Consider the following 55337-nt stretch of genomic DNA (forward strand, 5'->3'; position numbering starts at 1 on the left):
CTGCACTACTACTTCGGGTCGAAGGAGCGCCTGCTCGTCGAGGTCGCCAAGCGCGACTCCGAGGTGCGCTTCGCCGCCATGGCCTCCGCGCTGGAGCACGCGACGTCCGCCGGCCAGCTCGTCGACCAGTGGGTCCGCTCGCTGCAGGCGACCGTCAAGCACGAGCCGGAGTACGTCTCGATGCTGCTCGAGCTCTACACGCTCGCGCAGCGCAACCCCGAGATCGCCGACGAGCTGTCGTCGCTGATGCAGGGCATGTCCGACGCGCTGGCGCAGCGCAGTCGCCGGCTCGAGGCCGACGGGGTGATCCGGCTGGCGGCCAGCCCCGAGGTCGTCGCCGACGTCATGCTCGGCTTCGGCTACGGCATGGCGCTCCGGCTCCTAGCCGAGCCCGGCCGGGACATGGACGAGGCGATCGAGATCGCCGCGACCGCGGCGCGCGGGCTCTACCAGGACCTCTGAGCCGCTCGCCGCCCGGGCGGCGGGCTTAGTCGGGGCGCCTGGCGATCCCGAGCGCCATCGGCGAGATCGGCACCGGTGCCCACGAGGGGGCGGCCCGGACATCGCGGTGCTCGACGCGCTCGAACCCGGCCGCGTCGATCGCCGCCACCGTGTCGCGGTGGGTGTGGCAGCCGCCGAACGCGCGGGGCCAGAAGGTCGCGTCGACGGCCCGCTGCACGCCGCCGAGCCAGCCGTCGGTCGCGACGTGCTCGTAGTAGCGCAGCTCACCCCCGGGGCGCAGGGCACGGCGCGCCGCGGCCAGGGAGCCGGGCACGTCGGCGACCGAGCAGAGGACGAGGGCGCAGACGACCGCGTCGAACGGTCCGGCCGCGTCGGCGGGCAGCTCCTCGAACGTGCCGTCGACGACGCGGATGCGGGTGCCCGGGTGGACGGCCTCGTGCGCGGTCGCGGCGCGCTCCGCCTCGTCGCGCAGCGCGCGGTCGGGCTCGACGGCGACGACCTCCTCGACGCTCTCGGGGTAGTGCGCGAAGTTCGAGCCGGTGCCGGCGCCGACCTCGAGCACCCGCCCGTGTAGGCCGGCCAGCAGGTCGCCGCGGGCCCGGACGACCTTGGCGGGCTCGTGGCGCATCGCCCAGGACCAGACGCGCGAGAACACCGGATGATCGACCGTCTGCATGGGGCGCACCGTACCGCGGTGCCGCGGTGCCGGGCCGGCGTCAGTCCTGCGGCTTGGGCGAGACCCAGTCCTGGGCCAGGCGGCCGGCGAACAGCGCGACGAGCTCGTCGATCGGCACGCGCGTCTGCTCGAGCGAGTCGCGGTCGCGGACGGTGACCGTGCGGTCCTCGAGCGTCTGGTGGTCGACCGTGACGCACCACGGCGTGCCGATCTCGTCCTGGCGGCGGTACCGCTTGCCGATGGCCCCGGACTCGTCGTACTCCGTCTGGCCGACGCGGCGCAGGGTGTCGCGGATCTCCTTGGCCAGCTCCGGCTGACCGTCCTTCTTCACCAGCGGGAAGACGGCGACCTTGATAGGCGCCAGCCGCGGGTGCAGGCGCAGGACGGTGCGGACGTCGCCCTCGACCTCCTCCTCGTCGTAGGCGTCGACGAGGAACGCGAGCGTGGCGCGGCCGACGCCGGCGGCCGGCTCGATGACGTGCGGGACGTAGCGCTCCTTCGTGGCCTCGTCGTAGACCTCGATCTTCGTCTTCGCCCCCTTGGAGTGCTGCGTCAGGTCGAAGTCGCCGCGGTCCGCGACGCCCTCGAGCTCGGACCAGCCGATCGGGAAGAGGTACTCCACGTCGGCGGTGCGCGAGCTGTAGTGCGACAGCTCGTCCTCGTCGTGCGGCCGCAGGCGCAGGTGGTCGGCGCGGACGCCGAGCTTCGTGTACCAGTCGAAGCGCTGCTGCTTCCAGTGCTCGTACCACTCGGTCGACTCGCTCGGCGGGACGAAGAACTCCATCTCCATCTGCTCGAACTCGAGCGTGCGGAAGATGAAGTTGCCCGGCGTGATCTCGTTGCGGAACGACTTGCCGATCTGGGCGATGCCGAACGGCGGCTTCTTGCGCGAGATCGCCAGGACCTGCTTGAAGTCGACGAAGATGCCCTGGGCGGTCTCGGGCCGCAGGTAGACCGTCGACGCGGACTCCTCGACCGTGCCGATCTGCGTCTTGAACATCAGGTTGAACTCGCGCGGCTCGGAGAGCTCGCCGCCGCAGTTCGGGCAGACGACCAGGGCCGGGTCCTCGCCGGCCTCGACCGCGGCCTCCTGCAGGTGGTCCAGGCGGAAGCGCTTCTTGCACCTGCCCAGGCACTGGACGAGCGGGTCGGAGAAGCCGTCGAGGTGCCCCGAGCTCTGCCACACCTTCGGGTGCTGGATGATCGCGGAGTCCAGGGCGACGACGTCGTCGCGGTCCTGGAGCATCGCCTTCCACCACTCGGCCTTGACGTTCTGCAGGAGCAGCACGCCGTAGTGGCCGTAGTCGTAGGTGTTCGCGATGCCGCCGTAGATCTCCGAGGCGGGGAAGACGAAGCCGCGCCGCTTGCAGAGGGCGACGATCTTGTCCATGGTGACGACGTCGGAGGCCATGGCGAGAGGGTACGGGCTCGCCCTCCGGGGCCGTGGTCCGGGCTCGGGCCCCGTCGCGGCGGAGCGCCGATGCGGGCGAGGTGGACGAGCGCCGGGCGCGGCCGCCGCTCCTCGTCCGCGGACGGACGTCGCAGCCCCGGTCCCTCCGGTCCGACCGTCGGTAGGATCTCGCCATGCCGCGCCGCCGCTCGACCCAGGCCCCACCCCCGAAGCTCGAGCTGCGGGGCCGGATGGAGCGCCAGTCGCTGCGTCTCCTCGGGGCGACGGGCGGGCCGAACCGGCGGGTGCGGCTGCGACGCCCGATCCGGCGCGACGGGCAGACGCTCGACGCCGCGACCCAGGCGATGCTCGCGCTGCGCGACCGCCTCGGCTACCCGGCGTGGCACGACCAGGCGGTGCCGCAGGCCCGCGCCACCATGCGCCACGAGGCCCTCGTCGCCGCGGGGCGCCCGATCGCCGTCGCGGCGGCCGACGACCTGCAGGTGGACGGGGCGACGGGCCCGCTCCCCGCGCGCCTCTACCGCCCCGGAGGCGCACGCAACCCCGCGCTGACCTGGCAGCCGGCCGCCGACCGCCTGCCGCTCCTCCTCTTCTTCCACGGCGGTGGCTTCGTCCTGGGCGACCGCGACTCCCACGACGCCGTCTGCCGGGTGCTCTGCGCCGCGGCGGGGATCCTCGTCCTGTCGGTGGAGTACCGCCTGGCCCCCGAGCACCCCTGGCCGGCGGCGCCCGACGACGGCCTGGCGGCCTGGTGGTGGACCGTCGACCACGCGGCGGAGCTCGGCGCGGACCCCGAGCGCCTCGCGATCGGCGGCGACAGCGCCGGAGGCAACCTGAGCGCGGTCGTGGCCCAGGAGGCCGTCCGCGGCCGCGGACGCGAGGACGACGTCCCGCCGGCGGCGCAGCTCCTGCTCTACCCCGCCGTCGACTTCACCCGCCGGTACCGCTCCCGCGACCTCTTCTCGCGCGGCTTCTACCTCGAGGACGCCTCGATGGACTGGTGCGAGCACCTGTACCTCGGGGTCGAGGGCGAGCCGGGCGCCGCGGACCGGGAGGACCCGCGGGTCTCGCCGCTGCTCGGCGAGCTCGGGGGCCTGCCGCCCGCGCTGGTGGTGACGGCCGGGTTCGACCCGCTGCGCGACCAGGGCGAGGCGTACGCCGCGGCGCTGGTCGAGGCCGGCACGCCCGCCGTCTGCCGGCGCATGCCGGACCTGATCCACGGGTTCGCCAACACCCCGGGGGTCGGTCGTCGCTCGCGCGAGGCGATGCTCGAGGTCGCCTCGCTCCTGCGCGGCATGCTCGAGATCCAGCCGGCCGTGCACGCCCACGGGGCGACCGCGGGGGCCGCCGCGTCGGCCTCCCCGACGTAGGCGGCCGCGGTCCCGGCCGGCGGCCGGGACCGTGCCGGCCCGGCAGCCGGTCGCGGGCCCTTGGCACTCTCCCCGGATGAGTGCCAAGGAGCGCGAGTCCGGGTGCCGCCCGGCCTATACTCCGAGACCCATGCCCATCTACGAGTACCGCCGCCCCGACGGGACGACCTTCGACGTCCTGCAGAAGTTCTCCGACGACGCCCTCACGCACGACCCCGACACCGGCGTGCCGGTCCAGAAGGTCCTGAGCGCGCCGGCGATCCACTTCAAGGGCGCGGGCTTCCACAACACCGACTACGGCACGAAGAAGCGCCCGGTCGGCGGTGGCGGCGACTCGTCCTCCTCGTCGTCCGGCGAGGGCTCGGGCTCCTCGGACAGCTCGTCCTCGTCCTCGGACTCCGGTTCCTCCTCGTCCGACGCGTCGTCCTCGTCCTCGTCGTCGGACAGCTCGTCGACGTCGTCCTCGTCGTCCTCCTCCTCGTCGACGTCGTCCGGATCGTCGTCCGGCGGCGGCGCCTCGTCGGGGTCGTCGTCCTCGTCCGACTGAGGCCCCGATGCCGACCTACGTGTACCGCCGTCCCGACGGGACCACGTTCGAGACCGTCCAGCGGATCTCGGACGACGCCCTGACGCACGACCCCGACACCGGCGTCCCGGTCCAGCGGGTCCTCTTCGCCCCGGCCGTGCACTACAAGGGCAGCGGCTTCTACGCCAACGACTACGGCACGAGCAAGGGCAACAAGCAGCTCGAGCAGGCCGCCAGCGACGGGGCCGACGCGCACGACGACAAGTTCCGCAAGCAGCGCGCCGAGCGGCAGAAGGCGGAGGCCGCCGAGCCGGCGCCGAAGCCCGCGCCGCCCAAGGCGCCCTGAGGGCCCGGGAGCACCGCGGGCCGCGCGGCCCGGGCCCGCCCGGGGCCTCGGCCGACGCTGCGGCCCGCTCGCTCCCCGGACTCGACTACTTCTCGTAGCGGCGGCGGGCCCGCTCGACGGCCTCGGGCGACACGCTCAGCGCCTGGCCACCACCGGGGATGCTCTCCACGCCCGTCGGCTTGAGGACGTGGCTGCCGCCGCTGCCCGGGAGGAACTGACCGATCGCGACGCCGAGCAGCGTGAAGCCGGACATGTCGGTCTTGACGGCCTGCGGTGCCTTCCACGCGATCAACGGCAGGCGCATGAAGCCCGCGGGGGAGAGGATCCGCCGCTTCATCGCCCCGATGACCTCCTGCTGCCGACCGGCGCGGTCGACGTCGTCCTGGCCGGGGTCGCAGCGGTTCTTGCGGACCCGCGCCAGCGCCAGGGCGGCCGAGCCCCGCAGCTTGTACTTCTCGCCCTTCTTCAGCCGGAACGACGTGCCGCCGAGCTTCTTGTCGTAGCCGATGGTCACGCCAGCACGAGGCCGGTTCGCGCCGCCGCTGACGTCCGCGGTCAGGCACGTCTTCGGCGTGTAGTTGACCCCGCCCATCGCGTCGATCAGCCCCGGGAAGTTCTCGAAGTCGATGGTGGCGACGTGGTTGACGTCGATCCCGGTCAGGTTCTCGACCGACCCGACCGACCCGCGGATCCCGTCGAAGGCGTACGCGGCGTTGATCTTCTGGCGGCCGTGGCCGGGCACGTCGACGGCGGTGTCCCGCGGGATCGACAGCTTCGCGTTCGCGAAGCCGCCGGTCCGCATCAGCAGCATCGTGTCGGTCCGGGCGCTGCCGCCCTCCGAGCCGGGCTCCTTCGATCCGGGCGGCCGGTCGTCGGTGCCGAGGATCAGGACGTTCGTCGGCGTGAACGGGGGCGCACCGCCGCCGAGCAGCGCGCCGACGTTGCCGCCCTGCTGGTGCACCGTCGCCGAGACCACGAACAGCACGATCGACAGGACGACCCAGGCGGCCACGGCGGTCACCGCCCAACGGAGGACCCGTCGCGGCGTGCTGCGACGGACACCGCGCCGGGGGCGGCCGAACCGCCGCCGACGCGGGGCCTGCTGGTCGTCGCCCTCGTCGCGGCCGCGCCTGCGGGCCTCGTAGACCGTGTAGCCGGGCCCGTCGGCGTCGTGCTCGGAGGCACGCGGCCGTGCGGGGGCGTCGTCGGGCTCCCGGCTCTCCGCCGGGCGCGGGGACGGTCGACCGCCCCCGCCCCGCGGGGCCTTGGGCGCGCGTCCGCCACCGCGGCCGCCGTAGACCGTGTACGGCTGGTCGTCCTGCTCCGGGCGACCGCCGCCGGCGTCGTCTTGGGGTCCCTGCATCAGGGGGTATGGTGGCGCGCGTGCCGGGCGACTGCGTCATCGGGGTGGATCTCGGCGGGACGAAGCTGCTCGCCGGCCTGGTCCGGGACGACCTGACGGTGCTCGAGCGGGTCTACCGCCTGGCTCCCCCGTCGGGGGATCCGGAGGACCTGCTGCAGCACGTCGTCGACGAGGTCCGCGAGCTGCTGGGCAGCGGGATCGTCGACCCCGCGCGGGTGCGGGCGGTCGGCGTCGGCATCCCGTCGCTGGTGGACCGGGAGCGCGGGATCGCGGTCTCGACGGTGCACCAGCCGCTCGACGACGTGCCGGTCCGGGACGAGCTGCAGGATCGCCTGCAGCTGCCCGTCGCCCTCGACAACGACGCGAACTGCGCCGCCCTGGCGGAGTGGCGGGCCGGTGCCGCGAAGGGCTGCGACGACGTCGTCCTCCTCACCGTCGGGACCGGGATCGGCAGCGGGGTCGTGGCGGGCGGCCGGCTGTTGCGCGGCTCGACGGGCGCGGCCACCGAGCTCGGGCACATGGTCGTCGACTTCGACGGTCCGCCGTGCCAGGGCGCCTGCCGCAACCAGGGCTGCCTGGAGGCGCTGGCGTCCGGCAGCGCGCTGGGGCGCGAGGGTGCGCGGCTGGCCGGCCAGCGCCCGGGCTCCGAGCTCGCGCGCCTGGCGGCGGAGGGCCACCCCATCACCGGCGTGCACGTCACGGTGGCCGCGCGACGCGGCGACCGGGCGGCCGTCGAGGCGCTCGAGCGGGTCGGGACGCTGCTCGGCGTCGGCATCGCCAACGCCATGAACATCTTCAACCCGGAGCTCGTGCTCGTCGGCGGCGGCGTCTCCGACGCGGGGGAGCTGCTGCTGGCCCCCGCCCGCACCGAGGCCCGCCGTCGCGCACGGCCGCCGTCCAACCGGGCCCGCGTCGAGCGTGCCGCGTTCGGACCCGAGGCCGGCATGGTCGGCGGTGCGGTGCTCGCCCTGGAGGAGGCCCGATGAGCACGCCGGAGACCGCGGGGACGACGGATCGTCCGGACGACCGGGACGACCGGGACGACCGGGCAACGCAGGGCACAGGGGCCACGGAGGACGCCGGGACGTCGGCCGATCACGACGCCGCGCCGGCCGACGGCCGCGTCGGGCGCCTCGTGGTCTGCGCGACCCCGATCGGCAACCTCGAGGACGTCACCGCCCGCGTCCTCCGCACGCTCGCGGAGGCCGCGGTGGTCGCCTGCGAGGACACCCGCCACACCCGGCGCCTGCTCGACCGCCACGGGATCCGGCAGCGGACGGTCAGCCTGCACGAGCACAACGAGGCGGAGCGCTCCGGCGAGCTGCTGGACCGCGTCCGCGCGGGCGAGGTCGTGGCCCTGGTCAGCGACGCCGGGATGCCCGTGGTCAGCGACCCGGGCGGCCGGCTGGTCGCCGCCGCACGCGACGCCGGCCTGCCCGTCGAGGTGCTGCCGGGCGCCAGCGCGCCGGTCACCGCGATCGCGACGGCCGGGATCGTCGCGGACCGCTGGCGCTTCGTCGGGTTCCTGCCGCGGCGCGGCGACGACGTCGTCGCCCTGCTCGCGCACCCCGAGACCTCCGTCGCGTTCGAGTCGCCCAACCGGCTGGTCGCGACGCTCCGCGCGCTGGCGGCGATCGACCCCGACCGGGTCGTCGCCGTCTGCCGCGAGCTGACCAAGCTCCACGAGGAGGTCGTCCGCGGCCCGGTCGCCGAGGTCGCCGCGCGGTTCGGTGAGAGCGGCGTGCGGGGCGAGGTCACCCTGGTGGTCGCGGGCGTCCCCGAGGCCGCGGCCGACGACGCCGACCGGTCCGTCGCGCTGGACGCGGTCGCCGAGCTCGTCGAGGCCGGGGCCCGGGCGAAGTCGGCGGCGCGCGTCGTGGCGGGGCTCACCGGGCAGTCGGCCAACGAGCTCTACCGGGCGCTGCACGAGCGCGACTGACGCCGCCGACGCCGAGGCCCGGTGGGCCGACGTGGCACTCCCCGGGCTCGTGACCCGGGCGGCGCCGCCCGGCGTCACGCTCCTCGCGGCGCTAGCGCTGGGCGGGCTCGAGCCCGAACGCCGCCTCGGCGCGGTCGACGATCTCGCCGGCCAGGGCCAGCGACGCGGTGGCCGCGGGGGAGGGGGCGTTGCGCACGTGCAGCGTGCGGTCGTCGTGGTCGAGCACGAAGTCGTCGACCAGGCCGCCGTCGCGGCGCAGCGCCTGCGCCCGGACGCCGGCGGGGCCGGGCAGCAGGTCGTGGGCGCGCAGCTCGGGGACCATCCGGGCGAGCTCCGCGGCCATCGCCCGGCGGCTGACGGTGCGGTGGATCTCGCCGCCGGCGGTGCGCCACCACGTCCGCGCCATCCGCCAGGTGCCGGGCCAGCGCACGGTCGCGCCGAGGTCGGTCCGGCGCACCCGCGTCAGGCGGTACGCGTCGCGGGCGCCGACCAGCAGCGCGGTCGGGCCGGCGTGGACCTCGCCGTCGACGCCGCGGGTGAGGTGCACGCCCAGGAACGGCAGGTCCGGGTCGGGCACCGGGTAGACCAGGCCGCGGACGAGCGACGCGGCCTCGGGCGACAGCACGCGGTAGCCGCCGCGGAACGGCACGACCCGGACGTCGGCGTCGGCCGGCGCGGCCCCGCGCGGGGCGAGGGCGTCGGCCCAGGCCCCCGCGCAGACGATCGCCCGGCGGGCGTGCGAGACGTCCGAGTCACCCGCCGGACCCCCCGGGCCGGTGCGGGCGCCGCCGGACGCGCCGCGGGGACGGTGCCGCAGCCGCACGCCGTCGTCGGACCGGGCGGCACCGACCACCTCGCGCCCCAGGTGCAGCGTGCCGCCCCGTGCACGGACATCCGCCGCCAGCGCCCGCGTCACCCCGACGAAGTCGACGACCCCGGTGCCGGGCGACCACAGCCCGTCGAGTCCCCGGACGTGGGGCTCGTGGCGCCGGATGCCCGCGGCGTCCAGGCGCCGCAGCCCCGGCACCCCGTTGGCGCGACCGCGGCGCTCGAGCTCGTCGAGCCGCGGCAGCTCCTCGGCGCGCGTGGCGACGACGACCTTGCCGCAGCGCTCGTGCGCGACGCCGTGCTCGGCGCAGAACGCCAGGAGCGCCTCGACGCCCTCGACGGCCAGGCGCGCCTTGAGCGAGCCCGGCCGGTAGTAGAGGCCGGAGTGGGCCACGCCGCTGTTGTGACCGGTCTGGTGGGCGGCCACGGCGTCCTCGCGCTCCAGCACCGCGACCCGCAGCCCCGGGCGCCGGCGCAGCGCCTCCCGGGCGACGGCGAGGCCGACGATCCCCGCGCCGACGACGAGCAGGTCGCAGGCCGCGGGCGGGGCGCCGTCGTCGGAGGCGGCGATCGGGGCCGGAGGCATCGGCTCGGGACCTACAGCGGAGCCTCGAGCTCGCCGAGGCGCTCGGTGAGCTTCAGGTTCTCGCGGTAGTCCACGGGCACCGCGATGACCGTGACGCCGTCGGACTCCAGGCCCGCGCGCAGGGCCGGCAGCAGCTGCGAGGCCTCGGTGATCCGGACGCCCGTGCCCCCGAAGCTCTCGGTGAACGCCACGACGTCGGGGTTGCCGAACTTGACGGACGAGCTCGTGCCGAGCTCCATCTCCATCTTCCACTCGATCAGGCCGTAGCCGTCGTCCTCCCAGACCAGGACGCACAGCGGGATCCCCTCCCGCACCGCGGTCTCGAGCTCCTGGGCGTGCATCAGGAACGCGCCGTCGCCGGTGGCCGCGAGGATCTTCGCGTCCGGCCGGGCGAGCTTCGCCCCGAGGGCGCCGGGAAGGGAGAAGCCCATCGTCGACAGGCCGTTGGAGAGCAGGCAGGTGTTGGGCGCGTAGGTGGGGTAGAGCCGCGCCATCCACATCTTCACCGCGCCGGTGTCGGCCAGGACGATGTCCTCGCGACCGAGCGCCGCGCGCGTGTCGGCGACGATCCGCTGCGGCGAGAGCGGCACCTGCTCGTCGTCGGCGTGCGCGTCGAGCTCGTCGCGGAGCAGGGCCGCGACCCCGGGGGTCTTCCGGGCGCGCCACGGTGCCGGGGAGTCCGCCGCGGCGTCGGCGCGCTCGAAGGCCTCCGTGAACAGCTCCAGCGACCGTCCGATGGATCCGTGCAGGCCGACGTCGACGGGGTAGTGCCGGTCGACCTCGGCCGGGAAGCGATGGACGTGGATGATCGTCGCGTCGCCCTCGGGGTTGACCTTCTTCGGGTCGAACTCCTGCAGCTCGTAGCCGACGGCGACGATCGTGTCGGCCGCGTCGAAGCCGAAGTTCACGTAGTCGTGGCGCATGAAGCCCACGGCGCCGAGCCCCAGCGGGTGGTCGTCGGGGAAGACGCCCTTGGCGTGGAACGTCGCGGCGACGGGGATGCCCGTGGCCTCGGCGAAGCGGACGAGCTGCGCGGCCGCGCCGTCCTCGCGCGCGGCGCCGTGGCCGGCCAGGACGATCGGGCGCTCCGCGGCCAGCAGCAGCTCCACGGCCCGGTCGACCTGCGCGTCGGTCGGCTCGTTCGGCCGGACGCGGTCGATCCGCAGCGGCACGAGGTCGTCGGGGACCTCCGCGCTCTCGATGTCCTCCGGGACCGCCAGGTAGACGGCGCCGGGGCGCTCGGTCTGCGCGGTCTTGAACGCCTTGCGGAGGATCTCGGGGATCGACTCGGGCGTCGGGATCAGGGCCGACCACTTCGTGATCGGGGCGAACATCGGCACGAGGTCGATGCCCTGGTGGGACTCCTTGTAGGAGCGGTCGCGGCCGACCTGGGCGGTCAGCGCGATCAGCGGGGTGGAGTTCGTCTGCGCGTCGGCGACCCCGAGCTGCAGGTTGATCGCGCCCGGGCCGAGCGTCGCCGAGCAGACCGCGGCGCGCTGCGTCAACCGGCCGTACATCTCGGCCATGAACGACGCGGCCTGCTCGTGCCGGACGAGCACGTAGCGGATCTCCGAGTCGTCGAGCGCCTGGACGAAGTGGATGTTCTCCTCGCCGGGGATCCCGAAGACGTACTGGACGCCCTCGGCCTCGAGGCAGCGGACGAGGAGCTGGGCGGCGGTGACGCTCATGCGGTGGTCTCCGGGGTCGGGATGGAGCGAGTCTAGGCGCCGCCGGTCCGGCGGATCCGGTGGCGTCGCGTCGGCGCGGCGCGGGGACGCCTACCCGCGTCCGGGGCCGGGCACGCGCAGGGGTCACGGGACCGTGCCGGGCTGCGCGCGACCCGTGCGCGTCGCGCGCCGGAACGGCGACGACCGGGGTGCGCCGGCGACGGCGGCCTACGGTCGGTGCGTGGTCGATCCGCCGCCGCTCCTCCGCCCCGTCGAGGGCCCGGTGGTCTCCCGGTTCTCGTACGACCGGGCCACGCCGTTCCGCTCCGGACGGCGGCGGATCGTCCGCTTCCGGGTGCCGCCCGGGGCCGTCGTCCGCGCTCCCTGCCGGGGGCGCGTGACCCACGCCGGGCGCGTCCCCGGTGGCGGCGGCGTGACCCTGCGCTGCGGCGGGTGGTCCGTGACGCTGACCGGGGTCGACGCGCAGGCCACCCGGGGGCGACGGGCGGCGAGGGGCACGACGATCGCCCGGGCCGGGGCGTCCCCGGTCGGTCTCGGGCTCCGCCGCACAGCCGACCCCTTCGGCTACGTCGATCCGCTGCCGCTCCTGCGCGCGCCGGAGCCCGCGGAGCCGTTCGTGCCGCTGGGCCCGGCGCCCCGGGTGCGGCCGGTGGCTCCGGTGCCCGCGCCGGCCGCGCGACCGCTGCCGGTGCCCGCGGTCCTGCGGGTGCCGGTGGCCCCGGGGGCGCCCGCCCCGGTGTCGGCCTGGGTGGGCCTGGGCGTGGCGGCGCTCGGCCTCCCCGCCGGAGCGGTCGGGCTCCGCGTGCGCCGCCGGCGGGTCCGTGGCCGCGCGGTCGTCGCGGGTCGCGCCGACGCCTGATGGCCGACGGCCGTCCCGCCCGCCCGCATCCGCATCCCGGCCCGACGGCCGGCCGCTCCGTCGGGCCCCGATGCGCGTCCGGGGCCTCCCCGACGCACGCCGGTACCCTGCCTCCGGCATGGGTTACCTCGTCACCACCCCGATCTTCTACGTCAACGCGGCGCCGCACCTGGGCCACGCGTACTCGACGATCGTGGCCGACGTGCTCGCCCGGCACCACCGCCAGCGCGGCGACGACGTGTTCTTCCTCACCGGCACCGACGAGCACGGCGAGCCCGTCGCCAACGTCGCCGCGGAGCGCGGCATCACCCCGCAGGAGCTCGTCGACGAGAACGCCCCGCGCTTCCAGGCGATGGGCCCGGTGCTCGAGAGCAGCAACGACTTCTTCGTCCGGACGTCCGACCCGCGGCACAAGGCCGTCGTGCAGGAGATCCTCACCGCCGTCAAGGACAACGGCTGGGTCTACGAGGGGCAGTACGAGGGCTGGTACTGCCCGAAGTGCGCCGACTTCAAGACCGAGACCGAGATCGCGGAGGGCAACACCTGCCCGATCCACGGCATCGCCCTCCTGCGGGAGTCCGAGAACAACTGGTTCTTCAAGCTCTCCGCCTTCCAGGAGCAGCTCGAGCAGCTCTACGCGGACCGTCCCGACTGGGTCGTCCCGCAGAGCCGCCGCAACGAGGCGCTCGCGTTCATCAAGGGCGGGCTGCAGGACGTCTCGCTCAGCCGCAACCAGATCACCTGGGGCGTCGAGGTCCCGTGGGACCTCGAGCACGTCTTCTACGTCTGGTGGGACGCGCTCCTCAACTACGTCACCGCCCTGCGCTTCGGCCGCGAGGGCCAGGACCTGACGACGACCCACTGGCCGGCGACGCACGTCATCGGTAAGGACATCCTCAAGTTCCACACCATCTACTGGCCGGCGCTCCTGATGGCCGCCGGCATGGAGGTCCCGACCCGGGTGATGGTCGGCGGCTTCCTGCTCGTCGACGGCGCGAAGATGAGCAAGTCCAAGGGCAACGTGCTGGACCCGTTCGAGGCGATCGAGCAGTACGGCGCCGACGCGGTGCGCTTCTACCTGCTGCGCGAGGTCGCGTTCGGGTCGGACGGCTCCGTCTCGCTCGAGGGGCTGAGGCTCCGCTACGAGTCCGAGCTGGCCAACGACTTCGGCAACCTCGCATCGCGCTCGACCGCGATGGTCCGCCGCTACCGCGACGCCGCGGTGCCCGACGTGGCGGTCGACGCGTCGATCGCCGCCGACTTCGAGGGCCTGCCGGCCACCGTCGCCGGGATGCTCGACGACGGGCAGATCAGCCAGGCCCTCGAGACGATCTGGGAGCGCGTCCGCCGCCTGAACCGCTTCGTCGAGGAGCGGGCGCCCTGGACCCTGGCCAAGGCCGAGAAGGCGACCGAGGAGGACCCCGACGCCGCCGCCCGGGCCACCGCGGACCTCGACCGCGTCCTGCGCACCCTCGTCGAGGGCGTCCGGTCGCTCGCCGTCCTGCTGCACCCCTGGCTGCCGGCCAGCACCGTCGTGCTGCTCGACGCACTGGGCGCCCCGGACCTGTCGTGGACCGGCGCCGAGCTGGGGACCGGGGCCGCGGGCGCGGTCGGCGACCTCGCCCCGCTGTTCCCCAAGGACCGGTCGGCCGCGTGAGCCGCCCCGTCGCCGCCCCCGGAGCCCCTTCGTGATCGACAGCCACACCCACCTCGACTCCTGCGACGAGGGCAACGACGAGCTCGTCGGCAACGCGCGCGCCGCCGGGGTCCGGCGGATCCTGACCGTCGGCATGGACGAGGCCTCCAACCGCACGGCGCTGACCGCGGCGGAGACCTTCGACGAGGTCTGGGCCGCCGTCGGCCGGCACCCGAACGCCGCGACGGGCTACGACGCCGCGGCGGCCGCGGACCTGCGCGAGCTCGCCGCCCACCCGCGCTGCGCCGCGATCGGCGAGACCGGCCTGGACTTCTTCCGCGAGGGCGCGCCCGGAGCGGACCAGCGCGCCGCCTTCCACGACCAGATCGAGATCGCCCGCGAGACCGCCAAGCCGCTCGTCATCCACACCCGCGCCGCCGACGACGAGACGATCTCCACCCTGCGCGAGCGCGCCGGCGGGGTCGTCGTGGTCCTGCACTGCTTCTCCATGCCCGCGCGCCTGCACGAGTGCCTCGAGCAGGGCTGGTACGTCTCGTTCGCGGGCAACGTCACCTACCCGAAGAACGTCGACCTCGCCCTGGCCGCGGCGAGCGTGCCCGACGACCGGGTCCTCGTCGAGACCGACGCGCCGTACCTGACGCCGCAGTCGCGCCGGCGCGAGCGCAACCAGACCGCCAACGTCACCGAGACCGCCCGCTTCGTCGCCGCGCAGCGCGGCCAGTCCTACGAGGACCTCGAGGCCGCCGTGACGGCCAACGCCGCCCGTGTGTTCGGGTGGGACGCGTGAGCGGCACCGACGCCGACGCCCCGCCCGCCGGTCCGGACGAGGACGGGACGCCCGGGAGCGGCACCTCGGCCGACGCCGCCGCGGAACGCGAGGCCCGGGAGGCCGCCGAGCGCGCCGCCGTCGCGGACGTCCTCGCCGGCGGGAGCGGGCAGCCCGCCCAGGCCAGCATCCGGCGGATGGCCGAGCACGGCGTCCGTCCCCGCCACGAGCTCGGCCAGAACTTCCTCGTCGACGACAACATCCTCGGGGTCATCGAGCGGCTCGCCGACCTGCGGGCCGACGACGTCGCGCTCGAGGTCGGCGGGGGCCTCGGCGTCCTCTCCGAGCACCTCGGCGCCCGCGTCGCCGGACTGCACGTCGTCGAGCTCGACCGCGGGCTGGAGGAGCCCCTCCGGGAGGCGCTCGAGCCGTTCCCGGGGGCGCAGCTGCACTTCGGCGACGCGGTCAAGGTCGACTACGCCTCCTACGACCCGCCGCCGACGGTCTGCGTCTCGAACCTCCCCTACAACGTCGCCGCGACCGTCATCCTGAGGACCGTGGCCGAGCTCCCGACGTGCGACCGCTGGGTCGCGATGGTGCAGAAGGAGGTCGGCGAGCGGTTCGCCGCGCCTCCCGGGACGAAGGCCTACGGGGCCCCGTCCGCCCTCGCCCAGCTGTCCTGCGACGTCAAGGTGCTGCGCGCCGTGTCCCGGCGGATCTTCTCGCCGGTGCCCAACGTCGACAGCGTGCTGCTCGGGCTGCGGCGCGTGCGCCCGCCCGCGCCCCGGCCGGTGCGCGACCTGATCAACGCCGCCTTCCTGCACCGCCGCAAGGTGCTCGCCAAGTCCGTGTCGCTCGGGATGCCCCGCGACGCCCAGAACGCCCGGCGCGACGCGATCAAGCTCGCGCTGGAGCAGGTCGGCCTGCCGCTCGACGTCCGGGCCGAGCGCGTCCCGGCCCTCGCCTTCGCCGACCTCACCCGCGCGATCGCGGCCACGGACGGCGACGACGCCACCGTCGCGGCGATCGACACCTGGAGGAGCGCATGACCCGGTCGTCGGCCGGTCGGACCGTCGGCGCCGGTGCGCGGACGGTCGCGCCCGCGAAGCTGAACGCCACCCTGCTCGTCGGCCCGGTCCGGCCCGACGACGGCCGCCACGAGCTGACGTCCGTGATGCAGTCGCTGAGCCTCGCCGACGACGTCGCGCTCGTGCCCGCCCCGGAGGGCGGGACCGACGGCGTGGACTGCCCCGGTGTCACCGGTGACAACCTCGCGCTGGACGCCCTGCGGGCCTTCCGCGAGGCGACGGGCTGGTCGGTCGGCCCGCTCACCGTCCGAATCGTCAAGCGCATCCCGGTCGCCGCGGGGATGGCCGGCGGGTCGACCGACGCCGCCGCCGTCCTGCGACTCGCCGCCCACCTCAGCGGCCACGACGCCCCGGACCTGCTGCAGGAGCTCGCCGCCGGTCTCGGGGCCGACGTGCCGCACGGCCTGCGCCCGGGCCTCGCGCTGGCCGCGGGCGCGGGGGAGCGGCTCGTCCGCTTCGGCGGCGTCCTCCCCGGCGCCGTCGTCGTCGTCCGTGCCGACGTCGGCCTCTCGACCCCGACCGTCTTCCGGCGTGCCGACGAGCTCGCGCCGCCCCGCACCGCCGAGGACCTCGAGGCGTGGCGCCTGCGCGTGGTCGCGGCGCTCGAGGCGGTGGGCGGCGGAGAGCTCGCGCGCTACCCCGACGAGCTGGCCGTCAACGACCTGGGCGCCGCCGCCGTCGATCTGGAGCCCGTGGTGGGCGAGCACCTGGCCGCGCTGGGGGCGGCGGGTGCCGCACCGGCGCTGGTGTGCGGGTCCGGCGCCACGACCGTCGGCTGGTTCGCCGACGAGGCGACCGCCACGGTCGCGGCGCGGCGCCTGCGCTCCGAGGGCCTCGACGCCCTGATCGCGGTCCCCTCGGCCGGCGCACCGATCGTCGAGGTGGAGGCATGAGCGGTCTCGCCCCGGCGATCCCTATCGCCCAGGTGCACCCGCTCTGGCTCTCGCTGGTCGTCCTCGCGCCGGCCGTCGTCTGGTTCTTCCGCCGCCGGGGCACGAAGCCGGGCTGGGCGATCCCGGTGGCGGTCGTCGCCGTCGTGGCCGGCGTCCTCTTCGGTCTCGGACTCGTCGAGATCCCGTCGCTGGAGGACCTGCCGCTGCAGGAGAAGGTCGGCGACGTCGGCGATGCCGTCGGGCACTGGGGCTACCTGATCGTCGGCGTCCTCGCGTTCCTCGAGACGGGCGCCTTCGTCGGTCTCGTCGCACCGGGCGAGACGTTCGTCATCCTCGGCGGCGTGCTCGCGGGCGAGGGCACCCTGAGCTACGGCCTGCTGCTCGCGCTCGTCTGGTTCTCCGCGTTCCTGGGCGACGCCGCGAGCTTCGGGCTCGGACGCCGGTTGGGCCGCGGGTTCCTGGTCAAGCACGGGCCGCGGGTGAAGATCACGCCCGACCGGCTCGAGCAGGTCGAGGGCTTCCTGGAGAAGCACGGCGGCAAGGCCATCGTCATCGGCCGGTTCCTCGGCTTCGTCCGCGCGGTCGCGCCGTTCATCCTCGGCTCCAGCGGCGTCTCGTGGCGGCGGTTCCTGCCCTACGCCGTCATCGGCAGCGGGCTCTGGGCCGGCCTCTTCGTGACGCTGGGCTACATCTTCTGGCAGAGCCTCGACAAGCTCCTGGGCTGGATCAAGCAGGGGGCGTTCGCCTTCGGCACCGTCGTGGTGCTCGTCGTGGCGATCATCGCGGCGGTCCACTGGTTCGGCGTCGAGGAGAACCGCGACAAGGCCCGCGCATGGGTCGAGGACGCGCAGGCCACCCGCTGGGGCCGGGTCCTCCTGGCGATCTGGCGGCCCGTCTCCGGGCCGGCCCGGTTCCTCTGGCACCGGATCACCCCGGGAGGCATCGGCCTCGAGGCCACCACCCTGGCCGCGGTCATCGCCGTCGGCACGTTCGCGTTCGTCGGGCTCGAGTCCACCCTCGACGACCGCGGACCGACCGGCCTGGCGACGGGCGACGTCAGCACCCTGGACTGGGTCGAGCGCCTGACCTTCGGGCCCGCCGAGGAGCTCTCCCGCATCGGTGTGGTGCTCGGGTCCTACCCCGTCGTCGCGGGCCTCGCGCTCCTGGCGGCCGCGTTCCTCGTCGGCCGCCGCCGGGTCGGATCGGCGATCGCGCTGGTCGCCTCGTCCGCCGCGGCGCTCGTCATCGGCGCGATCGTCCGGGCGTCGGAGGGCCGGACCCCGCCGCCGGGCGCGCTCGAGACGGTCGACGGATCGAGCTTCCCGTCCCCGGTCGCCGTATCCGCCGTCGTGTGGGTCGCGGTCGCGCTGGCGTTGAGCCCCGCGGTGCGGCGGGTGCCCGGCCGCGTCGGCCTGACCGGGCTGGCCGTGATCCTCGCCGTGGCGATCTGCACGGCGCCGCTGGTCCTCCGCACCGCCTACCTCTCGGACGTCCTCGCGGGCGCCGGGCTCTCCGCCGCGGTGATGGCCGTCGTCGGCCTCGGCGCGATCGTCGTCGGGCACATCCGTCACACTCCCGACCCATGAGCGGGGACCTCACCACCTACCTCGTCGTCGGCGTCGGCGGCGTCGTCGCCCTGGCGACCGTGGTCTGGCTGATCTTCGTCCCCGTCGTCCAGATGTACCCGACCTGGTGGCAGAAGACGGCCGCCGGCGTCCTGGCGACCGTCGTCGTCTGGGCCTTCGCGATCGGTGGCATCTACGTCGGTCTGCAGGTCGTGGACCGCTTCCTCAGCTGAGCCTGCGTGGCCCCCGGCACGGGCGTGGCGACGGCCCACCGGTACGATCAGGGTTGTGCATCCGCCCGACTCGCCGGTGGTCAGTGACGCGGGGCCCCTCGACGCCATCGCCGAGGCCGTGTCCTCCGGCGCCGGTCTTCCGGCCCTCGCCCGCGCCGTGGCGCGCGCCCTCGACGCCGGTCTGGTGGTCGCCGACCGCGGTGGCGCGGTCCTGGCCGTGGCGGCCCGCTCGCGCGACGAGGAGCGCCGGCTGCTGGCCGTCCGCGGCGAGCTCGACGCGACGGTGCTGACCGTCGCGGGGGAGACCGCCGGCAGCGCGGTCCTCCAGCACCGCGGCGAGCCGGACCCCGGCGTCCTGGCCCTCGTCCTGACCGTCCTGGCGCTCGAGGTCGAGCGCGTCCGCGCCCCCGCCCGCGCCAGCCAGGAGGAGTCCGCGGCCTTCTGCGGCGAGCTGCTCCAGGGCACGCTGGCCGACGGCCCGGCGATCGTCGAGCGCGGCGCCGAGCTCGGCCTGGACCTGTCGGAGTCCACCGGGGCGCTCGTCGTCCGCGTCCACCCGCACGTCGCCGGCGACGAGGGCTGGCGCGCCCGGGCGCTGGCCGCCGTCGAGCGCGGTGCCCGTGCCGTCAGCCCCAGCTCGCTCGTGGGCGGCCTCGACCGGCCCGGCCCGGCCTGCGAGGTCGTCGCGCTGATCCCCGCCGGCTCCGAGGACGCGGTCTCCCGGGCCGCCCAGGCGGCGTTCACCGAGCTCGACGGCGTGCTGCCCGGGCACGGGGTCTCCGTCGGCCACGGACGCCCGACCGACCAGCCGGCGGACCTGCCCCGTGCGGTGCAGGAGGCCCTCCTGGCCTGCAACGTCAGCGAGGGCGACCCGGAGAGCGCGGTCCTCGGCTTCGAGGAGACCGGGGCCTACCGGCTGCTGCTGTCCGCGATGAGCGAGAACCCGGACGAGCTCCGGCGCTTCTACGCCGAGACGATCGAGCCGCTCGCCGCCTACGACGCGCAGTACGAGACCGACCTGGTCGGCACCGTCACCGCCTACCTCGACGCGGACGGCTCCGTCGCCGCCGCGGCCCAGCGCCTCTTCACGCACCGCCACACGGTCCGCTACCGCCTGGAGCGGGTCCGCGAGCTCTGCGGTCTCGACGTCACCTCGAGCGACGGCCGCGAGCGCCTGAGCCTCGGGCTGAAGGCCATGCGCGTCCTCGGCCTGGGCCAGCACGACGGCCCGGCCCTCGGCGAGCGCGAGACACGCCCCCGCCGCCCGGCCTCGGGCGGCCGCCGCACCGCCCGCTAGAGCGAGCGGCGCCGGTCCGGACCAGGACGACGGCCGGGCCCGTTCGCCGCGACCGACGGCCGCGCCGCGGTGGGTCCTCCGCCTCCGACGCCGACCCGGACCTCGGGGATCCGGCCCGGGTGCTGCACCGCGTCGCCTCCTGGGTAGCATCGCGCCCCATGCGGATCGGCATCGTCACGGGCTCGGGCACCTACGCGCTGGAGGGCCTCGACGGCGAGCGCCGGACGGTGGACACCACCGAGGGTCCCGTGCCGGTCACCGTCGGGTCCGTCGGCGGCGTCGAGGTGGTCCACCTGGCCCGCCATCGCGACGGCCACGCGCTCGTCTCCCACCAGGTCACCCACCGCGCGAACGTCCTGGCGTTCCGCGAGCTCGGGGTCGACGCGGTCCTCGCCGTCACCGTCTGCGGCACCTGCGACCCGGAGGCCGAGCTCGGCAGCCTCGTCGTCTTCGACGACCTGCACTTCCTCCAGAACCGCCTCGCCGACGGCAGCGCCTGCACCCTGCACACCGAGCCGGGAGCTCCCGGCCGCGGCCACTGGGTGTTCGAGGAGCCGTTCTCGCCGTCGCTGCGGTCGGCGCTCCTGCAGGCCGCCCGTGACGCGGGCCTGGCCGTGCGCGACGGCGGGTGCTACGGCCACGTCGACGGCCCGCGCTTCAACACCAAGGCCGAGATCCGCTCGCTCGTCGCCGTCGGCGTCACGGCCGTCAGCCAGACCGCGGGCCCCGAGACGACGCTCTTCGGCGAGGCGGGCATCCCGTACGCGCTGATCGGCTTCCAGACGGACTACGCCAACGGCATCAGCGACGTCGCGACCCCCGTCGAGACGCTCATGGACCTCATCTCCCGCAGCACCGCCTCGTTCTCCGCGGTCCTCGAGGGCGCGATCCCGCTCGTCGCGGCGGGCGCGGTCGAGCCGGTCGGCACGAACATCACCTGGGACTGACCGAACGGGGGCACGACCTGTGACCGCTCCGTGAGAACCGCTGGCGGGCGGCCGCGGCATGCAGGAGACTCGGAGGCGCAGTCGCCCACACCGTCCACGCGCCCCCGCGCCCGTCCGTCCCAGGATCCTCGGCATGACCCCAGCATCACCGTCCCCGTCCCCGTCCAAGCGCCGGAGCCGCCGCCCACTCGTCCTCGCGATCGCGCTCCTGGTGCTCGGCGTCGGCGCCCCGTCCGCGTCGGCCGCCTCCGTCGTCGAGGGCTCGGGAACCGATGCGGCGGGCGACGCGCCCTCCAGGGGCCTGGACGTCGTCGGCGCGACCGCGTTCTTCAACCGCACCAGCGGGAAGCTGAAGGCCACCGTGCAGATGGGCAACAAGCCGCCCGGCGACGTCGACATCCAGTACGGCATCACGCAGCCGGGCGGGGCGTGCGCACCGGAGGTCACGCTGCGCACCAACGTCGCGGCGGGCAAGGCGCAGCTCTACGGCAGCGCCGGCAACGTCCGGAAGAACGCGACGGTGGTGTACGCGGACGTCGGCATCGTCAAGGCGACGGTCACCGACGACGGCATCGGCTCGAAGGGCAAGATCAACTGCTTCGCCGTGCGGGCCTACGGCGCCGGGGCCAACCACGAGCTCCGCGACACCCTCGGCCCGGTCCCGCTGGCGGTGCGGACCGCGCCGCCCCCCCAGTGCGACCCCGAGGTCGACGACTGCGGCGGGACGGAACCGCCGTGCGACCCCGAGTTCGAGCAGTGCGACGGCTCGCCTCCGCCGTGCATCCCCGAGCTCGAGGACTGCGGCGGGACGACCCCGCCATGCGACCCGGCGCTGGGGGACTGCGGCGCCGGGGGCGTCGACACCGACGGTGACGGCATCCTCGACGACTTCGACGGCGACGGACTGCCGGACGACCTCGACGGCAACGGCATCGCGGACGCCCTGGAGACCGGCGGGGAGGGCACCGGCGGGCAGCAGCAGCTCTCCGTCCGCTTCTACGGCATCCCCGGCAAGCTCAAGCGGGGGCGGTCCTACGACGTCCGCATCCGCATCCGCAACGCGGGGGACGACGACGCCCGGAAGCTCAAGGTCCGCCTGACGAAGAAGACCGGCGTGGCGATGTCGCGCCGGGTGGCATCGGTCTCGAACGTCCGGGCCGGGAAGGGCGTCACCGTGCACGTCCGGGTCCGCCTCACCTCGAAGCAGGCCAAGCGCACCGTCCGCGTGTCCGTGACCAACGAGGCCGGGATCGACGAGCGGCGGTCGTTCGTGCTCAACCTCCGACGCGGGAGGTGACCGCGCGCCGCCGCGTCCGCGGTCCTCGCTGATCGAGGTCGGCCGGCGGGTCCCCGCCCACGCGGGCCCGCCGGGGCCTCGCCGGATCGGGCAGACGGCCCGCCGCCGGGTTCGCAAGACTGTCTGACGCGCTGGGGAGTGGTGTAACGGCAGCACGTCAGCCTTTGGAGCTGTTCGGTCAAGGTTCGAATCCTTGCTCCCCAACCTCGGGGTCCGCGCCCCGGGCGCGGGCAGGGGCCGCCGTCGCCCGCAGGGCCCGCTGACGTACGCTGCGCCGCGTGAGCCCGCAGCCCGCCCCGACCGTGATCGTCCTGGCCGCCGGCCGCGGCACCCGGATGCGATCGACGACGCCGAAGGTCCTGCACGACCTGTGCGGCGTGCCCCTGATCGGGTGGGTCCTGCGCGCCGCCGAGGGGGCCGGCGCGCACCGCACCGTCGTCGTCGACCAGCCGTCCCGCGTGCTGGACGGGCACCTCCCGGGGCACGTGGAGATCGTCGAGCAGCACGCCGACCGCCACGGCGACGGGACCGGCGGTGCGGTCACGGCCGCGCTCGGCGCCGTCGACCCGGACCGGCCCGTCGTCGTCCTGACGGGCGACGCCCCGCTCGTCACCGGCGAGGTCGTCCGCGCGCTGCTGGCCACCCACGCGGCGGAGGGCAACGCCGCCACCGTCCTCAGCGCCGAGCTGCCCGACCCCGGCCAGCTCGGCCGCGTCGTCCGCGACGCCGACGGGGCGGTCACGAAGATCGTCGAGACGAAGGTCGCGGGCGACGCGACGGACGAGGAGCTGCTGATCCGCGAGGTCAACGCGGGCGTCTACTGCTTCTCGGGCGACCGCCTGCTCGACGCGCTGCCCCGCGTCGGCGACGGCAACGCCCAGGCCGAGCGCTACCTGCCCGACGTCCTCGGCATCCTGCGCGCCGACGGCCACCGCGTCGGTGCGCACCGCGCCCCGGTCCCCGAGATCGTCCTCGGGGTCAACGACCGCGCGGAGCTCGCCGTGGTCCGTGAGGTCGCCCAGGCCCGCATCCACGAGGCGCACCTGCGCGCCGGCGTGACCGTCGTGCAGCCCGCCTCGACCACGATCGACGCCGGCGTGACCATCGAGCCGGACGCGACGATCGAGCCCGGCTGCGTGCTGCGCGGCACCACGACGATCGCGGCGGGCGCGGTCGTCGGTCCGCACACCACGACGATCGACGCCACGATCGGCGCCGGCGCCACCGTCCTCCACAGCCACCTCGTCGGCGCGACGGCCGAGCCGGGCGCGACCATCGGGCCGTTCTCCTACCTGCGCCCGGGCACCGTCCTGCGCGAGGGCGCCAAGGCCGGCGCGTTCGTCGAGATCAAGAACAGCGACGTCGGCGCGGGCTCGAAGGTGCCGCACCTCAGCTACATCGGCGACGCCGACGTCGGTCCGGGCACCAACCTCGGGGCGGCCACGATCACCGCGAACTACGACGGGCACCGCAAGCACCGCACCACCATCGGCGCGCGCGTCCGGACCGGCGTCGACACGACGCTCGTCGCGCCCGTCGAGGTCGGCGACGACGCCTACACCGGCGCCGGCAGCGTCGTGACGAAGGACGTGCCGGCCGGGGCGCTCGGCATCGCCCGTGCCCGTCAGAAGAACCTCGACGGCTACGCGGAGCAGGCCGCCGCGCGCGCCGCGGACGCGACGTCGTAGGTCCGGCGCGGGGCTGCGTCGGCGACCCCGCCCGGCCCGGCGCCGCCCGGGGGGCCGCTCCGTCCCCGCCCTCGGTGCCGCCGTACGCGAACGGTCCCGAATACCCGCTCGGGTGCCGCGCAACCCCGGGACGCCCGCACCGCCCGGCACGTCCGGGTAGCCTGCCGGACTGCGCGGGTCGTCCTCGACCCGTTCGCCGCCCCGCCTCCTCGCCCTCTGGATCGCCACACCGTGAGCTCCGTCCCGACGACCCTGGAAACGCCCGGCACCAGCCTGCAGCTGGGCTACGACAAGCGGCTCATGCTGTTCAGCGGGCGGGCCAACCCCGCGCTCGCGGACGCCATCGCCGGCCGCCTCGGCGTCAAGCCCGGGCCCGTCACCCTCAAGACGTTCCAGAACGGCGAGGTCTACTGCCGGTTCGAGGAGTCCATCCGCGGATCCGACGTCTTCATCGTCCAGCCGACCTGCGGCAACCCGGAGACCGGCATCAGCGCCAACGACGCGCTGATGGAGCTCCTCGTGATGATCGACGCCGCCGTCGGGGCCAGCGCGCACCGCGTCATCGCCGTCACCCCCTGGTACGGCTACTCGCGCCAGGACAAGAAGAGCGCGCCGCGCGAGCCGATCTCGTCGCGCCTCGTCGCCCGGATGCTCGAGTCCGCCGGTGCCGACCGCGTCCTGACGATGGACCTCCACGCCGGCCAGGTCCAGGGCTTCTTCCAGATCCCCGTCGACCACATGACGGCGATGATGATGCTGACCCAGTACTTCGTCGACCTGCAGCTCGACGACGAGCTCGTCGTCGTCGCCCCGGACGCAGGGCGCGTCAAGCTGAACAAGAAGTTCGCGACCCGCATGAACGCGGACCTGGCGATCCTCGACAAGGAGCGGCCCCAGCAGCAGGTCGCCGAGATCGGGCACGTCATCGGTGACGTGCGGGGCAAGACCGCGATCATCGTCGACGACATGATCGACACGGCCGGCACGCTGCGGGCGGCCGGCGAGGCGGTCAAGGCCGCCGGGGCCTCCCGCGTCTACGCGGCCGCCACGCACGGCGTCTTCTCCGGCAAGGCCTACGAGAACCTCGCGGCCGCCCCGTTCGAGCAGATCGTCGTGACGGACACGATCCCGCTGCGCGCCGGCGCCCCGGACAACGTCCACGTCGTCTCCTGCGCCGCCCTGCTGACCGACTCGATCCGCTCGATCTTCACGGACGACTCGGTCTCCGAGGTCTTCCAGGGCGAGAACCAGCTCTTCTAGGGAGAGGACCGGGCCCCGCCCCGAACGTCACGGGCTCGTACCGCGTCGGACTGCGGCGAGGTTCGGGGCACCCGGGGAGAGGACCGGGCCCCGCCCCGAACGTCGCAGGTTCGGGGCGCGTCGGACTGCGGCGAGGTTCGGGGCACCCGGGGGAGCGCGGTACGCTCGGTCCGTGCAGACCTCCGCCGCCCAGCTCCTCGCCGAGCGCCTCGGGCTCACCGACGACGAGGTGCTCGCCGTCCTGGACGCCGACCCGCTGAGCGTCATCGCGGGCGGCGAGATGGAGCACAAGCCGCAGCTCGCGCTGCTGCTGACGCTGACGAGCGAGCCTGCCGAGCAGGTCGGCCTGCCGACGCTGCACCGCTGGATGCGCACCGCCGGCCCCGCCGGACGGCCCGTCGAGCTGCTCACGTCCCGCGACTTCGGGGCGTTCGAGGACGCGCTGGCCACGCTCCAGGAGCGCGGCCTGGTGATCCGCAAGGCCCGCTGACCGGCGCCCGGCCGCCGGCCGGTGACGTCCCGGGGTGGCGGCGTCCGCCCGCCCGGCGTTTGCGATCATCCCCCGTCGTTCCCCCACGAGAGGACCCGCATGCCCCGCAACACCTCGCGCTTCGTGGCCGCCGGCCTCGCCTCGCTCTCCCTGCTGGCGGTGCCGGCCGCCGCTGACGCCGCCCCGACCAAGGGTCTCCAGGACAACGCGATCCTGAGCGACGACGCCGACCTTCGCGCCTCCTTCTTCAAGGACGCGAAGGCGTCGAAGGCCCGCACCGTCCGCGTGCTCGTCAACTGGGACGAGAAGACGACGCAGGCCCCCGCCGACCAGATCGCCCGCATCCGCCGCGCCGCCGAGGAGGGCCGCGCCGCACGGGTCAAGCTGCTCGTCGGCAGCTACGTGACGATGGGCCGCGGCAAGCGCGCCGGGGCCAAGGTCTCCTCGTCGCTGCAGTCGAAGTACGTGCTCTTCATGGGCGACGTCGCCACGCAGCTGAAGGACCTGTCGCTCGCCGGCTACCTGACGTTCAACGAGCCCAACTACAAGACCGCCTGGCCGACCCGCCAGGAGCGGGCCTGGGTCAAGCTCTCCAACCGCGTCTACAAGCAGATCAAGAAGAACGACCGCGGCGCCAAGGTCCTGGTCGGCGAGGCCGCTCCGAACACCCGCTCCGGGGACGCCTCCACGAACCCGGGCGCGTTCTTCCGCAAGGCGCTCTACCTCGACTCGTCCTTCCGGCCCACGAGCCGCTCGAAGGCCGCCCGGACGAAGCTCCTGGGCGACGGCTTCACGCTGCACACCTACGACTTCTCGCGCTCGCCCACGAAGGCGACGTCGGCGACGGACCAGTGGACGCACGGCAACCTGAGGACGACCGTCCGGCAGATCAAGGCCCTCGCCCGCGCCGGCCGCCTGTCGAGCACCGCCGCGCGGAACATCCACATCACCGAGTTCGCCTACCGCACCGAGGGGCGCTTCAAGACGCCGACCTCCCGCGCGGCGAGCTACCTGAAGTCCGCGTTCAGCCTGGCCAAGCGCAACGGCATCAAGACGTTCATCTGGTACCAGCTGCGCGACCCGAAGGGCCGCAGCGACTGGAAGAGCGGTCTGAAGACCTCCGACGGGACCTCCCGCCGGACCTGGACGATCTTCCGTCGCCTGAAGTAGGCGGGCGGCCCCCGGCGGCCCCCGGCGGGGCCCTGCTCGGCCCGGTCGGGACCGGGTGCCGCCCCGACCGCCCCGGACCCCCGGGGCGGTCGTCGTTCAGGCGTCGGGACCGGCCTCGACCTGGCGGTGGTCGCCGGGCCAGTGGCCGAAGGTGTGCTCGAAGACGTGCATGCCGTACCGGCTGACCGCGGCGGTCGTGCCGGCGAAGATCGCGGCCTGCAGCGCGGCGGCCAGGATCGCCCGGCCCGCCGGGTCCTCCCGCACGTCGGCGTCGGGCAGGTCGCCGCCGTCGACGCGCTGCCAGACCTGGTCGAAGATCGCGGTCGAGGCCTTCGTGGCGACGAGGCCCGCGACCATCCCGAACGGCTTGAAGAGGAGCTTCATCGCCCGCGAGACTAGCGCGGGGCGGACGCGGACCGTGCTAGAGAGCAGGCATGCACCGTCCCCTCCGGGCCGCCTCGCGTGCGGCGGCCCTGGCCGCCGTCCTCTCGGCCGCCCTCGCCGCCCCGGCCGTCGCCCAGGACGTCCCGGCCCCGGCGACCACGGCACCCGCGTCGCCCACCACCCCCGCACCACCGGCGACGCCGGACCCACCGACCACCCCGGTCCCCCGTCCCGCCGCCACGCCGCCGACGGCCGGCGGGCGGTACTACGCCGGTCCCGCCGACCGCTGGACCGTCGGCGGCGCCTGGCTGGTCCGGCGCGACCAGGGCATCGTCGGACTGAAGAGCGCGTGGCAGCGGCAGCGGACCGCCACCGGCTGGACGCCCACGTCCGTGCCCGACGTCTGGAACGCGGGGGACAACTCGCCCGCCTCCCAGGCCGGCGGGGTCGTCTGGTACCGCCGCGAGCTGCGCCTGCCCAGGATCGAGAAGGCCCGCCGCGGGGGCCTGTTCCTGCTGCGCTTCGAGCGTGTCTCGGTCGCCGCGACCGTCTGGGTCGACGGGGTCCGGGTCCGATCGCACCGCGGTGCCTACGAGCCGTTCTCGGCGACCATCCCGGCCTCGCAGGCCAAGGACGGCCGCGTCAACGTCGTCGTGCGCACCGACAACCGCCGCAACGTCGGCGACTTCCCGCCGGGGTCGACCCAGAAGGACGGGACGCCCGGCGGCGGCTGGTGGAACGACGGCGGCATCCCGCGCGAGGTCGGGCTGCGGTACGCCGACGGCATCGACCTCTCGCCGGTCCAGGTCACCCCCGACCTGCCCTGCGCGACCTGCTCGGGCGTGGTCCGCTTCCGCGTCACCGCCACGAACTACGCACGCAAGCGCAGTCGCGTCGCCCTGACCGGCCGCATCGACGGCCGCACGGTCCAGCTGGGCCGCGTGTCGCTCGCCCCGACCGCCGCGCTCGGACGCTCCCGCGCCACGACCGTCTCCGGCACGATCAAGGTCCCCAGGCCCCGCGTCTGGTCCCCGAAGGACCCCGAGCTCTACGACGTCGCGGTCGAGGCCCGGCTGCTGGACGGGAAGCGCGAGGGGCAGCGGGTCGCGCGCTACCGGCTGCGCACGGGCATCCGCTCGATCAAGGTCGTCGGGGGTCGCCTCAAGCTCAACTTCAAGGGCGTCGACCTGCGCGGCAGCGGCGTCCACGAGATGGACGTGCCCAACGGCAGCGCCCTGACGGACGAGGGGCAGGACACGCTGCTCAGACAGGTCCGCGCCCTCGGCGGCCTCGTGATCCGCGGGCACTACCCGTTCCACCCGCGGATCCTGGAGGAGGCCGACCGCCAGGGCCTCCTCGTGTGGGCCGAGATCCCCGTCTACCAGGTGCGTCAGTCGCAGCTGGCGCGCGACGTCATCCGGCAGAACGCGATGGACCTGCTGCGGACCACGATCCAGGTCAACGCCCACCACCCGTCGGTCTTCACGTGGTCGGTGGCCAACGAGCTGACGACGAACCCTGGGGCGCCGATCGTCCGCTACATGCAGGAGGCCCGCAAGGTCGTCGACACCTACGACCCGACGCGCCCGATGGCCTACGCGCGCCAGTCCGGCGTGAAGTACGGCTGCGTCGGGGCGTACGGGCCGGTCGACATCCTCGGCCTGAACGACTACTTCGGCTGGTACGGCGGACCGAACGAGCCGCTGGCGGATCCGGCGCAGCTCGGGCCGTTCCTCGACGCCCTGCACGCCTGCAACCCCCGCGAGGCGATCATGATCACCGAGACGGGCGCCGAGGCCAACCGCGACGGGCCGGTCACCGAGGCCGGCACCTACGCCTTCCAGGCCGCCTACGCCGCCCACCACTTCGCGGTCTACCGGTCGCGTCCGTGGTTGGACGGGGCGATCTGGTGGGGTCTGCGCGAGTTCCGCGTCCGCCCGAACTGGGGCGGGGGCAATCCACGGCCGACGCCGCCCTGGCACGGCAAGGGCCTCCTGGGCCGCGACGCCGGCTTCTCGAAGAAGCCCGCCTGGCAGGTCCTGCACGACGAGTTCCGCGGCGTCGACCAGACGGCGCCCGCGCCGACCACGCCGGTGACCATCCCGCCGTCCCCGCCGGGACGCACGTCCACGGACGGGACGGGGGAGGACGGCGACCCCGCCGACGGCGTGGCGTCCCCCGGGGCCTGAGCCGGGGCCGCACGCCGCCGGAGCCCGGGCGCGGTCCGCGACGACCGCCGCCCCGGCGACGACCGGATCCGGCCGAGGGCACCGCAGAACGCGAGCGTCTCGGCTAGGATCATCGGTCGCTCATGGCCACGAACTCTTCCTCGCTCGCAGTCGCTTCCCGCGAACCCGCCCACTCGCGTGAGTCGCGGCGTGCCCGTCGCGCCGGCAGCGTCCCCGGCGTGATCTACGGCGGTTCCGGCGACCCGGTCTCGATCGCCGTGAACGAGCGGGATCTGCGCCACACGCTCGCCGCCAAGGGTGCGGTCATCGACGTCGCCATCGACGGCGGCAAGAGCGAGCCCGTCGTGCTGAAGGACGCCCAGCGTCACCCGGTCCGCGGCCAGATCGTGCACGTCGACCTGCTCCGCGTCGACCTCAAGCAGAAGATCGAGGCCGTCGTGCCCGTCGAGGTCGTGGGCGCCGACGAGGCCGAGGCCGTCAAGCTCGGCGGCATCGTCACGCAGATCGTCCGCGAGATCACGGTCGAGGCGCTCCCGAACGAGATCCCGGAGAACGTCACGATCGACGTCACCGAGCTCGCCATCGGCGACAACCTGACCGTCGGCGACATCGTCGTCCCGTCGACCGCGACGCTCGTCGACGACGCCGAGCCGATCGCCGTGACGATGGCCGCCCCGCGCCTGGCCTCCGAGGTCGAGGCCGAGGAGGAGGCCGCGGCCGAGGCCGGCGCGCTGGCCGCCGAGGGCAGCGAGGCCAACGAGAGCACCGTCCTCACCGACGACGAGTCGGGCTCCGACTCCGACTCCTCCGGCGACGAGTAGCCGACCCGGACGGGCAGCCGTCCGGTCGCCGCTCCGCCCGCCGCGCACCCCGCGACGGGCGTCGAGCAGCACCGGTCGGCACCGCCGCCCGTCCGCGTCGCCGTCACGCCGATGGCCCTGCTCGGGGGCACCACCCCCGTCGACTGGCTCGTCGTGGGCCTGGGCAACCCCGGGTCCCAGTACGAGCGCACCCCGCACAACGCGGGGTTCCAGGTCGCCCGCGAGCTCGTGCGGCGCTGGGAGCTCGGCAAGGGCCGCGCGAAGTTCCGCGGCGAGTTCTGGCAGGGAACCGTCCGCGAGGGGGCGGGGGGGCTCGGTGTCGGTCCGCCGGTCAAGGTGGGCGTCCTGCTGCCGCAGACCTTTATGAACGAGTCGGGGCGGTCCGTGAGCCCCGCCCGCGGCCAGCTCAAGGTCCCGCTCGAGCGCATCCTCGTGCTGCACGACGAGATCGACCTGGCGTTCGGCGACGTGCGCTGGCGTCTCGCCGGCGGTCTCGCCGGCCACAACGGCCTGAAGTCGCTCAAGCGCGAGCTGGGGGAGCCGACCTTCGGCCGCGTGCGCATCGGCGTCGGGCGCCCCGCCTCGACGGACCCGGAGATCGTGTCGGGCTACGTCCTGGGGAAGTGGCGCCAGGCCGAGCACGAGGTCGAGGACCTGGTCACGCGTGCCTCCGACGCGGCCGAGTCGATCGTCTTCGGCCACCGCGAGCTCGTCGCCGCCAAGCCCAACGGTTGAGGGCCCGCGTCAGCGGGCCCTCGAGCGGTACGACGAGGGCGGCTGCCCCTCCTAGCGGGGGCGCGCCGCGTAGTTCGGCGCCTCGACCGTCATCTGGATGTCGTGGGCGTGGGACTCCTTGAGACCCGCCGAGGTGATCCGCACGAACTGGCCGTGGTCCTGCAGTTCGGTGATGTCCGCCGCGCCCGTGTAGCCCATCGCGGCGCGCAGGCCGCCGACGAGCTGGTGCGCCACGGCCTGGACGGGACCGCGGTACGGGACCTGGCCCTCGACGCCCTCGGGGACGAGCTTGTCGTCGCCGGAGACGTTGTCCTGGAAGTAGCGGTCCTTCGAGAAGCTCTGGCGGCCCTGCATCGCGCCGAGCGAGCCCATGCCGCGGTAGGACTTGAACTGCTTGCCGTTGATGAAGACGAGCTCGCCGGGCGACTCCTCGCAGCCGGCCAGCAGCGAGCCGAGCATCACGGACGACGCGCCGGCGGAGATGGCCTTCGCGATGTCGCCGGAGAACTGCAGGCCGCCGTCGCCGATGACCGGCACGCCGGCCGGGCGGGCGGCGCGGGAGGCCTCGAAGATCGCGGAGACCTGCGGGACGCCGACGCCCGCGACGATGCGCGTGGTGCAGATGGAGCCCGGGCCGACGCCGACCTTCACGGCGTCCGCACCAGCGTCGATCAGCGCCTGGGCGCCGCCGCGGGTGGCGACGTTGCCGCCGATGACGTCGACGGAGGTCTCGCGCTTGACCTGGGCGACCGTCTCGAGGACGCCGCGCTGGTGGCCGTGCGCGGTGTCGACGATGAGGACGTCGACCCCGGCGTCGACGAGCGCGTGGGCGCGCTCGCGCGAGTCCGCGCCGACGCCGACCGCGGCACCGACGAGCAGGCGGCCGGAGCCGTCCTTGGAGGCCGAGGGGTACTTCTCCGTCTTCGTGAAGTCCTTCAGGGTGATGAGGCCCGCGAGGCGACCGTCGCCGTCGACGAGCGGCAGCTTCTCGATCTTGTGCTCGCGCAGCAGGCGCATGGCCTCGTCGCCCGAGGTGCCGGGCGAGGCGGTGACGAGCGGCATCGGGGTCATCACCGAGCGCAGCGGCTGGCCGTGGTCGGACTCGAAGCGGATGTCGCGGTTCGTGACGATGCCGAGCAGCAGACCCTGCTCGTCGCAGATCGGCAGGCCACCGATGCCGTAGCGGCCCATCACGGCGTCGGCGTCGCGGATCGTCGCGTCCGGCCCGATCGTGACGGGGTGGCGGATCATGCCCGCCTCGGAGCGCTTGACCGTGTCGACCTGGGCCGCCTGGTCCTCGATCGACTGATTGCGGTGCAGGATGCCGATGCCGCCCTGGCGGGCCATCGCGATGGCCATCCGGGCCTCGGTCACCGTGTCCATCGCCGCGGAGAGCAGTGGCACCTTCAGCTGGATGTTGCGCGTCAGCCACGTGCCGGTCGCGACCTCGTTGGGCAGCACCGACGACGGGCCGGGCAGCAGCAGCACGTCGTCGTACGTCAGGCCCTCGAGGACGAACTTGTCGCTCGGCGTGATCGCCTCGACGGCGGGAGCGACGTCGCGGGACGTCAGGTGCGATACGTGGGGCATGGCGGCGGGTGCTGGGTCGACTGCGGCGAGGAACCCGGGTGCCCCGCCGCCGCCGATGGCGCAGCGACGTGACGTCCGTCTCCAGACGGTAGCGCGCCCATGGGCCGGAACAGCGTGATCGGGCTCCGATACGCCGTTCGCCCCGGGTGCCGATCCGTCCAGAGCGCCGACCCCTCCCTCCCCGGCCCGGCGGTCGCGCGCCGGACGTGCGCCGCGGCACCGGGCTCCGCCCGACCCCGCGATACGATCCGGACGTCCGCCCGGCGCCGCCGTGACGGACGGCGAACACGGCCGCGCCGGCTCCCGGCGGGGCCTTCTCGCGTCCCCTCGCCGGGCCGGAGGACAACCTCTCCGCGACCTCGCCCGTACTCCCACCGGTCCGCCGCATGTCCCTCCGCCCGCTCCTCCGCCACCTCGCCGACGAACCCACCGGCGCCCGCATCGCGCGGGAGGGCGGCAAGGTCTTCGTCGCCACGTCGATGCGGCCGTTCGTCGTCGCCGGCGCGCTCGACGGGGTGGACGGGGCGATCGGTCTGGGCCGGCCCGCGCTCGTCGTCGCGCCGGACGACAAGTCCGCCCGCGAGCTCGCCCGCGACCTGCGGGCCTGGCTGCACCCGCGACCCGTGCGGTTCTACCCGTCGCGCGGCGTCGCCTACGAGTCGCACCTGGCCCCGCCGCCACACCTCGTCGGCATGCGCGTCGCGGCGCTCGACGCCCTGCTGGCGGACGACGACGGCGAGACCGAGCTCCCGGTCGTCGTGGCCTCGGCCGCGGCGCTGTCGGAGACCGTCCCCGATCCGGCGCTGCGGCCCAAGGGGTTCTGCCTGAGGACGGGTGAGCTCCTGGACCTCGACGACTGCGCCCGGGACCTGGTCGCCTGCGGCTACGCCCGCGTCGACCAGGTCGACGACCGCGGGCAGTTCGCGATCCGCGGTGGCATCCTCGACGTCTTCCCCGCCACGGAGGACAACCCGGTCCGCGTCGACCTCTTCGACATCGAGATCGAGTCGATCCGCGCGTTCTCGGTCTACACCCAGCGCAGCCTCGGCGAGCTCGACCAGGTCGACGTCGCGCCGGCCGCCGAGCTCGCCGCCGAGCACCGCGGCGACGAGATCGCGCACTCGATCCAGGCGTCGAAGGAGGGGGAGGAGCGACCCGACGTCGCGAGCCTCCTGCCCGTCGACCGCTTCGGCCCGTTCCTCGACCTGGTGCCGCAGGACGCCGCGGTGATCATCGTCGCCGACGAGGAGATCCAGCCCGCGCTGCGCGACCAGTGGGACGACGTCTGCGCCGCGTTCCACGACGAGGACGCCGGCCACCTCTACGTCAAGCCCGAGGCGATCATGGAGGAGCTCGACCGTCGCGCCGAGCTGCGGATCATGAGCCTCCTGCAGGACCAGGACCTGCAGCTGCACGCCCAGTCCGGCGACCTGGCCGCCCGCAACCTGACCGGGGCGGAGACCGAGCTCGAGAAGCTCCTGCGCTCCGGCTACCGCACGGTCGTCACGTGGCGGCGGCAGGGCGACGGCGACCGCGCGGCCTACAACCTCTCCCGCGTCCGCGCCCAGTGGGTGGGGGAGGGCGACTTCGACCGCTCGCGGGCCGGGTTCGTCATCGCCGATCTCCGCCACGGCTTCATCGCCCCGGGGATGGAGCTCGCGGTGCTGCCGGACCACCGGCTCATGCGCCGGCGCAAGACGGAGGCCGACGACGAGTCCCGCCGGCGCTCCGGGCGCAAGGGCGCGCTGAAGTCCTTCGCCGACCTGCGCACGGGCGACATCGTCGTCCACGAGGACCACGGGATCGCCCGCTTCAACGGCTTCGACACGAAGACCGTCGGCGGCATCACCCGCGACTACCTCAAGCTCCAGTACGCCGGCGACGACAAGGTCTTCGTCCCCGTCGACCAGCTGGCCAAGATCACCCGCTACGTCACCGGCGGCGGGGCCGAGCCGACGCTCAGCAAGCTCGGCGGCAAGGGCTGGGAGCTGATCAAGACCCGGGCGCGCAAGGCCGCGCACGAGATGGCCGGCGAGCTCATCACCCTCTACGCCGAGCGCCGCGCCCGCCGCGGGTACCAGTTCCCCGCCGACGGGGAGCTCGTCGAGGAGTTCGAGGCGAAGTTCCCGTACAAGGAGACCGTCGACCAGCTCGACGCCATCGACGCCGTCAAGGCGGACATGGAGTCGACGCGCCCGATGGACCGCCTGATCTGCGGCGACGTCGGCTTCGGCAAGACCGAGGTCGCGCTGCGCGCCGCGGTCAAGGCGGCCGCGGACGGCAAGCAGGTCCTGATCCTCGCACCGACGACGATCCTCGCCCAGCAGCACTACGCGACGTTCGCCGAGCGGCTGCGCGACCTGCCGCTGACCGTCGACCAGGTCTCGCGCTTCCGTAACGCCGCGGAGCAGCGCGAGGTCGTCAAGGCGTTCAACGAGGGCAAGGTCGACGTGCTCGTCGGCACCCACCGCATCCTCGGCCGCGACGTCGCAGGCAAGGACCTCGGCCTGATCGTCGTCGACGAGGAGCAGCGCTTCGGGGTCAAGCAGAAGGAGAACCTGCGCCGCCTGAAGCTCCGCGTCGACGTCATCGCGATGTCCGCCACGCCGATCCCGCGCACGCTGCAGATGTCGCTGGCCGGCCTCCGCGACATCTCGACGATCGAGACCGCGCCGGAGGGCCGCCGCCCCGTCAAGACGTACGTCGGCGAGTACGACGAGCAGCTCGTCCGTCAGGCGCTGCGCCGCGAGAAGGACCGCGGCGGCCAGTCCTTCTTCCTCCACAACCGCGTCGAGACGATCGACGAGACCGCGGCGCGCCTGCGCGGGCTCTGCCCCGACATGAGCTTCGAGGTCGCCCACGGGCAGATGAGCGACCAGCAGCTCGAGGACCACATGATGCGGTTCCTCAAGGGCGACGCCGACGTCCTCGTCTCGACGTCGATCATCGAGTCGGGCATCGACATCCCGCAGGCCAACACCCTGATCGTCGACCGCTCCGACCTCTTCGGCCTGAGCCAGCTCTACCAGATCCGTGGCCGGGTGGGCCGGGGTCGGGACCGCGGCTACGCCTACCTCCTGTACCCCTCCGCCGCGGCCCTGACGGAGGACGCGATGCACCGCCTCACGGCGCTCGCGGACTACACGGAGCTCGGCTCCGGCTTCCAGATCGCGATGCGCGACCTCGAGCTGCGCGGCGCCGGCAACCTGCTCGGCGACGAGCAGTCCGGCCACGTCGCGGCGTTGGGCTTCGAGCTCTACCTGTCGATGCTCGAGGACGCCGTCCGAGAGCGCGAGGCCGAAGACCGCGACGGGTCCGAGGACGGCGCCGACGAGCGTCCGGAGCCCGTCCGCATGGACGCGCAGGTCTCCGCGTACGTCCCGGCGGAGTACGTGCCGTACGAGCAGGCGAAGGTCGACATCCACCGCCGGATCGCGTCGGCGAACGACGTCGCGAACCTCGAGGAGCTGCGCGGCGAGCTCGAGGACCGCTTCGGCGCGATGCCCGAGCCGCTGCTGAACCTCGTCGAGCTCCAGCGGGCGCGGATCCGCTTCGGCGAGGCGCGCTGCCGCGTCGTCACCCTGCGCGGGACGAAGCTCACGGCCACCCCGATCGAGCTGGACGCCGAGGGCATCGCCCGCCTGCGCGAGGAAGGGGCGGCGGTGGGCCTGGTCATGAAGTACGAGGGCGGCCACGAGCGGATCACCGTCACCGTCCCCGCCGAGGGGCCGGAGCGTCTCGAGGCCGTCGTGGCGGCGGCCGAGGGCGTGCGGGCCGCGGCGCTGAGCATCGCGCTGGCCTGACCGGCGGGCCGCGGGGGCGGTCGGTCCTCCCGGCCCCGCAGCCCGTGCGTGGCTCCGGCGCGGCACGGGTATCCGTGTCACGAGCGGGCCACGAGGCCCGCGATGACGGACCACGCGGGCGGGAACGGAATCTCCGATCCGGCCCGCGCGCAACGCTGATGGGGCCCTGAGCCCCGACTTAGGTCGGGTCGCTAGTCTGGCGCCCGATGCCTCGTCACCAGCGTCCCGCCACCAAAGCGCTCGTCGCCTGCGCAGTCGGCCTGCCGGTCGCCGCCCTCCTGACCGGATGCGGAGGTGGATTGTCCGGGGACTCGATCGCGAAGGTCGGGGACACGGACATCACCAAGACCCAGTACGAGCAGAGCCTGAAGTTCCAGGAGATGCGCGCCAGCCAGCAGGTCACGGGCAACAAGCTCTTCGCCTCGGCCACCCCGCAGCTGATCTCGTTCAAGGCGCCCTACACCGAGTGCCAGACCAAGCTCAAGGCCACCGTGCCCAAGGAGCAGCAGGCCCAGGTGACCCCCGCGCAGATCAAGCAGTACTGCGAGGGCATCCCGGAGCAGGCCAAGAGCCTCGCCGTCCAGCAGCTGATCTCCACGAAGGTCCTCGACGAGGAGGCGAAGGAGGCGAAGATCAACGTCACCGACGCCGAGATCAACAAGCAGCTCGACGCCGTCTACACGCAGGAGATCGGCGGCAAGGCCAACCTCGCCAAGTTCACCAAGCTCACGGGCCTGAACGGCGACGTCTTCAAGGACCTGGTCCGCCAGGGCCTCGAGCTCCAGAAGCTCACGGCGAAGGCCACCAAGGACGCCGGCAAGGTGACCGAGAAGGACGTCCAGGACTACTACAACAAGAACAAGAAGCAGTACGCGCAGCCCGAGTCGCGCAACCTGCACGTCGTCCTGACGAAGACCGAGGCCGAGGCCAAGAAGGCCCGGGCCGAGCTCGACGGGGGCGCGACGTTCGCGTCGGTCGCCAAGAAGTACTCGATCGACCAGGTCACGAAGAACGCCGACGGCAAGCTCGCCAACGTCGTGAAGGGCCAGCAGGAGAAGGCGCTGGAGACCGCCGCGTTCTCGACCGCCGCGACCGAGCTCGCCGGCCCCGTGAAGACCGAGACCGGCTGGTACGTCCTCCGCGTCGACAAGATCACGCCCGCGAAGACGATCCCCTACGCGCAGGTCAAGGCCGTGCTCAAGCAGCAGCTCGAGCAGACGAAGCCGCAGGAGGCCGCCCAGAAGTGGGAGGAGGGCGTCCTGAAGAAGTGGAAGGAGAAGACGGAGTGCCGCGACGGCTACAACACCGTCGCCTTCTGCAAGAACCAGGAGAAGCCGAAGACGACGACCGCCGCCGGCGCCGCCCAGACGCAGCAGCCGGAGTCCGGTCAGTAGCCGACCGCCCCGGGCGCACCGCGCCCCCGTCGGGATCCACGGCCCCGGGCATCGCCCGGGGCCGTCGTGCGTCCGGGGGTCCCCTGGCGTGGCCTCTATCGTGTGCCGGGTGCCGCGCGACGAGATCACCGCCGCCCTCGGGGCCCTGGACGACATCACCCGGAGGCTCCGCCTCGAGTGCCCGTGGGACCGCGAGCAGGACGAGCGGACGATCGTGCCCCACACGCTCGAGGAGGCCTACGAGCTGGCCGACGCCGCCAACTCGGGCGACGACGCCAAGCTCCGCGACGAGCTGGGCGACGTGCTCTTCCAGGTCCACTTCCTGTCGCTGCTGCTCGAGGAGCGCGGCGCCGGCGACCTCGCGGCGGTCGCCGCCGGGTGCCGGCGCAAGCTGATCCGGCGTCACCCGCACGTCTTCGCCGAGGACTCGCCGGAGATGACCGAGGTGCTCGAGGCCGACCGGGCCGGCCGCGAGGCGCGGGAGTCGCAGCTGACGGAGCGGGCGGGCGCCCAGCTGCGCGACGTCACGGGCGCCGACGACGTCCTGGCCAACTGGGACGCGATCAAGCAGACCGAGGCCGGTCGCGAGGGCGGCATCTTCGGCGAGGTGCCCGACAACCTGCCGTCCCTGCTCTTCGCGCGGAAGGTCCAGCGGCGGGCGGCCAGCTCGGGCTTCGACCCCATCGACGTCGACGCCGCGATCGAGGCCGCCCACGCCGAGCTCGACCGGCTGGCGGAGACGATCCGCGCCGGGGCGCGGGCCGCGACGTTCCAGGCGCTGGGCGACGCGCTCTTCGCGGTCACGAACATCGCCCGCAAGGCGAAGGCCGACCCCGAGATCGCCCTGCGCTCCGCCAGCGTGCGCTTCCGCGACCGCGTGCTGCGCGCCGAGGTCCTGGCGGACGCCGAGGGCCAGACCTGGGCGGAGCTCAGCGACGACGGACGCCTGGGCTACTACGCGCAGGTGCTCTTCGCCGAGCGCCCGGGCGGGGGAGACGTCCCGCCCGAGGAGCCGCAGGACGACTGACGGGCGGGCCCCTGGGGCGCCCCCGAGCGTCCGGGCGCAGACCTACGCGGCGGTCGCGAGCAGCAGGTCGGCGGTGCGCCGGTCGGCGAGGCCGGTGACCGGCAGGTGCCGCGCCCGCTGGAACGCCGCCACGGCGTCGGTGGTGGGACGGTCCCACCGGGCGGTGCGGTGTCCCCGGTCCAGGACCCGGGCACCGCGCAGGAGGGCCTGGGCGTCGGCGGCGCGGAGGGCCGGGACCACGTCCTCCGCCGCGCGGCCGGGCACCAGCGCCGCCCCGAGCGCGCGCAGGGCGACGCCGACCCCGACGAGCGGCGTCGAGGGCCGCGTGGCGTCCGACGCGCGGGCGTCCCACGGGCGGGAGGTCTGGGGGTGGAACGAGGTCGACATGTGGTGCCTTCGGTGGTGGTGTCCCCACCGTCGCACGCGTCCGTGAGCGCGAGCCGAGGGTCGCCTGAACGCTTCCTGAGCGCCGGGCCGACGAACGCGCGGCCGTCCCGGCAGACTGTGCCGACATGAGCCAGATCGAGTCCGTCCTCGGCCGCCAGGTCCTCGACTCCCGGGGCAACCCGACCGTCGAGGTCGAGGTGACCCTCGCCTCCGGCGCCACCGCGCGCGCCGCGGTGCCGTCGGGCGCGTCCACGGGCGAGTTCGAGGCGACCGAGCTGCGCGACGGCGGCGACGCCTACCTCGGCAAGGGCGTCCTGAACGCCGTGGCGAACGTCAACGGCGAGATCGCCGCGGCCGTCAAGGGCCGGGACGCGGACGACCAGCGCGCCCTGGACCAGGCGCTGATCGACCTCGACGGCACCCCGAACAAGTCGCGCCTGGGCGCCAACGCCATCCTCGGCGTCTCCCTCGCCGTCGCGAAGGCCTCCGCCGCCGACGCCGGCGTCCCGCTGTGGAAGCACCTGCAGGTCGACGCCCCGGGCGCCGGCGTGACGCTGCCGGTGCCGATGATGAACGTCTTGAACGGCGGCTCGCACGCCGACAACTCCGTGGACTTCCAGGAGTTCATGATCGTCCCGTTCGGCTTCGAGACGTTCTCCGAGGGCCTGCGCGTCGGGGCCGAGATCTTCCACCACCTCAAGGCCCTCCTGCACTCCCGCGGCCTCGCCACGTCGGTCGGCGACGAGGGCGGCTTCGCCCCGGACCTCTCGTCGAACGAGGAGGCCCTGCAGGTCCTCGTCGACGGCATCGAGAAGGCCGGCTACACGCCGGGCGAGCAGGTCGGCATCGCCCTGGATCCCGCCACGTCCGAGATCTTCGAGGGCGGGAAGTACGTCCTCACGCACGAGAACCGCTCGCTCACGGCCGCCGAGCTCTCGGCGTACTGGGCCGACAAGGCCGGGAAGTACCCGATCCTCTCGATCGAGGACGGGATGGACGAGGAGGACTGGGACGGCTGGAAGACGCTGACCGACGCCCTCGGCGAGAAGGTCCAGCTGGTCGGCGACGACCTCTTCGTCACCAACCCCGAGCGGCTCCAGCGCGGCATCGACGCGCGCACCGCCAACTCGATCCTCATCAAGGTCAACCAGATCGGCACCCTGAGCGAGACGCTCGAGGCGATCAAGATGGCCCGTGGCGCCGGCTACACCGCCGTCATGTCGCATCGCTCCGGCGAGACCGAGGACGTCACGATCGCCGACCTCGCCGTCGCCACCGGCTGCGGCCAGATCAAGACCGGCGCGCCGTCCCGCTCGGACCGCGTCGCGAAGTACAACCAGCTCCTCCGCATCGAGGAGGCCCTGGGCGACAAGGCGGTCTACCCGGGTCGCAGCGTCTTCCGCGGCTGAGCTCCCGGCCCGGCGGCGGGCCCCGCCGCCGGGCGCCCGGGCGTCCCCCGTCCGACCGTGGGTGGGCAGATGGTTGCGTGGGTAACTGGCGTCCATGACCCGGACCTCCCGCCCAGCTCTCGCCGCCGGGTACCTCGTCGCGTACGCGGCCGTGCAGCTCGGCCTGATCGCCGTGTTCGGGTACGTGGGACCGCTCGAGATCGTGGTGGCCGCGGTACTCGCTGTCCCGGTGACGATCGGCGGCGCGCGGCTGCTCGCCGCCGACCTCGAGCCGGAGCTCGACCTCGAGTTCGACCTCGCACCCGTCGGGCCCGAGGTGACGCTCCCGGTCGCCGCCGAGTCGCGGTCGGCCGCCGCGGCCTGAGGCGCGAGCCCGCCGGGTCGGGGCCCGCGATCGCCCGTGCGAACAGGCGTTCCGGGGTCGTGCAACGGATCGTGCACGCCGTCCACGACATCTGGCTGCAAGTCGGCGTGCGTCCGGAGGAACGGCGGTGCGCGAGGCCAACAGCCATGTCGTGAGCAGCGCTACGACCGCCACACGCGGCACCCGCACCCCGTCGACGCAGGCGGCCCGCGTGGCCGCCAACCGTGCGCGCTTCGGCCGCATCGCGCTCGCCGTGGTCGTGCTGCTGATGGCGTCGAGCTACGTCCGCCCGGCGGTCGACTGGGTGAACGCGCGCAGCGCCGCGGGTGAGCAGGCACAGCGTCTCGACGCGTTGCGGGCCACCGAGGCGCGGCTGGAGCACGAGAAGGCCCGACTCAGCACGCAGCGGGGCCTGACCGTCGAGGCACGGCGACTGGGGATGGTTCGCGAGGGCGAGCGCTCCTACGTCGTGCGCGGGCTGCCGAAGAACTGATCCGCCCGGCATCGCGTCGCCGCACCCACCACCTCCACATGAGGTGGGTGCATCGCGACGCCCGGACGGATCGGAATCACGGACCACCCGCCCGCGGGAGGCGGGCGGGTGGGACCGTTATCGTGGCCCCGTGCGGTTGAGCCTGGCGGTCGAGCAGTGGCGGAGCGGGGAGCGGTGGATCGCCGGCCTGGACGGGCGGCTCTCCCTGCGCGCGGAGGACGTCGCGCAGGCCACCTACGACGAGCTGCGGCGACGGCTAGGCGGTGCCTTCACCACCAACGAGCTCGTGGACCTCTACGAGTCGGGCGTCAGCTGGGCGCTGGACCTGGCCTCGCGCGTCGCGCCGGACGATCCCGACGCCTGGGACTCCCGCGTCACCGACGCGGCGTTCCTGCGCTACCTGGGCCAGGCCCAGGACTGGGGCGGCGGGCGCATCGTCCACCACGAATAGGGGGAAGGGGTGCGGGCCCCGCCCCGAACGTCCCGGGTGTGGCCCCGCCCTCTAGCTCTGGTCGGAGCCCTCGCCGGCGCGGCGGATGATGATCTGGTCGTCCTCGATCGTGACCTCGACCGGGCGGTGGCCCGCCCAGTGCTCCGCGTAGACCGCGGAGTCCGCGACGGCCGGGTCCAGCCAGAGGCCGTAGCCCTCGTCGCCGTGGTCGAAGGTGCCCTCGAAGCCGTTGGCCGACCCGCCACGACGGCGACGTCCGCCGCCACTGCGCCGGCGGCGCCGCGGGGCGTCGTCCTCGGCGTCGTCGTCGCCACGCTCGGCGGCCTCCGCGGCGCGCTTCTCGGCCTGCGCCTTGCGCTCGGCCTCCTTCGCGGCCTCCTCGGCGGCGAGGCGCTCGGCCTCCGCCTTGCGCTCGGCCTCGGCGGCCTCGAGCTCGACGGCGATCTGCGCGTCGTCCTCGGCACGGAGGTCGACGTCCTCCGGGGCGATCGCGCCGGCCGGATCGTCGGGCGACGCGGCGGTCAGGCCGTTCTTGTCCTTGAAGTCGGCGATCTCCGGCCCGGTGACCTCGAGCTGGTGGGCGACCCACGCGTCGGTGCGGCCCTGGCGCACCCACGTGCGGATCTGGTTCAGGTGGGGTCGGAGCGAACGGCGTGCCATGTAGCAGCCCAATCTACCGACGAGCGGGACCCCCCTGCGTGGCGCCCCCGCGACGCCGTCGGACGCGCCGGATCCCGCACCCCGCCGACCGCGTGGCGAGTTCCGGCGGACGACCGCGCGGCCGAGCCGCGGCGCCGAGGGGCGTCTACGCGAAGACGAGCGACAGCACGCGGAACATCACGAGGGTGACGAGCACGGCCGTGAACGTGAGCATGCCCAGCAGGGCGAGGTACCGCAGGCCCCGGCGACGCTTGACGGCGTCGAACTCCCGCATCGCCTCGCGTCGCTGCACCTCGCGGAGCATCTTCTCGCGCTGGCGTTGCGCGATCTGCGTCTCGCGCGCCAGGCGGCGTTCCAGCTCGTCGAGCGAGCCGGAGGGGCGTTGGCGGGCCGCGCTCACGTCCTCGAGGGTAGTGCATTCCCGCAGGCGCCCCACCGACCGCGGCCCACCCGCTGCGCACGGAGCTGCACCCGGCGCAGGTGCGGGGCGTCGGTCCCGTTCGGCGCGATCGCGAGGACGCGCCCGAGCCCCTCGGCCACCAGGCGCTCGCTCAGCGAGCGTCGCCACCCGACGGGCGTCAGCGCCGCCAGGAGCCGTCCGTAGGGGTCGACGCGCTCGACGTCGAAGCGCACCCGCACGAGGCGTCCGGTCGCCCAGTCGCGGTTGCGGTGCGAGGCCTCCGGGCCGAAGCACTCGACGCCGCGGTCGGGGTGCACCGTCTCGGGCGTGTCGACCCCGAGGTAGCGAACGGTGACGGTGGCCCGGCCCTCGTCGTCGCGGAAGGCGATGCGCGCGGTGTCGCCGTCCAGCGTCCGCACGACCCGGGCGCGCGCGCCGGGGACGGACAACGCCGCGACGGCCCGCCCCGCGACGCCCCCGGGGGCCTCCGCGCCCGGTGGCCAGAGCCGGGTCGCCCCGAAGCCGCCGGCGACCGCCGCCAGCGCGACGACCACCGCAGGAGGGGGGCCGGGGCGCGGGGCAGCGGGAGCCATCGCCCGAGGGTGATCCGCCCGGGTCGACGGGGGCCGCCGGCGCCCCGCATCGGCACGGGTCCGGCACGGTGCCGTCACGCGCGGGAGCAGGCGCGATGCGGGTGGGAGGCGGGGTTTTGGGATACCCTCCGCGTCTCGCCGTCCGATCCAGCCTGCCGGATCCGGAGCCGAGGAACCCCCGAAGACCAGAGCGGTCCGTGCGGACCGTCGGGAACCCAAAGCAACGAGAAGGATCTCCATGGCTGTTCAGACCGCATCGACGATCGACCGCGTCACGGAGCTGCTCGGCGACGACGCCGACTCGCTCCTGGGCCACAAGTCCACGACGATCGACGCCTCGCAGCTGCACCTGCCGGGCCCCGACTTCGTCGACCGGATCTACTCCGCGACGGACCGCAACAACCGCACGCTGGTCAACCTCCAGCGCCTGTTCGACGGCGGCCGCCTGGGTGGCACCGGCTACGTGTCGATCCTCCCGGTCGACCAGGGCATCGAGCACTCCGGTGCCGCGAGCTTCGCGCCCAACCCCGCGTACTTCGACCCCAAGAACATCGTCGAGCTGGCGATCGAGGGCGGCTGCAACGCGGTGGCCTCGACGCTCGGCGTCCTGGGCGCGGTCTCCCGCACCCACGCGCACAAGATCCCGTTCGTGGTGAAGCTCAACCACAACGAGTCGCTCTCGCTGCCCGAGACCTACGACCAGATCATGTTCTCGTCGGTCCAGCGCGCCTACGACCTCGGCGCCGCCGCCGTCGGCGCCACGATCTACTTCGGCTCGCCGGAGTCGGGTCGGCAGATCGTCGACGTCGCCCGCGCGTTCGAGGAGGCCCACCGCCTCGGTCTCGCCACGATCCTCTGGTGCTACACGCGCAACTCGGCGTTCAAGGTCGACGGCGTCGACTACCACACCGCCGCGGACCTCACCGGCCAGGCCAACCACCTCGGCGTGACGATCGAGGCCGACATCATCAAGCAGAAGCTGCCGGAGCTCAACGGCGGCTTCAACGCGATCAAGGTCGGCAAGACGCACCCGCTCGTCTACTCCGAGCTGACGACGGACCACCCGATCGACCTCACCCGGTACCAGCTGGCCAACTGCTACATGGGTCGCGCCCCGCTGATCAACTCGGGCGGCGCCTCCGCCGGCGAGACGGACCTCACCGAGGCCGTCAAGACCGCGGTCATCAACAAGCGCGCCGGCGGCGCGGGCCTGATCTCCGGCCGCAAGGCGTTCCAGCGGCCGCTCGCGGAGGGCGTCGCGCTGCTGCAGGCGATCCAGGACGTGTACCTGGACCCGCAGATCACCATCGCCTGATCACCCCGGGGGCCCGCGGACGCCACGATCCGGCGTCCCCGTGGCCCCCGGATCCGGGCGTGCGGACGCCGCTTCGGTGCGTCCCCACGGCCCCTGATCGGCGGGTGACCGACGTCGATCGCCCCTGCTGCGCACCCCGGACCCGCCGTCAGCCTACAATCGGTCCGATGGCGGGCCAGGCAGAGCTGTTCACGGTGTGCAGCTCCTGCGGGCAGCAGGTCTCGACGTTCGTGACCGAGTGCCCCTACTGCGGCACGCGCCTGCAGAAGCGGGCCCCCCGCCTGGACCGCAAGGACGGCGACCTCGAGGCGCTGCTGCGGCTCCCGTCGGTCGAGCCGGACCGCTCGTCGCACGACCGGACCCCCCGGGGTTCCGAGGACGACGACAACGTCGTGCCGCTCAAGCGCGGCCGCCGGACCCTGAAGCCGAGGTCCAAGCCGGACGCCGGGCCGAAGTCGAAGTCGAAGCCCTCGCGACCGAAGCCGGGCGGCTCCGGCCTGCGGGCGACGCTCCGCCGCCCGCGCAGGGCGAAGAGCTCGTACGCGACCGAGGGCAAGGCGTACGCGACCTTCGCGATCATCCTGATCTCGCTGATCGGCCTGCCGGTCCAGCAGCTCCTCAACGGCACCGACCTGCTGCTGATCGACGGCTCGCCGGCGTGGCGCGCGGTCACCGCGTCCCTCCTCTTCACGAACACCTGGAACGCGGTGGCCGTGCTGACGACCTTCGGGGTCTTCGGCTGGCTGTGGGAGCGCCGGGCGGGAGCCGTGGGCTCCGCGGTCGTCGTGGTCGCGTTCCTCGTCGCCGGCGTCGGCGGACTCCTGCTGGACCGCGCAGCGGATCCGGGTGTCGTGGCGTTCGGCTCGGCCGGCGCAGCGATCGCCCTGGCCACCGCATGGATCGTCACCGAGATCCGCGCGCGCCGCCAGGGGGAGTCGCTCGACGGCGACCTGCTGGGTGCCGCGACGCTGCTCGTCGTCCCGATCGCCACCACCGCGCTGACGGCCACCGCCGTCCCGGTCTCGATCGGCGTCGGTCTCGTCCTGGGCTCGCTGCTGGGCCTCGGGCTCTCGCTCGCCCGCCGCTGAGCACCGGACCGGCCCTCGCGCGCGGGCGTGACCGCGCCCGCGCCGGACCGGGGAGTCCCGCACGCCGGGCCCACCGGGACGGCTCCGTATGCTCGGAGGCGTGACCGATCGCCCCTACACCGCGGAGCAGGTCGACGCCGCCGTCCGCGAGATCAGCGAACCCGGCCGGCTGCGCCGCGCCGAGGAGGTCGTCACCCACGCGGTGCCGAACCTCCAGCGCATCATCGACGGCGCGCTGCACGACGGCGGCTGGTTCAGCCAGGGCCACGAGCAGCAGATCACCCAGGCCTCCGCCGAGCCCGATCCGAAGATGCGCGAGGCGCGGCTGCACGCCCTCGTCGCCGACGAGTCGCAGCTGGCGATGCTCGTCGGGGTAACGGTGGGGTTCGCGCTCGCCCGCGAGCTCGACGCACCCGGGACGGCGGCCGCCGAGGCGGACCCGTCCCCCGAACACGATCCTGACGGAGCACCCCCCGCATGACGACCCTCACGTTCCTCGGCCAGTCGGCCATCCTCCTCGAGGCCGGCGGCTTCCACGTCCTCGTCGACCCGTTCCTGGGCGACAACCCGAAGGCGACGACCTCGCCCGACGACGTCCCCGCCGACCTGATCCTCCTGACCCACGGCCACGGCGACCACCTCGGCGACACCGTCGCCATCGCCAAGCGGACCGGCGCGCCCGTCGTCGCGATCGTCGAGGTCGCCAACGAGCTCGCCGAGGAGGGCCTCGACGTCGTCGACCTCAACCTCGGCGGCACCCACGAGTTCGACGGCGGCTGGGTCCGGATGGTCCCGGCGTGGCACACCGGCCTGACGCCCAAGGGCACGCCGCACACCCCCGCCGGCCTGGTCATCAACCTCGGCGGCAAGACGGTCTACCACCTCGGCGACACCGCGCTCTTCAGCGACCTGGCCCTGCCGTCGCGTCGCGATCCGCTCGACCTGGCCCTGATCCCGATCGGCGGTCACTACACGATGGATCGCCACGACGCCGTCGAGGCCGCCCGCCTCGTCGCCGCCCCGCACGTCGTCCCGGTGCACTTCGACACGTTCCCGCCGATCGAGACCGACGCCGAGGCGTTCAAGCGCGAGGTCGAGGAGGCCGGGGTGGCGAAGGTGTCCGTCCTCGCCCCCGACGCCTCCGTCGAGGTCTGACGCCCCGGTCCCCCGCCGGCCCCCGGATCACACCGGTGGCCGGCCCGGGGGGCTAGCCTCCGCCCATGTCGACCTCCACCGCAATCGTCCTCGTCCAGGCGGACCGCCGGTTCCTCGGCGACCTCGGGGAGCGGCTCGCCGACCTCGAGGGCGTGGCGGAGGCGTACTCCGTGACGGGCGACTGGGACTTCGTCGCGATCGTCCGGCTGTCGCGGCCGGAGGACCTCGCCCGCGTCGTCACCACGGGGATCGCGCGCGAGGAGGGCGTCGAGCGCACCCAGACGCTGATGGCGTTCGAGGCGTTCTCCAAGCACGACCTCGACGCCTTCTTCGACGTCGGCGGCTGAGCGACGCCCCGGGCCCGGCGGCGCGGCTCGTCGGCGCCATGCGGTCGGTACGCTCGCCTGCGTGCCGATCGCGCGCCCCGAGTACGGACCGTCGCTGAAGGACATCGCCGGCCCGCGTCTGGCCGCGCTGCGCCGCCCCGTCCGCTGGGCGATCCTCGCGGCGCCCGTCGTCCTCCTCCTGCTCGTCGCGGCCGTCGCGTACGCCCGGCGCGACGTCGTGACGCAGGCCGTGATCCGGGGTCCGCTGACCTTCAACACCCGCTACGACGCCGGCCTCGAGCGCGTCCGGGCCGGCACGGGGGAGCTGCTGCACCTGCGGACGAAGCCCGGCGAGGGCCGCGGCGTCGAGGACCTCGTCTACCGGGACGCCGGCCCCGCGCCGGCACGGATCGAGCCCGCCGGCGGTCCGATCGCCCAGCTGGCGCTCCGGGCCGACGACGTGATGCGTCCGCTCCGCGCGACGCTGCAGGACTACCAGGTCCGCTCCGCGGGCCGCATCCGCATCGGCAGCGACTACGGCGGCTGGATCGTGCGCTACCAGTTCAAGCGCCGGATCCCGGGCGACACGACCACGCAGGCCCGCACGTTCTTCGGCGCCCGCGTGCTGCTGCTGCCCGACGCCCAGGGCACGAAGGAGCGGGTCCTCGACGTGTCGCTGCAGAGCCAGCGGTCGCAGGTCGTGTCGAACATCAGCGAGGTCGGCGGCAACGGCCCGATGCGCACCCCGTTCTACGGCGTGGCCTTCGGGACCGAGAAGCCCTGAGACCGCGACGCGGTCGGCGGCCCCGGGCCGCCCGCTCCTCGGGGGTGCGCCGCGTCCTCGGGGCCGGCGGTCCGGTGGCCGCCGCTACGGCTGCGGGGTGACCGGCAGCTGACCGGTCGCGCCGGGTGTCGGCGTCGGCGCCGGCGGCGCGGGGGACGTCGACGTGGTCGGCGGCTGCTTCGGCGTCGTCGTGGTCGCCGGGGGCCGGGTCGTCGTCGGGGCGGTGGTGGTCGCGCCGGCGGGCGGCAGGACGACCGTCTGCTCGCCGGTGTCGGCCGGGACGGGGGCGGTCGTCGTCGGCGCCGTGGTGGCCGGCGTCGTCGTCGTGCCCGTGGTCGGGGCGGCCGTGACGCCGGTGCCCGTGGTGGAGGGCACCGTGTCGGTCGTCGTCGTGGACGGCGTCGTCGTGGTCGTCGTCGCGGTGGTGGGGCGCGGCTGTCGGCGCTCCTCCGTCGTGACCGCGGCGGAGGCGACGGCGGCGGGCAGGCCGCCCGTCGTCGTCCCGCTGGCCGGCGCGACCCGGCGGGGCGTCGTGGACACGCGGACGCTCGGCGCCGCGACGGGGGCGGCCGCGCGCGTGGCGGCGCGGACGTCGATCGAGGCGCCGGCGGAGTCGTACCGGCCGCGTGCGTGGTCGACCTCGACGGCACCGGCCGTGAAGATCGCCGCGGCGGCGAGGCCGGCCGCGGTCTTCGACGCGATCGCGCTGACGCCCGTGGTCAGGACGCCGCCGGTCACGGAGCCGGCCGCGACGCTGCCGACGGCCGCGCCACCGGAGGCGCCGGCGCCGGCCGTGGCGTGGGCCAGCAGCTTCTTCACGATCACGAGCGGGCCGATCGGGAAGATCGCCTGCAGCGAGCGGTTGTTCGCCTTGAGGTGGGTCTGGAACGCGGCGCAGCGCTCGCACTCCTTGACGTGGCGCCGGACCGGCGGGGAGACGCGTTGGAGCGACTCGGAGACCTGCCCGAGCTCGTCGCGGACCTCCTCGCAGGTGAGGTTGCGCGCCTCGGAGGCCTCGGCCAGTGCGACGCGGGCGCGGACCAGCAGCGACTTGACGCTGGGCACCGTGGTGTCCATCGCCTCGGCGATCTGGTCGTACGAGAGGGCGTCGATCTCGCGCAGGAGGAGCGCGGTGCGCTGGGTCTCGGGCAGCGCCTTGACGTCGCCGAGCAGCTCGCGGAACTCCTCGCGGCGATGCGCGGTGTCCGCGGCGGAGATCCCGTGGTCGGCCATGCGGTCGTCGAGCGTGTCGACGCCGATCGGCTGGATCTTGCGCAGGTGGTTCAGGCAGCGGTTGCGCGCGATCCGGTAGAGCCACGGCCGCACGTTGATCGCCCGGTCGTCGCCGATGATCGCGTTGAAGGCGTTGGCGAAGACCTCCTGCAGCACGTCCTCGGCGTCCTCGCGCGAGCCGAGCATGTGGCGGCAGAACGCCAGGAGCCGCGACTGGTAGCGCTGGACGAGCGTCTCGTAGGCCGCCTGGTTGCCCCGACGGGTCAACGTCACGAGCCGCTCGTCGCCCTGCAGGCGCAGGAGCGTCGACGGGCCTCGGAGGGCTGGGGCGGTGTCGAGTGCGGAAACTTCCATGGCGATGCCGGACGCGTGGGGACCGTCCAGTCCCCGTTGGAACACGGCGGACCGCCCCGAGTTGCGGACCCGGCGACGGATCCGTCGCCGTCGGGCGAGGACCTGTCCGTAGACCGTAGCCCTCGTTGGTAAAGGCGCCGCAAACGGCCGCCCGGGCCGCCGACGCGGTCCACCCGGCGGCGGGGACCGAGGAGCCGCCCCGACTCCTGGGAGAATCCCCGGCCGTGGCCCGGCGCCCCCTCCACTCGCTGCACCGCCGTCTCGGCGAGCGCTACCCCGCGGTCGCGCTCTCGCTCGTCCTCGCCCAGGCGCACCTGGTCGTCCTCGCGGCGATCCTGATCCTCATGCGGTTCCTGGACCTCCCGGCGGGCGGCTGGCTGCTGCTGATCGGCATGTCGCAGGCGCTGACCCTGGCCGAGAACGTCCTGGTGATGGCCACCGCCTGGTACCACCTGCGGCCGTTGCGGGCGTGGGAGGCCCACGAGCGCGGCGGCGGGGAGGAGGGGATCGTGTCGGCGCGGGCGACCGAGGCCTGGCGCGCGCTCGTCGTCCTGCCGCTGCGCCTGGTCGGCGCGGGCGCCGCGGCCCGGACGATGCTCTGGGCCCTGACCATGGTGGTCGCGATCTGCCTGGTGGCGGACCTGGCCGTGTGGCCGGGTGGCGTCGTCCTGATCCTCGCCGCGTCGGTGGTCCTCCTGGCGGGCGTGCTGATCCGCTACCTCGAGGTCGAGCTCGTCCTGCGCCCGGTGATCGAGGTCGTCGCGCCGGGACTCGACGACGACGCGGTCCTCGACCGCTCCCTCTCCCTGCGGATGCGCCTCCTGGCCGGGGTCCCGCTGACGACGGTCGTGACCGGCGGCGTCGTCGCGAGCTTCAGCACGAGCGACCAGGGCCTCGCGGACTTCGGGGTCGGCATCGCCATCGCGCTGGTGAGCGCGGCGACGATCGCGACGCTGCTGGCGGCGCTCCTGGTCCGGAGCTTCGTCGCGCCGATCAACGAGCTCCGCGCCACGATGCAGGCGATCCAGGGCGGCGACCTCGACCGGCCCGCGGCGATCCTCGGCGGCGACGAGATCGGCCGGCTGGCGCGGCAGGTGAACATCGGCCTGCGCGGCCTGCGCGAGCGCGACCGGCTGCACGAGGCGTTCGGCACCTACGTCGACCCGGCGATCGCCTCGCGGGTCCTCGACGAGGGGCCCCAGCTGGAGGGCACGGTCATCGAGGTCACGGTCGCCTTCATCGACATCCGCGGCTTCACCGCCTTCGCGGAGGGCTCGACCCCGACCGAGGTCTTCTCGCTCCTCAACGAGTTCTACGGCGTCGTCGTCCCGGTCGTGGAGCGCTACGGCGGCCACGCCAACACCTTCCAGGGCGACGGGCTCCTGGCCGTCTTCGGGGCGCCGACCGAGCTGGAGGACCACGCCGACAGCGCGGTCACCGCCTCGATCGAGGTCGCCCGCGCGGTCCGCCAGCACTTCCGCGGCGACCTGCGCCTGGGCATCGGCGTGAACTCCGGTCCGGTCGTCGCGGGCACGATCGGCGGCGGCGGACGGGCCGCGTTCACCGTCATCGGCGACCCGGTCAACACCGCCAGCCGCGTCGAGGCGATCACCCGGCAGACCGGCGATGTCGTGCTCTTCACGGAGGAGACGCGTCGGCGCCTGAAGCGCGACCACGGCACGATCTCCGCGCGGCCGCCCGCGCCCGTGCGGGGGAAGCGCATCCCCGTGCGCCTGCACGCCCCGCTGCTCGGCGGACGCGTCGAGGAGCCGCTGCCGACGCTCGAGGACGGCCTCGGCCGCCTGCTCGCGCGGCCCGACGGCGGCGGCCCTCCGGGACGGTAGGCGGGAGCGGGAGCGGGGGCGGGGGCCTGGACTCGCCGTGGGCGGGGGCGGGCTCCTAGAACTCGCCGGTCGCGGCGGCGATGATCGCCCCGCGCAGGATGTCGTGCTCGGAGACCTCGCACTCCTTCACCCCGAAGGTGCGCAGGGCGACGGAGAGCAGCACGCAGCCGGCCACGATCGTGGGTGCGCGGTCGGCCTGCAGACCGACGACCTCGCGGCGCTCGGCCTCGGTCATCTGGGCCAGACGCGCGGTCAGCTCGTCGACCTCGGCGAGCGCCAGCACGAACCCGTGGACCCGGTCGACGTCGTACGGGTCCAGCTCCTGGATCATCGCGGCGCACGACGTCGCGGTGCCCGCGACGGCGATCACCCGGCCGACCGACGCCCGGACGTCCTCGGGGACGGCCGCGGAGAAGACGTCCCGGGCGTCGTCGGCCAGCGCGACGAGCTCGTCGGACGCGGGCGGGTCGTGGTGCAGGTGACGCTCGCCGTGCCGGACGACGCCGGCCTGCGTCGAGACCGCGAACTCCGGCGATCCCGGGCGGCCGACGACCAGCTCGGTGCTGCCGCCCCCGACGTCGACGACCGCGACGGGGCGGTCCTCCGGCGGCCGCCCGCCCGTGGCGCCGAGGAAGGTCAGCTCGGCCTCCCGCTCGCCGGGGATCGTCCGCGCGTCGATGCCGAGGGAGCGCACGTGCTCGGTCAGCTCGGCGCCGTTCTCCGCGTCGCGCACCGCGCTGGTCAGGACGCCGACCGCACGCTCGACGCCGTGCTCGGCCAGGAGGCCGTGGACCACCAGCAGCTCGGCGCGGACCCGGTCCAGCGCGCGGTCGTCGAGCCTGCCCGTGCGATCGACGCCGGCGCCGAGGCGGGTGACCGTCGCGCGGCGGAGGACCTCGGTCAGCCGCCCGTCGTCCTCGAGGTCGGCGATCAGGAGGCGCGTGGAGTTGGACCCGAGATCGACCGCGGCGAGGCGCATCGCGCCACCCTACCCTCGGTGCCCGGCCGTCCGGGTGCCCCGTATCCGCCGGTCCCGCACCGGACGAGCCTGGCGGGGTCGCCACGCCGTCCGTCCGGTCGGGGGGAGCGTCCGCGGACACCACCTGACGGGGGGGCCTACCGGCGGTAGTATGCCAGTGCCGCAGTCCCCCGGTCCACGCCTGAAGATGACCAAGCCCTCGATCTCCACGTCCCTCCCCAAGTCCGCGAAGACCGCCCGCAAGGCCGTCGTGAAGGCCGGTGCCAAGGCCGGCAAGGCGGCGGGCCGGGCGACCCGGCCGAGCGGCCGGGGCCAGCCCCGCCCGCGTGCCGCCCACCTCGGCCCGGAGCGCCGTCGCCCGATGATCCTCGACGCCGCCTTCGGGGTCTTCCTCGAGAAGGGCTACGAGGGCGCGTCGATGGAGGAGATCGCCCGCCGCGCCGGGGTCTCCAAGCCGGTCGTCTACAGCTCGTTCGCCGGCAAGGACGCCCTCTTCGGCGAGCTCCTGCGCCGCGAGGAGGAGCGCATCCTCCAGGCGATCTCCGCGGCGGTGCCGACGGAGCTGGACGAGGACGACCTCGAGCCCGCGATCACCGAGGCGCTCTGCGCGTTCCTCGAGGCGGTCGTCGCCTCGCCGGAGTCCTTCAAGGTCGTCTTCCTCGGCGCCGGCGGCTCCGACGCGAACATCACCCGCCGCGTGCAGCGGGGCCGGCAGCGCCAGATCGACCAGATCTCCACGCTCGCCGAGGGCTGGATCGCCCGGCAGGGCATCCCCGACGCCGAGCGCCAGGGGCGGCTGCACGGCTTCCTCCTCGTCGGGATGGCGGAGAACGCCGCCCGCGCGCTGATCCAGGAGCCCGGCCGCTTCCCGCCCCGCATGCTCGCCGAGCAGATCAGCCGCATGATCCTCAGCGCCTACGACCCGTCGTCCGCGCGCGGGTCCGCCTGACGCGCGAGCCCCGCCGGGGCAGAGCGCATCCGGAGGGGCGAGTCGCTATCTTTCTGTGTCCGCCGCGGGGTGGAGCAGTCAGGTAGCTCGTCGGGCTCATAACCCGAAGGTCGCAGGTTCGAATCCTGCCCCCGCTACTACGGAAAGCGTCTCTTCGGAGGCGCTTTTCGCGTTTCCGGGGTCTCCGTAGGCGTTGCCCGCCGGCCCTCCGGCGCGCATCGGCCGTCCTTCGGCGTCTCGCTGCGGTGCCGCTCACCGCGCCGGCGCGCAGCGCTGGAACAGCCCCGCGACCTGGTCCGCTGCGACGCCTCGCGGCAGCGGGCTCCGCGCCAGGAACGTCCCCGCACTGGGCCCGTCGAAGACGAAGGCGGAGAGGAAGAGGAGGTCGGGGCCCCCCTCGCCGTCCGGGGCGATCTGCACCCACGGCACGCCGACCGACGGGGCGGTCGGCACGCCGGCGTCGCCGCCGCAGACGACGGTCGGCTCGGCGCGCGGGGCGGGGCCGCGGTCCAGGAGCACCAGGCGCCAGGTCGAGAAGTCGCCCGGACGGCGCTGCACCTCGATCAGCATCCACGGGCGTCCGCCCGCGCGGAAGGTCGAGCGGCGGCCGTGGCTGGCGGGGAAGCCGGCCCGCGTCAGGGTCTCGTCGAGGGCCTCGTCGCGCCGGGCGGTCCAGTCCCGGAAGCCGCGCAGCGTGCCGATGCCCTGCCGGTCGACGCCCTTCGCGTCGGCGTTGTAGTGGAACCGCAGCGTGATCGTCGAGGCGCCCGCGGAGCCGTTCCAGTCGACGCGCTCGAAGGACGGGGTGCCCTCGTTGTTGTCCGAGAGCGTCGCGGGCAGCTCCCGCTGGACGGCCCACGTGTTGCGCAGGAGGCGGGCGCGGTCGGCGTAGGCGCGGACGCGGATCCGGCTGATCGCGTTGCCGTCGTCGACGCGGACGTAGTCCTCGTAGGCCAGCAGGTAGCCGCCGCCGGGCAGGGCGTGCAGGACCGGCATGTTCCCCCCGTCGGCGTCGAGCTCCGCCACCGGGGTCCAGTGCAGCAGGTCCTTCGAGGTCGCCAGGCCGACGGCGAAGTCGGCGGGACCCCTGCCGGTCGGTCGGTGCGACACGCCGAGCCATCCGTCGCCCTCGGGGTCGGGTACGACCGACAGGCCGGTCAGCTGGTGGCCCGCGCCGTCGGTGGCGCCCGTGCGCGTGCGACGCTCGTCGTCCCCGCCGCGGGGGAGCAGGACGACCAGGACGGCGACGAGGACGACGAGGAGCGCGACCGCTCCGGCCGCGCGGAGCCGGGGTCGCGCCACGCCGGGGACGATGACCGGTGGGCCGGTCGGGGTCAACCGGCGGGCGAGCCCCTCGGCCGCCCCGACACCTCCGCGGGCGGCGGGGCGGAAAACGTGAACCCGGGCTGCCACGGGCACCCGGCCCCTGCCCTCTACTCTCGCTGTGTGGCCTCTCGATCATCGTCCTCGCACCCAGCCGTCGCCGTCCGCGGGCTCGAGCGCGCGTTCAAGGGCGGCATCAAGGCCGTCGACGGCCTCGACCTCGAGGTGCCCGAGGGCGAGATCTACGGGTTCCTCGGCCCCAACGGCGCCGGCAAGACGACCACGGTGCGCATCCTCGTCACGCTGCTGCGGCCGACCGGGGGAGAGGCGCGGGTCGCCGGGCACGACGTCGTCTCCGACGCCGACGCCGTGCGACGCAACATCGGCGTGGCGCTGCAGGAGGCCGCGATCGACCCGCTGATGTCGGGTGTCGAGCTCCTGCGGATGCAGGGCGCGCTCCACGGCATGCGCGGCAGCGAGGCCCGGGGCCGGGCGACGGAGCTGCTCGAGCGGGTCGGTCTGACCGACGCCGGCGGCCGGCGGGTCGGCCAGTACTCCGGCGGCATGCGCCGGCGGCTCGACCTGGCGATGGCGCTCGTCCACCGCCCGAAGGTCCTCTTCCTCGACGAGCCGACCACGGGCCTCGACCCGACCAGCCGCAACGCCCTGTGGCGCGAGGTCCGCGGCCTCAACGACGACGGCACCACGGTCTTCCTGACGACGCAGTACCTCGAGGAGGCCGAGCAGCTCGCCGACCGCGTCGGGATCATCGCCGGCGGGTCGCTCGTCGCCGAGGGCACCCCGGCCGAGCTGAAGTCGCGCGTCGGCGAGCCGACCCTGCACGTCGACCTCGCCGAAGGGGCGGACGTGCCCGCGGCCCGC

53 protein-coding genes and 2 tRNA genes (2 of these 55 cut by a window edge) are annotated in these 55337 nt (G+C 74.3%); 41 read left to right on the top strand and 14 right to left on the bottom strand.

All coding sequences use genetic code 11. From position 1 onward, the window contains the following. A protein-coding gene (locus Q7T67_RS12440; protein ID WP_304789772.1) for a TetR/AcrR family transcriptional regulator crosses the window boundary here: on the top strand, positions 1-462 show its 3' portion. 147 nt of this gene lie to the left of the window's left edge; only the last 462 of its 609 coding nucleotides appear in the window; its start codon lies beyond the left edge, outside the window; its stop codon occupies positions 460-462. Between the two features lie 25 nt (positions 463-487). Here the strand turns inward: Q7T67_RS12440 and Q7T67_RS12445 are convergent, their stop codons facing one another. Beyond that, a complete protein-coding gene (locus Q7T67_RS12445; protein WP_304789774.1) occupies positions 488-1138 on the bottom strand; it encodes a class I SAM-dependent methyltransferase in 651 nt (216 codons plus the stop codon). Between the two features lie 40 nt (positions 1139-1178). Beyond that, positions 1179-2549 carry a glycine--tRNA ligase gene (locus Q7T67_RS12450; RefSeq protein ID WP_304789777.1) on the bottom strand — a complete coding sequence of 457 codons (1371 nt, stop codon included), beginning with the start codon at positions 2547-2549 and terminating at the stop codon, positions 1179-1181. 173 nt (positions 2550-2722) lie between these two features. Between Q7T67_RS12450 and Q7T67_RS12455 the strand changes: the two genes are divergently transcribed. The 3 genes from Q7T67_RS12455 to Q7T67_RS12465 all read left to right on the top strand — a co-directional run bounded on the left by Q7T67_RS12455 (position 2723) and on the right by Q7T67_RS12465 (position 4791). Further along, positions 2723-3919 (top strand): alpha/beta hydrolase, encoded by a 1197-nt coding sequence (locus tag Q7T67_RS12455; RefSeq protein ID WP_304789780.1) that lies wholly within the window; start codon positions 2723-2725, stop codon positions 3917-3919. 130 nt (positions 3920-4049) lie between these two features. After that, a complete protein-coding gene (locus tag Q7T67_RS12460) occupies positions 4050-4466 on the top strand; it encodes an FmdB family zinc ribbon protein (RefSeq protein ID WP_304789783.1) in 417 nt (138 codons plus the stop codon). A 7-nt stretch (positions 4467-4473) separates the two neighbouring features. After that, complete coding sequence (locus Q7T67_RS12465) at positions 4474-4791, top strand: hypothetical protein (RefSeq protein WP_304789785.1); 318 nt, start codon at positions 4474-4476, stop codon at positions 4789-4791. An 85-nt stretch (positions 4792-4876) separates the two neighbouring features. Here the strand turns inward: Q7T67_RS12465 and Q7T67_RS12470 are convergent, their stop codons facing one another. Then, entirely contained in the window at positions 4877-6154 is a 1278-nt protein-coding gene (locus tag Q7T67_RS12470) for an LCP family protein (RefSeq protein ID WP_304789788.1), read from the bottom strand. A 20-nt stretch (positions 6155-6174) separates the two neighbouring features. Between Q7T67_RS12470 and Q7T67_RS12475 the strand changes: the two genes are divergently transcribed. Beyond that, complete coding sequence (locus Q7T67_RS12475) at positions 6175-7140, top strand: ROK family protein (RefSeq protein ID WP_304789790.1); 966 nt, start codon at positions 6175-6177, stop codon at positions 7138-7140. Next, the gene (gene rsmI, locus Q7T67_RS12480; RefSeq protein WP_304789793.1) at positions 7137-8093 is read left to right on the top strand and encodes a 16S rRNA (cytidine(1402)-2'-O)-methyltransferase; all 957 of its coding nucleotides are present in this window, start codon (positions 7137-7139) and stop codon (positions 8091-8093) included. Before Q7T67_RS12475 ends, rsmI begins: the two co-directional genes overlap by 4 nt. A 91-nt stretch (positions 8094-8184) precedes the next feature. Here the strand turns inward: rsmI and lhgO are convergent, their stop codons facing one another. Together lhgO and Q7T67_RS12490 are read right to left on the bottom strand one after the other, a co-directional pair. Beyond that, positions 8185-9507 carry an L-2-hydroxyglutarate oxidase gene (lhgO, locus tag Q7T67_RS12485; RefSeq protein ID WP_304789796.1) on the bottom strand — a complete coding sequence of 441 codons (1323 nt, stop codon included), beginning with the start codon at positions 9505-9507 and terminating at the stop codon, positions 8185-8187. An 11-nt stretch (positions 9508-9518) separates the two neighbouring features. Then, positions 9519-11195: an acetolactate synthase large subunit gene (locus Q7T67_RS12490; RefSeq protein ID WP_304789799.1), complete on the bottom strand. Its 1677-nt coding sequence runs from the start codon at positions 11193-11195 to the stop codon at positions 9519-9521. A gap of 220 nt (positions 11196-11415) precedes the next feature. Between Q7T67_RS12490 and Q7T67_RS12495 the strand changes: the two genes are divergently transcribed. The 15 genes from Q7T67_RS12495 to Q7T67_RS12565 all read left to right on the top strand — a co-directional run bounded on the left by Q7T67_RS12495 (position 11416) and on the right by Q7T67_RS12565 (position 26405). Continuing rightward, on the top strand, positions 11416-12054 hold the full coding sequence (locus Q7T67_RS12495) for a hypothetical protein (RefSeq protein WP_304789802.1): 639 nt from the start codon (positions 11416-11418) through the stop codon (positions 12052-12054). Positions 12055-12172: 118 nt separating this feature from the next. After that, positions 12173-13711, top strand: a complete 1539-nt coding sequence (locus tag Q7T67_RS12500) for a class I tRNA ligase family protein (protein WP_304789804.1) — start codon at positions 12173-12175, stop codon at positions 13709-13711. A gap of 31 nt (positions 13712-13742) precedes the next feature. After that, on the top strand, positions 13743-14498 hold the full coding sequence (locus tag Q7T67_RS12505) for a TatD family hydrolase (protein WP_304789807.1): 756 nt from the start codon (positions 13743-13745) through the stop codon (positions 14496-14498). Next, positions 14495-15526 (top strand): 16S rRNA (adenine(1518)-N(6)/adenine(1519)-N(6))-dimethyltransferase RsmA, encoded by a 1032-nt coding sequence (gene rsmA, locus Q7T67_RS12510; RefSeq protein ID WP_304789810.1) that lies wholly within the window; start codon positions 14495-14497, stop codon positions 15524-15526. Before Q7T67_RS12505 ends, rsmA begins: the two co-directional genes overlap by 4 nt. Beyond that, positions 15523-16458: a 4-(cytidine 5'-diphospho)-2-C-methyl-D-erythritol kinase gene (locus tag Q7T67_RS12515; RefSeq protein ID WP_304789813.1), complete on the top strand. Its 936-nt coding sequence runs from the start codon at positions 15523-15525 to the stop codon at positions 16456-16458. Before rsmA ends, Q7T67_RS12515 begins: the two co-directional genes overlap by 4 nt. Then, positions 16455-18044 carry a DedA family protein gene (locus tag Q7T67_RS12520; RefSeq protein ID WP_304789815.1) on the top strand — a complete coding sequence of 530 codons (1590 nt, stop codon included), beginning with the start codon at positions 16455-16457 and terminating at the stop codon, positions 18042-18044. Before Q7T67_RS12515 ends, Q7T67_RS12520 begins: the two co-directional genes overlap by 4 nt. Further along, positions 18041-18256 (top strand): hypothetical protein, encoded by a 216-nt coding sequence (locus Q7T67_RS12525; RefSeq protein WP_304789818.1) that lies wholly within the window; start codon positions 18041-18043, stop codon positions 18254-18256. The genes Q7T67_RS12520 and Q7T67_RS12525 overlap by 4 nt, the downstream gene beginning before the upstream one ends. A gap of 55 nt (positions 18257-18311) precedes the next feature. Continuing rightward, on the top strand, positions 18312-19553 hold the full coding sequence (locus tag Q7T67_RS12530) for a CdaR family transcriptional regulator (protein ID WP_304789821.1): 1242 nt from the start codon (positions 18312-18314) through the stop codon (positions 19551-19553). A gap of 158 nt (positions 19554-19711) precedes the next feature. After that, entirely contained in the window at positions 19712-20500 is a 789-nt protein-coding gene (locus Q7T67_RS12535) for an MTAP family purine nucleoside phosphorylase (protein WP_304789824.1), read from the top strand. Between the two features lie 133 nt (positions 20501-20633). Next, entirely contained in the window at positions 20634-21797 is a 1164-nt protein-coding gene (locus tag Q7T67_RS12540) for a hypothetical protein (protein ID WP_304789827.1), read from the top strand. Between the two features lie 132 nt (positions 21798-21929). Next, a tRNA-Gln gene (locus Q7T67_RS12545) sits at positions 21930-22001 on the top strand. Between the two features lie 74 nt (positions 22002-22075). After that, positions 22076-23485 carry a bifunctional UDP-N-acetylglucosamine diphosphorylase/glucosamine-1-phosphate N-acetyltransferase GlmU gene (glmU, locus tag Q7T67_RS12550; protein ID WP_304789830.1) on the top strand — a complete coding sequence of 470 codons (1410 nt, stop codon included), beginning with the start codon at positions 22076-22078 and terminating at the stop codon, positions 23483-23485. Between the two features lie 279 nt (positions 23486-23764). Next, positions 23765-24745 carry a ribose-phosphate diphosphokinase gene (locus Q7T67_RS12555; RefSeq protein ID WP_370695397.1) on the top strand — a complete coding sequence of 327 codons (981 nt, stop codon included), beginning with the start codon at positions 23765-23767 and terminating at the stop codon, positions 24743-24745. 172 nt (positions 24746-24917) lie between these two features. Next, positions 24918-25235: a hypothetical protein gene (locus Q7T67_RS12560; protein ID WP_304789836.1), complete on the top strand. Its 318-nt coding sequence runs from the start codon at positions 24918-24920 to the stop codon at positions 25233-25235. Between the two features lie 99 nt (positions 25236-25334). After that, positions 25335-26405 (top strand): cellulase family glycosylhydrolase, encoded by a 1071-nt coding sequence (locus Q7T67_RS12565; protein WP_304789839.1) that lies wholly within the window; start codon positions 25335-25337, stop codon positions 26403-26405. 96 nt (positions 26406-26501) lie between these two features. Here Q7T67_RS12565 and Q7T67_RS12570 read toward each other — a convergent pair whose 3' ends face one another. Beyond that, on the bottom strand, positions 26502-26789 hold the full coding sequence (locus Q7T67_RS12570; protein ID WP_304789841.1) for a DUF4235 domain-containing protein: 288 nt from the start codon (positions 26787-26789) through the stop codon (positions 26502-26504). A 50-nt stretch (positions 26790-26839) separates the two neighbouring features. Here Q7T67_RS12570 and Q7T67_RS12575 point away from each other — a divergent pair, with 50 nt between their 5' ends. From Q7T67_RS12575 to pth, 3 genes are all read left to right on the top strand, one after another. Next, entirely contained in the window at positions 26840-28978 is a 2139-nt protein-coding gene (locus Q7T67_RS12575; RefSeq protein ID WP_304789844.1) for a glycoside hydrolase family 2 protein, read from the top strand. Positions 28979-29100: 122 nt separating this feature from the next. Next, positions 29101-29799, top strand: a complete 699-nt coding sequence (locus Q7T67_RS12580; RefSeq protein ID WP_304789847.1) for a 50S ribosomal protein L25 — start codon at positions 29101-29103, stop codon at positions 29797-29799. Positions 29800-29910: 111 nt separating this feature from the next. Next, a complete protein-coding gene (gene pth, locus Q7T67_RS12585; RefSeq protein ID WP_304789850.1) occupies positions 29911-30534 on the top strand; it encodes an aminoacyl-tRNA hydrolase in 624 nt (207 codons plus the stop codon). Positions 30535-30585: 51 nt separating this feature from the next. Here pth and guaB read toward each other — a convergent pair whose 3' ends face one another. Beyond that, positions 30586-32124 (bottom strand): IMP dehydrogenase, encoded by a 1539-nt coding sequence (gene guaB / locus Q7T67_RS12590; protein WP_304789853.1) that lies wholly within the window; start codon positions 32122-32124, stop codon positions 30586-30588. A 386-nt stretch (positions 32125-32510) separates the two neighbouring features. Between guaB and mfd the strand changes: the two genes are divergently transcribed. The 3 genes from mfd to Q7T67_RS12605 all read left to right on the top strand — a co-directional run bounded on the left by mfd (position 32511) and on the right by Q7T67_RS12605 (position 38348). Then, complete coding sequence (mfd, locus tag Q7T67_RS12595) at positions 32511-35927, top strand: transcription-repair coupling factor (protein WP_304789858.1); 3417 nt, start codon at positions 32511-32513, stop codon at positions 35925-35927. Positions 35928-36133: 206 nt separating this feature from the next. Then, complete coding sequence (locus Q7T67_RS12600; protein ID WP_304789861.1) at positions 36134-37321, top strand: peptidyl-prolyl cis-trans isomerase; 1188 nt, start codon at positions 36134-36136, stop codon at positions 37319-37321. Between the two features lie 109 nt (positions 37322-37430). Further along, the gene (locus Q7T67_RS12605) at positions 37431-38348 is read left to right on the top strand and encodes a YabN family protein (protein ID WP_304789863.1); all 918 of its coding nucleotides are present in this window, start codon (positions 37431-37433) and stop codon (positions 38346-38348) included. 42 nt (positions 38349-38390) lie between these two features. Here the strand turns inward: Q7T67_RS12605 and Q7T67_RS12610 are convergent, their stop codons facing one another. Further along, entirely contained in the window at positions 38391-38735 is a 345-nt protein-coding gene (locus Q7T67_RS12610; RefSeq protein ID WP_304789866.1) for a peptidoglycan-binding domain-containing protein, read from the bottom strand. A 125-nt stretch (positions 38736-38860) separates the two neighbouring features. On the opposite strand from Q7T67_RS12610, the gene eno reads away from it, so the two are divergent. The 4 genes from eno to Q7T67_RS12630 all read left to right on the top strand — a co-directional run bounded on the left by eno (position 38861) and on the right by Q7T67_RS12630 (position 41452). Continuing rightward, entirely contained in the window at positions 38861-40144 is a 1284-nt protein-coding gene (gene eno, locus Q7T67_RS12615; protein ID WP_304789870.1) for a phosphopyruvate hydratase, read from the top strand. Between the two features lie 94 nt (positions 40145-40238). Continuing rightward, positions 40239-40508, top strand: a complete 270-nt coding sequence (locus tag Q7T67_RS12620; protein WP_304789873.1) for a hypothetical protein — start codon at positions 40239-40241, stop codon at positions 40506-40508. A 151-nt stretch (positions 40509-40659) separates the two neighbouring features. Then, positions 40660-41001, top strand: coding sequence for a septum formation initiator family protein (locus tag Q7T67_RS12625; RefSeq protein ID WP_304789876.1), 342 nt, complete (start codon positions 40660-40662; stop codon positions 40999-41001). A gap of 130 nt (positions 41002-41131) precedes the next feature. Further along, positions 41132-41452 (top strand): hypothetical protein, encoded by a 321-nt coding sequence (locus tag Q7T67_RS12630; protein WP_304789879.1) that lies wholly within the window; start codon positions 41132-41134, stop codon positions 41450-41452. A gap of 51 nt (positions 41453-41503) precedes the next feature. On the opposite strand, the gene Q7T67_RS12635 is transcribed toward Q7T67_RS12630, so the two are convergent. The 3 genes from Q7T67_RS12635 to Q7T67_RS12645 form a co-directional block, all read right to left on the bottom strand. Next, positions 41504-42112, bottom strand: coding sequence for a hypothetical protein (locus Q7T67_RS12635; RefSeq protein WP_304789882.1), 609 nt, complete (start codon positions 42110-42112; stop codon positions 41504-41506). A 145-nt stretch (positions 42113-42257) separates the two neighbouring features. After that, positions 42258-42512 (bottom strand): hypothetical protein, encoded by a 255-nt coding sequence (locus Q7T67_RS12640; protein WP_304789886.1) that lies wholly within the window; start codon positions 42510-42512, stop codon positions 42258-42260. Beyond that, the gene (locus tag Q7T67_RS12645; RefSeq protein ID WP_304789889.1) at positions 42509-43105 is read right to left on the bottom strand and encodes a thermonuclease family protein; all 597 of its coding nucleotides are present in this window, start codon (positions 43103-43105) and stop codon (positions 42509-42511) included. Before Q7T67_RS12645 ends, Q7T67_RS12640 begins: the two co-directional genes overlap by 4 nt. A gap of 238 nt (positions 43106-43343) precedes the next feature. Here Q7T67_RS12645 and Q7T67_RS12650 point away from each other — a divergent pair, with 238 nt between their 5' ends. The 6 genes from Q7T67_RS12650 to Q7T67_RS12675 all read left to right on the top strand — a co-directional run bounded on the left by Q7T67_RS12650 (position 43344) and on the right by Q7T67_RS12675 (position 47773). Continuing rightward, positions 43344-44420 carry a class I fructose-bisphosphate aldolase gene (locus Q7T67_RS12650; protein ID WP_304789892.1) on the top strand — a complete coding sequence of 359 codons (1077 nt, stop codon included), beginning with the start codon at positions 43344-43346 and terminating at the stop codon, positions 44418-44420. A 167-nt stretch (positions 44421-44587) separates the two neighbouring features. After that, positions 44588-45508: a zinc ribbon domain-containing protein gene (locus Q7T67_RS12655; protein ID WP_304789895.1), complete on the top strand. Its 921-nt coding sequence runs from the start codon at positions 44588-44590 to the stop codon at positions 45506-45508. Between the two features lie 100 nt (positions 45509-45608). Then, complete coding sequence (locus Q7T67_RS12660) at positions 45609-45989, top strand: hypothetical protein (protein WP_304789897.1); 381 nt, start codon at positions 45609-45611, stop codon at positions 45987-45989. Beyond that, positions 45986-46663 carry a metal-dependent hydrolase gene (locus tag Q7T67_RS12665; RefSeq protein WP_304789899.1) on the top strand — a complete coding sequence of 226 codons (678 nt, stop codon included), beginning with the start codon at positions 45986-45988 and terminating at the stop codon, positions 46661-46663. Before Q7T67_RS12660 ends, Q7T67_RS12665 begins: the two co-directional genes overlap by 4 nt. Positions 46664-46728: 65 nt before the next feature. After that, positions 46729-47010 carry an Lrp/AsnC family transcriptional regulator gene (locus tag Q7T67_RS12670; RefSeq protein ID WP_304789901.1) on the top strand — a complete coding sequence of 94 codons (282 nt, stop codon included), beginning with the start codon at positions 46729-46731 and terminating at the stop codon, positions 47008-47010. Positions 47011-47071: 61 nt separating this feature from the next. Further along, positions 47072-47773, top strand: coding sequence for a hypothetical protein (locus Q7T67_RS12675; protein ID WP_304789904.1), 702 nt, complete (start codon positions 47072-47074; stop codon positions 47771-47773). An 84-nt stretch (positions 47774-47857) separates the two neighbouring features. Here the strand turns inward: Q7T67_RS12675 and Q7T67_RS12680 are convergent, their stop codons facing one another. Next, positions 47858-49360, bottom strand: a complete 1503-nt coding sequence (locus tag Q7T67_RS12680) for an RNA polymerase sigma factor (RefSeq protein WP_304789906.1) — start codon at positions 49358-49360, stop codon at positions 47858-47860. Positions 49361-49584: 224 nt separating this feature from the next. Here Q7T67_RS12680 and Q7T67_RS12685 point away from each other — a divergent pair, with 224 nt between their 5' ends. Beyond that, complete coding sequence (locus Q7T67_RS12685) at positions 49585-51204, top strand: adenylate/guanylate cyclase domain-containing protein (RefSeq protein WP_304789909.1); 1620 nt, start codon at positions 49585-49587, stop codon at positions 51202-51204. Between the two features lie 55 nt (positions 51205-51259). Here the strand turns inward: Q7T67_RS12685 and Q7T67_RS12690 are convergent, their stop codons facing one another. Next, positions 51260-52183 carry a Ppx/GppA family phosphatase gene (locus Q7T67_RS12690; RefSeq protein WP_304789912.1) on the bottom strand — a complete coding sequence of 308 codons (924 nt, stop codon included), beginning with the start codon at positions 52181-52183 and terminating at the stop codon, positions 51260-51262. Positions 52184-52340: 157 nt separating this feature from the next. On the opposite strand from Q7T67_RS12690, the gene Q7T67_RS12695 reads away from it, so the two are divergent. Then, positions 52341-53132 carry a TetR/AcrR family transcriptional regulator gene (locus Q7T67_RS12695; protein WP_304789915.1) on the top strand — a complete coding sequence of 264 codons (792 nt, stop codon included), beginning with the start codon at positions 52341-52343 and terminating at the stop codon, positions 53130-53132. A 63-nt stretch (positions 53133-53195) separates the two neighbouring features. After that, positions 53196-53269 (top strand) — tRNA-Met (locus Q7T67_RS12700). A gap of 115 nt (positions 53270-53384) precedes the next feature. On the opposite strand, the gene Q7T67_RS12705 is transcribed toward Q7T67_RS12700, so the two are convergent. After that, entirely contained in the window at positions 53385-54434 is a 1050-nt protein-coding gene (locus tag Q7T67_RS12705) for a hypothetical protein (protein WP_304789919.1), read from the bottom strand. A gap of 144 nt (positions 54435-54578) precedes the next feature. Here Q7T67_RS12705 and Q7T67_RS12710 point away from each other — a divergent pair, with 144 nt between their 5' ends. Continuing rightward, a protein-coding gene (locus Q7T67_RS12710; protein ID WP_304789922.1) for an ATP-binding cassette domain-containing protein crosses the window boundary here: on the top strand, positions 54579-55337 show its 5' portion. The gene runs 249 nt beyond the window's last position; 759 of the gene's 1008 nt are visible here — the first part of the coding sequence; it begins with the start codon at positions 54579-54581; its stop codon lies off the right edge, out of view.

The organism is Patulibacter sp. (assembly GCF_030655195.1).
Taxonomy (GTDB): Bacteria; Actinomycetota; Thermoleophilia; order Solirubrobacterales; family Solirubrobacteraceae; genus Patulibacter.

Excerpts from the sequence above, each read along its gene's own strand:
- Q7T67_RS12650 (WP_304789892.1), top strand. The coding sequence starts at position 43,344 with ATGGCTGTTCAGACCGCATCGACGATCGACCGCGTCACGGAGCTGCTC.
- Q7T67_RS12535 (WP_304789824.1), top strand. The coding sequence starts at position 19,712 with ATGCGGATCGGCATCGTCACGGGCTCGGGCACCTACGCGCTGGAGGGC.
- Q7T67_RS12655 (WP_304789895.1), top strand. The coding sequence starts at position 44,588 with ATGGCGGGCCAGGCAGAGCTGTTCACGGTGTGCAGCTCCTGCGGGCAG.
- Q7T67_RS12520 (WP_304789815.1), top strand. The coding sequence starts at position 16,455 with ATGAGCGGTCTCGCCCCGGCGATCCCTATCGCCCAGGTGCACCCGCTC.
- Q7T67_RS12635 (WP_304789882.1), bottom strand. The coding sequence starts at position 42,112 with ATGGCACGCCGTTCGCTCCGACCCCACCTGAACCAGATCCGCACGTGG.
- Q7T67_RS12525 (WP_304789818.1), top strand. The coding sequence starts at position 18,041 with ATGAGCGGGGACCTCACCACCTACCTCGTCGTCGGCGTCGGCGGCGTC.
- Q7T67_RS12460 (WP_304789783.1), top strand. The coding sequence starts at position 4,050 with ATGCCCATCTACGAGTACCGCCGCCCCGACGGGACGACCTTCGACGTC.
- Q7T67_RS12540 (WP_304789827.1), top strand. The coding sequence starts at position 20,634 with ATGACCCCAGCATCACCGTCCCCGTCCCCGTCCAAGCGCCGGAGCCGC.
- Q7T67_RS12665 (WP_304789899.1), top strand. The coding sequence starts at position 45,986 with ATGACGACCCTCACGTTCCTCGGCCAGTCGGCCATCCTCCTCGAGGCC.
- Q7T67_RS12580 (WP_304789847.1), top strand. The coding sequence starts at position 29,101 with ATGGCCACGAACTCTTCCTCGCTCGCAGTCGCTTCCCGCGAACCCGCC.
- Q7T67_RS12445 (WP_304789774.1), bottom strand. The coding sequence starts at position 1,138 with ATGCAGACGGTCGATCATCCGGTGTTCTCGCGCGTCTGGTCCTGGGCG.
- Q7T67_RS12450 (WP_304789777.1), bottom strand. The coding sequence starts at position 2,549 with ATGGCCTCCGACGTCGTCACCATGGACAAGATCGTCGCCCTCTGCAAG.
- Q7T67_RS12575 (WP_304789844.1), top strand. The coding sequence starts at position 26,840 with ATGCACCGTCCCCTCCGGGCCGCCTCGCGTGCGGCGGCCCTGGCCGCC.
- eno (WP_304789870.1), top strand. The coding sequence starts at position 38,861 with ATGAGCCAGATCGAGTCCGTCCTCGGCCGCCAGGTCCTCGACTCCCGG.
- Q7T67_RS12610 (WP_304789866.1), bottom strand. The coding sequence starts at position 38,735 with ATGTCGACCTCGTTCCACCCCCAGACCTCCCGCCCGTGGGACGCCCGC.
- rsmI (WP_304789793.1), top strand. The coding sequence starts at position 7,137 with ATGAGCACGCCGGAGACCGCGGGGACGACGGATCGTCCGGACGACCGG.
- Q7T67_RS12465 (WP_304789785.1), top strand. The coding sequence starts at position 4,474 with ATGCCGACCTACGTGTACCGCCGTCCCGACGGGACCACGTTCGAGACC.
- Q7T67_RS12645 (WP_304789889.1), bottom strand. The coding sequence starts at position 43,105 with ATGGCTCCCGCTGCCCCGCGCCCCGGCCCCCCTCCTGCGGTGGTCGTC.
- Q7T67_RS12470 (WP_304789788.1), bottom strand. The coding sequence starts at position 6,154 with ATGCAGGGACCCCAAGACGACGCCGGCGGCGGTCGCCCGGAGCAGGAC.
- pth (WP_304789850.1), top strand. The coding sequence starts at position 29,911 with ATGGCCCTGCTCGGGGGCACCACCCCCGTCGACTGGCTCGTCGTGGGC.
- Q7T67_RS12680 (WP_304789906.1), bottom strand. The coding sequence starts at position 49,360 with ATGGAAGTTTCCGCACTCGACACCGCCCCAGCCCTCCGAGGCCCGTCG.
- Q7T67_RS12490 (WP_304789799.1), bottom strand. The coding sequence starts at position 11,195 with ATGAGCGTCACCGCCGCCCAGCTCCTCGTCCGCTGCCTCGAGGCCGAG.
- Q7T67_RS12515 (WP_304789813.1), top strand. The coding sequence starts at position 15,523 with ATGACCCGGTCGTCGGCCGGTCGGACCGTCGGCGCCGGTGCGCGGACG.
- Q7T67_RS12500 (WP_304789804.1), top strand. The coding sequence starts at position 12,173 with ATGGGTTACCTCGTCACCACCCCGATCTTCTACGTCAACGCGGCGCCG.
- Q7T67_RS12620 (WP_304789873.1), top strand. The coding sequence starts at position 40,239 with ATGACCCGGACCTCCCGCCCAGCTCTCGCCGCCGGGTACCTCGTCGCG.
- guaB (WP_304789853.1), bottom strand. The coding sequence starts at position 32,124 with ATGCCCCACGTATCGCACCTGACGTCCCGCGACGTCGCTCCCGCCGTC.
- Q7T67_RS12690 (WP_304789912.1), bottom strand. The coding sequence starts at position 52,183 with ATGCGCCTCGCCGCGGTCGATCTCGGGTCCAACTCCACGCGCCTCCTG.
- Q7T67_RS12670 (WP_304789901.1), top strand. The coding sequence starts at position 46,729 with ATGTCGACCTCCACCGCAATCGTCCTCGTCCAGGCGGACCGCCGGTTC.
- Q7T67_RS12565 (WP_304789839.1), top strand. The coding sequence starts at position 25,335 with ATGCCCCGCAACACCTCGCGCTTCGTGGCCGCCGGCCTCGCCTCGCTC.
- Q7T67_RS12455 (WP_304789780.1), top strand. The coding sequence starts at position 2,723 with ATGCCGCGCCGCCGCTCGACCCAGGCCCCACCCCCGAAGCTCGAGCTG.
- Q7T67_RS12600 (WP_304789861.1), top strand. The coding sequence starts at position 36,134 with ATGCCTCGTCACCAGCGTCCCGCCACCAAAGCGCTCGTCGCCTGCGCA.
- Q7T67_RS12570 (WP_304789841.1), bottom strand. The coding sequence starts at position 26,789 with ATGAAGCTCCTCTTCAAGCCGTTCGGGATGGTCGCGGGCCTCGTCGCC.
- mfd (WP_304789858.1), top strand. The coding sequence starts at position 32,511 with ATGTCCCTCCGCCCGCTCCTCCGCCACCTCGCCGACGAACCCACCGGC.
- lhgO (WP_304789796.1), bottom strand. The coding sequence starts at position 9,507 with ATGCCTCCGGCCCCGATCGCCGCCTCCGACGACGGCGCCCCGCCCGCG.